The sequence below is a fragment of the Sandarakinorhabdus glacialis genome (assembly GCF_014643455.1).
Taxonomy (GTDB): domain Bacteria; phylum Pseudomonadota; class Alphaproteobacteria; order Sphingomonadales; family Sphingomonadaceae; genus Sandarakinorhabdus; species Sandarakinorhabdus glacialis.
Map to the genome: position 1 here is coordinate 1 of NZ_BMJM01000013.1, position 57,671 is coordinate 57,671.

The following is a 57,671-nucleotide window of genomic DNA, read 5'->3' on the forward strand; positions in this document are numbered from 1 at the left end:
ACCCATCGCACCGTCGCTAACATCAGTGCAAACACCAGTGCTTGCACCGGTGCTACCTCGCGGCACCCGTCAAACCAGGCAAGGCGGCCTTCACCGTAGGCGTACTCGGAAACATGGCGCCCAATCCCCGATGACACCTGATCAGTGTGACGAATAATTACCTTGTAAATGGCTGGAGACAACCCCACCGCTTGGATCGACGCCAATGCAACGTCCCCAGGCCGCGCTTACCCTCAGCGGCCCACCAGCCTCGTGCAAATTCCCCCAGCTTCAGGGCCATTTCGTCAAGCGAACAGTAGTACCTAGCCCAATTTACCCAGCAATGAAGCCTCGCAGGATGAACGGGCTAGAGAGACGCCCACGATCATGTCGACACGGCCCCTCGCACCCGGCACACAAGCTCGCCAACAAGGTGTAAGCCATGAACAAGATCCGCGCTCTCTGGAATGCCGGCAAACCCGCGATCATCGGATGGATCAACATCCCCTCGATCCTTGCCGCGGAAGCCCTTGCCGGCTGCGGCTACGACGGCCTGCTCGTCGATCTCCAGCACGGCGCCGCCGAAATGGCCAACGTCGCCCCCCTATTGCTGGCAATCGAACACGGCGGCGCCGAGCCGCTGGCGCGTGTCGCTGCCAACAACCCAGCCGACATCATGCGCCTGCTCGATTTCGGCGCCTATGGCATCATCGCGCCGATGATCAACACCGCAGCCGATGCCCAGACCTTCGCCGACGCCCTCCACTATCCCCCGCGCGGCCTTCGGTCTTTCGGGCCCCGTCGCCCGCAAATGCGCTTCGGCCCCGACTATCTGGCGGCCGCATCCGACAGCATCGTCTCTCTCGCGATGATCGAAACCCGCGACGGCCTCGACAATCTCGAGGCCATTCTCGCGGTTCAGGGCTACGACGGCATCTTCATCGGTCCGTCCGACCTGGCGCTCGCTCTCGGCCGGTCGCCGCGCCCCGACAACACCGATCCGATCTTGCTCGCCGCGATCGACAACATAATCGCGCGCTGCAAGGCCGCCGGAAAACATGTCGGCATCTACTGCTCGTCACCAGCCTATGCCCATCGCATGGTCGCCGCCGGCTGCGACATCGTCTCGATCACCCCCGACCTGGTGATGCTGACCAACGCCGCGCGCGAGAGCGTCGCCGCCACCCGCGCCGGTTTGCTCCGTTAGCTGTTCGAAAGCTCGGCCCTTGCCAAGCGCGGGCTGAGCAGGTGCACGGCCCCCAGTGCGAGGAAATATGCCGACCCCGCGACGGCGAAAAGCGGCGTGTAGCTGCCGATGCTGTCGAGCACGAAGCCGGCATATTTCGCCATCATCATCCCGCCGATCGCACCAACGGTGCCGCCGATACCGATCACCGACCCAACTGCACTGCGCGGGAACAGGTCCGACGGCAGCGTATAAAGGTTCGCCGAGAACGCCTGGTGTGCCGCGGTCGCCAGCCCAATGACGAAGACATTCAACCACAGGCTGTCGATCGACTGCGACACGAACACCGGGGTCACCGCGATGGCACAGACCAGCATCGTCATCTTGCGCGCATAATTCACCGTCCGCCCGGACTTGATCATCCGCGACGAGGCCCAGCCACCCGCTACGCTACCGACATCCGACATCAGGTAGATGACCACCAGCGGCGGCCCGAAACTGACCAGATCAAGATCGTAACGCTTGCCGAGGAAACCCGGCAGCCAGAACAGGAAGAACCACCAGATCGGGTCGATGAAGAACTTGCCGAGCGCATAGGCCCATGTTTCGCGCACCGTCAGCAGCTTGCGCCATGGCACCGGCGTCACCGGATCGGCGGGATCCTGCGTGATGTAAGCCAGTTCCTCGGGGGTAACCTGCGGCTTGTACGCGGGGCGGCGATAGATCATCAGCCAGGCGACCAGCCATACGACGCTGAAGCCGCCGGTGATGACAAAGGTCGATCGCCATCCATAGGCGATGGTCAGGGCCGGCACGAGCAACGGCGTGATGATCGCCCCCACATTGGCGCCGGCGTTGAAAATGCCGATCGCCGTGGCGCGCTCCTTGGCCGGGAACCACTCGGTCACTGCCTTGATGCCGGCCGGAAAATTGCCGGCCTCGCCGATGCCGAGCCCGAAACGCGCCATGGCGAACTGGGCGACGCTGTAAACGCCGCCGTGCGCCATGTGTGCGATCGTCCAGATCGTGAACGCCACGGCATAGCCAAGCCGCTCGCCGATGATATCAACGACGCGCCCGAAGCCGATGTAGCCGATCGCGTACGCCATCTGGAAGAAGAAGATCACATTGGCAAAATCGGTCTCCGACCAACCAAGGTCGGCCGACAAGGTCGGCTTCAGCACGCCGATCATCTGCCGATCGATATAATTGATCGCCGTCGCCGCAAACAGCAGCGCGACGATGACCCAGCGATAGCGGCCTGTTCGGGCGGGACCCGACGCTGGCTCGGTCGTCTCTGCGGCCATCATCTCTTACTCCCCAATGCCGTCCGCCTCTTTATTTGGAGGTCGGTTCAGCCTTTGAAATCCTGCACGACAGTGATTGCCGGTCGGCAAAGCGGACCACGGAACTTTGCCCGGCAGCAATCGCATGGACCCCGGTTATCGCGCCCGTTGAAACCAGCGTTCCCTGGGGCACCGCAATCCCGCGCCGGGCCAGCAGCTCGAGCAGGAACCTTACCGAGCCCAGGCTGCCATCGGGAAAGTCCGCGGCAGTGCCGGTCCCGGCCGTGCTCCCGTCGATCTCGACTTCGATAGGCCAGGCATCGAAATCGACGTCCTGCCAATTTTCGATCACGGGGCCGACGATCAAACCGTGGTTGTTACCGAAATCCGAGACCGTCACGGCCGGACCGAGGTCGTTAATCGCGCCGAGCGGCGAACTGGCGATCTCGATGCCATAATGCACGCCGGTCACACAGGCCTTGGCCTCGGCGAGTGAATATTGCCGGTCGGCCGGGTCCACGATGCCCAGCCGATAGATGAATTCGGCTTCGACCGCGCCGAAACCGCCGACAAACACGGGCATGACGGTATCGCCGCCGGCAGCCACCATAGCCGGCGCAAATATCGGCCCTGCCAGGCGATTGCTGCCGAACACCATTGCTGCCGGCGGCCAGATCCGGCCGACTTTCCAACCGGCGACCGCATCGCCCTGCAAGGCGATAGCCAGGTCCTGGATCCGATAGCCATCGTCAAGACTTGCCGGTACGCGCCCAGGGTATTCGAGCAACGGGAGAGCCCCGCGGCGGGCCGCAACGAACGCCGCGGCAATCGTTTCAGCAGCGCCGTCAGCGTCGGTGGCTGGCATGTTCACGGTCACGAAACCTCTTCCCCAAGAAATTCATCGCTATAGGAAACCGGTGTCATAAGCAAATCGCCGATATCGATATTTTCGGCCGTCGACGATTTCACAGGGTCACGCCGCGCTTCCAGATCGCAATTTCGCGCTCGTCATTACGCTCCGCCGCAGTTGTTGCGCCCGAAGCAACCTCCCGGATCCGCGACATCATTGCTGCCGCCGCGCCGTCCAATCCATCGGCCAATACCGACCCGGCGTCGAAGTCGATCCACCTCGGCTTGGCTGCGGCCAAAGCCGAGTTCGAGGCAATCTTCAGCGTCGGCACCGGAAAGCCCAGCGGCGTGCCGCGCCCCGTCGTGAACAATATCACCGTCGCGCCAGCCGCCGCCAATGCCGTCGACGAAACCGCGTCATTGCCCGGCGCCTCGAGCAGGGTCAGCCCGGTTCGCCGCACCTGCGCGCCATAGGCGATGACGTCCTCGACGATGGCATGACCGCCTTTTTGCACAGCCCCGAGCGATTTCTCCTCGAGCGTCGTAATGCCGCCGACGATATTTCCCGGCGACGGATTTTCCGAAACGGGTTCGCCATGCGCCAGGAAATAGCGTTTGAAATCGTTGACCAATCGCACGATGCCGTCGAACGTCGCCTCGTCGCGCGCCCGTGCCATCAACAAGGTTTCGGCGCCGAACACCTCGGGGATTTCGGTCAGTACGGCGCTGCCGCCCGCCGCCGTCACCGCATCGGCCACGCGACCCACGAGCGGATTGGCCGTCAACCCGCTGAACGCATCCGACCCGCCGCACTTGAGCCCGACAACGAGGCGGTCGACCCCCACCTCCTGCCGCTCCGCGGTCGCCGCTATGTCGATCAGCTCATCGACCAGCGCCAGCCCCGCCTCGATCTCGTCGCCGGCACCCTGCGCGCGCAGCGTCCGTATCCGGTCGCGCCGTGCCTCGGGGATCAGCGCCAGCATCGCGTCGATCTGGTTCGATTCGCAGCCAAGGCCGAGGATCAGCACACCGCCGGCATTGGGATGATTGGCCAGTGCCGCGAGGATCGCCCGGGTCCCGGCCAAATCGTTACCAAGCTGTGAACAGCCATGCGGATGACCGAACGCAAACACGCCACCAACGCTGCCGCGCACCGATGATCCGGCACGCGCCGCGATTTTCTGCGCCGTCCGCGCGACGCACCCGACCGTCGGCAGGATCCAGATCTCGTTACGCGTCCCGACCCGGCCGTCTTCGCGCACGAACCCGCTAAATGTCGCCGGCGACACCGCGCCGTGCACCCGCGCGGCCGGCGGCACATAGGTATATTCGCCCTCGCCGCCCAATGCCGTCACCAGATTATGACTGTGGACATGTGCTCCTGCCACGATTGCCGTCGTCGCCCGGCCAATCGGAAAGCCGTATTTCACCACGACATCACCGTCCGCCAGCGCCGCCAACGCCAGCTTGTGACCCTTGGGCACCGCGGCGTCCGCAACCACGGAGATCCCGCCCGCCACCAGTGTTTCGCCGGGTGCGATATCGCGCAGCGTCGTCGCCACATTGTCGCGCGGATCGACCCTCAGCACCGCCGGCAACATGATTTCGATCGAGTTTTCCATGCCGCCCAGTTTATAGGTTACCGGTGTCAGTGTCCGCGCTGGCGGGTCCGCCCGCGCCGCGCTAGGGTAACCAGAAAGGGGATACCAGTGGACACCAACGGCAATAGCGGGCGAGGCGGCAAGCCGACGATCAACGATATCGCCCGGCTCTCCGGCGTCTCCAAGAAAACCGTAAGTCGTGTCATCAATCGCTCGCCACTGCTCAACGAGGACACGCGCAAGCGCGTCGACGACATCATCCGGGCCACCGGCTATGTCCCCAATCCGCAAGCCCGCGCGCTCGCCTTGCGCCGCAATTTCCTCATCGGCCTCGTCCACGACAACCCCAATGCGCAGATGGTGCTGGGCGTCCAGCAGGGCATTCTCGGGGTGCTCAAGGGCACCGAATACGAGCTCATCGTCCGACCCGTCGATCGCGGCTCGACCACCCTTGTTGCCGATGTCCGCTCTTTTCTCGAGCGCCAGCGCCTCCACGGCGTCGTCCTGCTGCCGCCCATATCCGAGAATAACGGCCTTGCCGCGCTGTGTGATTCGCTTGGCTGCCGCTACGTCCGCATGGGCTCGGCCGATCTCGACGACGCTGCCCATATGGTCGCCTCCAACGATCGCGAAGTCGTTCGCGACGCCGTCGCCTATCTCGCCGGCATCGGCCATCGCCGCATCGCCATCATCACCGGGCCACAAGGCTTCCGTTCCGCCTTCGAGCGCCGCCAGGGCTATGAGGAGGCGCTGTCCGCAGCTGGCATTGCCCCCAATCCAGGCTATGCCGCAGAGGGCAACTACCGTTTCGAATCAGGCCTCGCCGCTGCTCGAATGCTGCTCGCCCAGGCTCCGCGCCCAACCGCCATCTTCGCCTCGAACGATGAAATGGCCGCCGGCACGCTCCATGCCGCGCGCATGATCGGGCTCGATGTTCCCGCCGACCTCTCGATCATCGGTTTCGACGATACCGCCATCGCCGCGCATATCTGGCCGCCGCTGACCACCGTTCGCTGGCCTATAGTCGAGATGGGCAAGGCCGCGGCACGCAAGCTCCTCGCCGGCACCATCGACGAGCAACCGGAGATGCCCGGCGACGCGCTGTTCCCCTCGCAGCTCATCCAGCGAGCTTCTACCGCGCCGCCGAAATAGCCCTGAAAATTCTTGTCGGACAGCCTGACACCGGTTACCACGCCGTCACAAGCCGCCCACAGCCGATGGAGCCTCAAATGTTCGAGAAAACCTATCACGCCACCCATCCCGACATAATGGAGATGGTCGCCAACGACGAATTGCGCGACCGCTACCTCGTCACCGGCCTGTTCCGCGCCGGCGAGGTCGTCCTCAACTATTCGCACAACGAGCGCTTCGTCATCGGCGGCGCCACCCCCGGCGCGGCGCCCCTGCCGCTCCCCGTCCAGACCGCCCCTGCATCCGCCGCCGGCAAGCCCTTTCTCGAGCGCCGCGAGCTCGCCGCCGTCAACGTCGGCGGCCCCGGCACCATCACTGTCGATGGCCAGTCCTTCGACATGGCGCCGCGCGACTGCCTCTACATCCCGATGGGTGCCGTCGAAGTCAGCTTCGCCGGTGAAGGCGCGCGCTATTACCTCGCCAGCACCCCGGCGCACGTCGCCAAGACCGTGAAAAAGATCGCCATCGCCGAGGCCAACCCCCTCGAGCGCGGCGGCCTCGAAGGCTCGAACGAGCGCACCATTTACCAGATGGTCATCCCCGGCATCTGCGACAGCGCGCAGCTCCTGCTCGGCCTGACCATCCTCAAGCCCGGCAGCGTCTGGAACACCATGCCGCCGCACCTCCACGATCGCCGCAGCGAGATTTACTTCTACTTCGATCTCGGCGAGGACGACCGGGTCTTCCATTACATGGGCGAGCCCGACGCCATGCGCCACATCGTCATCGCCAACGAGGAGGCCGTCATCTCGCCGCCATGGTCGGTCCACATGGGCTCGGGCACGCGCAACTATGCCTTCATCTGGGCGATGGGTGGCGAAAACCTCGATTATACCGACATGAACGTCCTCGATATCTGCCAGCTCGCCTAAGGTGGCAAAGATGAGCCTGTTCGACCTCGGCGGGCGCGTTGCCATCGTCACCGGCGCCAACACCGGCATCGGCCAGGCGATCGCGCTCGCCTTGGCCGCCGCGGGTGCCGATATCGCCGCCGTCGGGCGCACCCCTGCCGAGGAAACCGCCGCCAAGATCCGCGCCATGGGCCGCCGCGCCATCATCATCGGCGCCGACCTGTCCACCATCGAACCTGTTCCGCGCATCGTCGCCGAAACCCTGGGTCAGCTCGGCGGCCTCGACATCCTCGTCAACAACGCCGGCATCATCCGCCGCGCCGACAGTGTCGATTTCACCGAGGCAGATTGGGACGCGGTCATCGACACCAACCTCAAATCGGTGTTCTTCCTCGCCCAGGCAGCGGGAAAACACATGATCGGACAAGGTTATGGCAAGATCATCAACATCGCCTCGATGCTGACCTTCCAGGGCGGCATCCGCGTGCCGAGCTATACCGCGTCCAAATCGGGCGTCGGTGGCTTGACCAAGTTGCTCGCCAATGAATGGGCGGCCAAGGGCGTCAACGTCAACGCCATCGCGCCGGGCTATATCGCCACCAACAACACCGACGCGCTGCGTGCCGATCCCGATCGCAATGCCTCGATCATGGCGCGCATCCCCGCCGGCCGCTGGGGCCGCGGCGAAGATCTCGGCGGCGCCGCGGTCTTCCTCGCGTCCGCCGCCTCCGACTATATCGACGGCCATATCCTCGCCGTCGACGGCGGCTGGCTGGCGCGCTGATGACCCTCGCTACCGGCCCTGTTCTTGCCGAGGCCGCTAAGAACGGTCCTGTCGTCTGCTTCGGCGAGCTTCTCATCCGCCTCTCGGCCCCCGGCCGGTCGTTGCTGATGCAGGTCCCGTCGCTCGATATCCAGGTCGGCGGCGCCGAGGCCAATGTCGCCGTCGGCCTCGCCCGCCTCGGCCACAAGACCGCGGTGATCAGCGCGGTTCCAGCCAATGCGCTGGGGCAGGGCGCCATCGCCGCCGTCCGCGCCCACGGCGTCGAAACCAGCGGCGTCGTCGTCCGTGATGGCCGCATGGGGCTGTATTTCCTGTCGCCCGGCGCCGGGCTGCGCGCCGCCGAAATCGTCTACGACCGCGCCCACAGCAGCTTCGCCGCCGCGCCCGCCGGCACCTTCGACTGGCCCGTCCTGCTCGCCGGCGCCGCGCGCCTCCACCTCTCGGGCATCACTCCCGCACTCGGGCCGGTCGCGGCCGAAGCCGCAATCGCCGCCGCCGAAGCCGCAACCGCACTAGGCGTCCCGGTATCCTTCGACGGCAACTACCGCGCCCGCCTGTGGGAAGCCTGGGACAGCGATCCGCGCAGCATCCTGACGCGCCTCATCGCTCACGCCGACATATTGTTCGGCAACCACCAGGACGTCGCCCTCCTTCTCGGCCGCGATTTCCCCGGCGGCGGTGCCGATCGCCGCCGCGCCGCCGCCGAAGCCGCGTTCGAGGCCTTCCCCAAGCTCCAGCTCATCGCCTCGACCGCCCGCCACACCGAGGACGCCGACCGCCACCGCATCATCGCCCGCATCGACGCCCGCGACAGCCACGTCCAGACCGCCGAGATCCTCGTCTCCGGCATCGTCGACCGCATCGGTGCCGGCGACGCCTTTGCCGCCGGCGTCCTCCATGGCCTCTCGCAGTCGGACGACATCGATCACGCCGCCAACATCGGCCTCGCACTGGCCTGCCTCAAACACTCGCTCCCCGGCGATTTCAGCCTGTTCGGCCAAGGCGACATCGACGCCTTCCTCGCCGGCAGCCTCGATGTCCGCCGCTGACGGCCTTACCCGCCGGACGCTGATCGGCGCTGGCACGTTAATCCTCGCTGCCCCCGCCTACGCAACGACCGCCCCCATCGCCCGCACTGCCGCTGGAAATTTCCGCGGCACCACCACCGCCGGCATCCACAGCTTCCGCGGTGTCCGCTACGGCCGCGCCGCCCGCTTCCAGCCGCCAACCGCCGAGGCCAACCCCGGCCAGACCATCCCCGCCACCGCCTTCGGCCCGATCGCCCCCCAGTCCGGCAACCGCGACCTCCCCCAAAGCGAAGACTGCCTCTTCCTAAACGTCTGGACGCCCGCGCTCGATCACGGCGCCCGCAAGCCGGTCATGCTCTACATCCACGGCGGCGCCTATGCGAACGGCACCAGTACCGATCCGCTCAACGACGGCGCCGCGCTCGCCGCCCATGATGTCGTCGTCGTCACCGTCAACCACCGCCTCAACGCGCTCGGCTATCTCTACCTCGCCCGCCTCGACCCGCGCTTTCCGGACAGCGGCAACGCCGGCCAGCTCGACCTCGTCCTCGCCCTCGAATGGGTCCGCTCCAACATCGCGGCATTCGGCGGCGATTCCAGCAACATAACCGTCTTCGGCCAATCCGGCGGCGGCGCCAAGATCGCCACCCTCATGGGCACCCCCGCCGCCAGCGGCCTGTTCCACCGCGCCATCACCATGAGCGGCCAGCAAGTCACCGCGTCGGGACCCCTCAACGCCGCCGCCCGCGCCAGGGCATTCCTCGCCAAGCTCGCAACCGACCCCGTCACCGCTCCCACCGCCGCAATCATCGCAGCCCTTACCGCAACCGACCCCATCCTTGGCGGCAACGTCTATTTCGGCCCCGTCCTCGACATGCGCAGCCTCGTCCGCCACCCGTTCTGGCCCGATGCCAACCCGCAATCGAACGCCATCCCCATGCTGCTCGGCAACACCCGCGATGAAGCGCGCGCCTTCCTCCCACCCGACTCACCCAGGCTCGCCACCCTCGGCTGGGACAATCTTGCCGCCGTCATGGCTCCCGAGCTCCGCGTCGACATCCACCCCGAATGGCTCACCGCCCAATACCGCGCCCGCCACCCCGGCTGGTCGCCGCGCGAAATCCTGTGGGATGCCGTCACCGCCGGCCGCAGCTGGCGCGGGCAAATCGAGGAAGCCCAGGCCCGCGCCGCCGCCAACGCCCCGACCTGGGTCTATCAACTCGATTTCGCCGACCCCGCCCGCCCCGACGCCGGCGCCATGCACACCATGGACATCGCACTCGCCTTCGGCACGACCGCGCACCCGAGCGCCCCCACTGGTAACGGCGCCGCCGCGCAATCCCTCAGCCGCCGGATGATGAACGACTTCACGAAATTCGCCCGCACGGGCACGCTGCCCTGGCCGCAATACCGCACCGATCACCGCACCACGATGATCTACGACACCGTCCCGCGCCCCGAAAACGACCCCCGCAAATGGCAGCGCGAACTTTTCGCCCGCGTCCCTTACATCCAGCCGGGAAGCTGACGGACCCACGTGAAGCTCACACCGCCCGCGGCCCCAGCGCCTCGATGATCCGGCAATCCGAAATCGCGCCGCCCTTGCACGAACTGATAACCCCCTTCAACTCACGCCGCAGCGCCGTCAGATCCGCCAGCTTGCGCTCGACCTCCTCCAAATGCCTCCGGGCGATGGCGTCGATATCGGCACAGTCATCCTGCCGGTCATCCGACAACGCCAGCAACGCGCGAACCTGGTCGAGCGAAAAGCCGAGGTCGCGCCCCCGGCGAATGAACGACAGGCGCGCCAGCTCGGCCGCGCCATAACTCCGGTAATTGCCGTCCGTACGCGGCGGCGCCGGCAGCAGGCCGATCCGCTCGTAATACCGGATCGTCTCGACCTTGGTGCCTGTCGTCCGGCCCAGGTCGCCGATGGTGACAGCCATTTTCCCGATTCCCTCTCTAGCCGCCGCCGAACATCAGCCGTATCCCGCCATTCAGCACAAAGCCATCGGTCGGCGCCCAGACATCGACCGTCCAACGTCCGTCCGGGGCACGCACCGGCAGCAGCAGCGGATCAGATTTCGTCTGGCGGACATTCAGGATATTCTCGGCATTGAGAAACAGCCGCACCTTGCCCACCACCATTTCCGCCAGCGCCCCGATCTCCAGGTAAGGCTTGCTCTCCGACCGATACGGATTGCCGTCGAGCTCCTGCCGGCCGGTATAATAGGCCTCGATGCCGATACGCCCGCGCCCGCTTTCCTCCCACATGCCGACCAGCCCCGCGGTATGGCGCGGTGTCCGCGGCACGGTGCGGCGCCCCGGTGCCTCGGGGTCCGGTTCGCTGGCGTCGACATGGACATAGCTGCCGGTGATGCTGAACGCAGCGAGCCGATAGCGCAGCATGGCCTCGACGCCGCGCGTGCGGGTGATGCCATCGGCGTTTACGAGCCGGACCCGGTCGGGGCCGATCGCCTGCACCTGGACAGCCGCGCCGATATCGGAGGCGAACAGCGCCAAATTCGCGCTGAAGCCGCCGGCGCGATAACCGACATCGACCGAGGCGGTTTTGGCAGTCTCGGCACGCAGCCCGCCGATCGGCTCGAGGCGCGACAGCCCGCTCGCCTCAATCTGCTCGACAAACGGCGTCGGCGCATAGAATCCCCGCCCATAGGACGCGCGGATGCTCCACGGCCCCGGCTTGAACAGCGCCGAGACGCGCGGGCTGAAATGCGATCCATATTCGCTGTGATCGTCGAGGCGGGCACTGGCGGACAAGGTCAGTCTGTCGGTGGCCTCCGCCTCGACCTGAGCGAACAGGCCGGGCACGGTATAATCATAGTCGAACGCCGGAAACGCCTCCGAGCGATATCCGTCATATTGGACCGCGATACCCGCCAACCAGTCGATCGCGCCGCGACGCCCGCCCAGCGACGTCTCGGCGAACACCGTGTCATGCCGGTCGTTCTCGATGATCTCGCCAAACTGGTGGCGATGATCCTGTGTCGTGCCCGAGGCGCGCAGGTGGAGGACCATATCCCCGCCGACCGGCGCTTCGCCAACCAGGCCCGCATCGAGACGGCGCGTATCGAGCGCCTCGGCAAAGGGCCGCCCGTCCGGCGCGGTGCGCCCGGGCAGCGTGCCGCCGGTGCGATCCTCCTTCATCGCGCCAAGCGTCAGCATCAGCGTCTCGCCGTTCCCGCCGCCAAGGAACAGCCGCGGCCGCAGGGTCCAGCGCGCATATCCCGGCATGTCGGCCCAGCCGTCGCCATCGAGATCATTGGCGCGCTGCCGGTGATAGCCACCGGTCATCGACAGCCCGAGCCGGTCGCCGACCGGCATCGCGGCATAGCCGGTGATATCCTGGCCGTGGCGGCTGGTCGCATTGAGCAACATCTCGGCTTCCGGCGCATCGCCCGGCCGGCGCGACACGAAATTGATGACGCCGCCCAGCGCCGAGGGACCATAAAGCGCCGAGGCGGCCCCCTTGATGATTTCGACCTGGCCGAGATCGGTCGGGGCAATCTGCAGCAACCCCACCGACGAGGTCTGCCCGCCATAAAGCGGCAGCCCGTCCGACAGCAGCTGCGTATATCGCCCCTCCATGCCCTGCATCCGGATGTTCGAGGATCCCAGCGACGGCGAGGTGACCTGGACGCGCACGCCCGGCGTTTCGGCGACGAGCATCGAGACATTGCCCGGCGTCATCAGGATCTTTTCCTCGATCTCCTCGCGGTCGAGGACCTCGACGCGGATCGCCTCGTCGTCGACGCCCCGACCCGACCGGGTCGCCTGCACGATGATCTCCTCGTCCGCCACCGGCTGCGAAACTTCCTGCGCACCGCCGGGCGCCGCCCCCATCAAGGCGGTCGTCCCCGCAGCCATCACGAGCCGAAGAAAAGCCGGAAGAATGACTGGCCGCTGCACGATAAGCTCCCGGTTGTCCGCGCCGTCCCAATCGACGGCAAGCGGCTTCGGTTGCCAGCGGTAAAGGCTGTAGTGACTATAGGGTCAACAGCTGATCGATACGCGCAGTCGCCTATTTCTGGCCATCATATCGTTTGCAATTCGACGACCGCTACCGCCCCAAAGCCGGACATTCCAGTCGTAACGATGACCGTCCGATAGCGGTCAAAGGTTTCCGGCCTGCCAGCCGGACAACGGCACAATATCCTGCCAACCGAACAATAGCTTGCGTTACGGACAAGTAACGTTAACCGTTGCTGTGACGGGGGCTGCGGACCATTCTCGTCTGGTCACAATCCAAACAATGGCGGGCACAGTGTTGCGGTGTCGCTGCCCGAGTGCGTCGATCGCTGAAACAAGACACGCGCACGGGTGCGCAACGGGAGCAATTTCATGGCAGGCCTTCGGCAAGCTACCGGCACGCTGGTCGGTACCGGACGCATGCGCCGTGCAGCACGCACCGGCATCATGGTCGGTATCGCGATGTTTGCGGCGTCATCGAGTTACGCCGCGACGCTGACGACACTGGTCAGCTTTGACGGCACCAACGGCGAAAGTTCCTTCGCCGGCCTGATCGCCGACGCGGCCGGCAATCTTTATGGCACGACCGCCTACGGCGGCGCTTCGGGCCAAGGCACCGTGTTCAAGCTGTCGGCCGGCGGCGCGCTGACGAGGCTGGCAAGCTTCGACAGCACCAGTGGCGCAGCTCCCTATGCCGGCCTGATTGCCGACGCGGCAGGCAATCTCTATGGCACGACCAACTACGGCGGCGATTTGGGTGGAGGCACCGTGTTCAAGCTGTCGGCCGTCGGCGCGCGGACGACGCTGGCAAGCTTCGACCACTACAATGGCGCAGCTTCCTTCGCCGGGCTTATCGCCGACGCGGCAGGCAATCTCTATGGCACGACCGCCGGAGGCGGCGCTTCGGGCTATGGCACCGTGTTCAAGCTGTCGGCCGGCGGCGCGCTGACGACGCTGGCAAGCTTCGACTACACCAGCGGCAGATATTCCTATGCCGGCCTGATCGCAGACGCGGCAGGCAATCTCTATGGCACGACCAGCAGCGGCGGCGCTTCGAACGTTGGCACCGTGTTCAAGCTGTCGGCTGGCGGCGCGCTGACGACGCTGGCAAGCTTCGACTACTACTCCAACGGCGGAAATTCCTATGCCGGCCTGACCGCCGACGCGGCAAGCAATCTCTATGGCACGACCACCGAAGGCGGCGCTTCGGGCTATGGCACCGTGTTCAAGCTGTCGGCCGGCGGCGCGCTGACGACGCTGGCAAGCTTCGACGGCACCAACGGCGGATATTCCTATGCCGGCCTGATCGCCGACGCGGCAGGCAATCTCTATGGCACGACCAACTACGGCGGCGCTTCGGGCTATGGCACCGTGTTCAAGGTGTCGGCTGGCGGCACGCTGACGACGCTGGCAAGCTTCAACGGCACCAACGGCGCAAGTTCTTACGCTGGCCTGATCGCCGACGCGGCGGGCAATCTCTATGGCACGACCAGCAGCGGCGGCGCTTCGAACGTTGGCACCGTGTTCAAGCTGTCGGACACCGGCTTTGTTGTGAGTGTCGGCGACGTACCCGAGCCCGCGTCCTGGGCGATGATGATCGCCGGCTTCGGCCTCGTCGGTGCCGCCGCCCGGCGCCAGCGGCAGACGGTCGCCGCCTGACAGCTTAGCATCGTGCGCTGTGGTGACGGATCCACCGACACCACAGCCACATCGGTCGGAGTCTCAACGGGCCTGCCATTCTTGCCCGGATTCGCCGAACCGGGAACGGCCGCCTTGCCGGTTCGATTTTCCCAAAGGCGATGGTCCGCTTCCCACCCATTGTTGCCGTGGGAGGTTTGGTTTGCAATCGAGATCGCTGCTCTACTTCTTCGCCACCGGATAAACCACGATCAGCACCAACGGCTCGGCGCCCGCCTGCACGATGCCGACGTTGGCGCCGGTATAAAGATGCGCCGCCATCCCCGGCGCCCGCTTCGCGCTGACGCCGTCGGACATCACCGTCCGGCCGCCCGACACGACATAATTGACTTGGTCATGGCCAAGCACGCGAAGCCTGATCGAAGCGCCCCGATATCAGCCACTAAAAGTCGTAAAGCCGATTGCCGAAAGCAGCGCTTCAACAGGTTGGCGAACTGCGTTCGACCGGCTTGGCAAGGACGACATCGTCGTATTCGCGGTCTCCCACGCGGAAGCGCCGATCGGCGATCTGGATAAAGCCATTCTTGGCGTAGAAGGCACGGGCGCGATCATTCCCTGCGTAAACGCCCAGCAACAGGCGGCGAAAACCTTCGTCCGCCGCGTGAGCCACGGCCTGCCGCATCAACTCGGCGCCCAGGCCGCCGCCATGAAACCGGGAAAGAATGTAAATTCGCTTCAGCTCCACGTCGCTCCCATCGGACGCGCTTCCAGGAAGATTGGACTTTCCGACTAGAGAGAAGCCGATCGGTGCTTGCCCGCATCTTGCTTCGGCGAGCCATGCCGCATCGCCCCGTTCAAGACAGTTGCGATAGGCGGCCGCGCTATGTTCCCGCTCACAGTGCAACGTGATCGCGTCACCGGCAAGCACACCCGCGAATGTTTCCAGGAAGGTCGCACTGCCGATCAGCGCAAGGCGACCCGCATCGGTCGTCGTCGCCCGTCGCGCCGTCCAGTTCATGATTTCCTCCGCCCTCCCTGCAGCATGTCGTCTGGCCCATTGCGACGGGAAAGCAAAGGTCGGCCAGGACCTCACCGAAAGCCGCCCGCCCGCAATCCACCAATCCCGCCTTTCGAGATTTGGTTCGCAATCGGCATCACTGCCCTATTTTTTCACCACCGGATACGCGATGATCAGCACCAGCGGCTCGGCGCCCGCCTGCACGATGCCGACGTTGGCGCCGGTATAAAGATACGCCGCCATCCCCGGCGCCAGCTTCGCGCTGACGCCATCGGACATCACCGTCCCGCCGCCAGACACGACATAATAGACCTCGTCATGGCCAAGCACGTGGAGCCCGATCGAAGCGCCCTTGTCGAGCGCACGCTTGCGGAATTCCATCGTCCGCCCCGGTGCCCGGTCGCTCATCCGGTAGGCGGTGCTCATGCCGGTACCGTCATGCGGCGGCACCTCGCGGACCATCACCTGCTTTTCGTCGACGACGACCATCGGCGGGACCGCGGCCAACAAGCCGATCAGCAAACCGATCATTTGCGAACAGCCTCCCGCATCGACTTGTCGCGCACCGACAGATGCTCCTGTGGTGCCGGCGCTTTCTGCCCCGGATACAGGCCGGATTTCGGCTCCATCGTCACCAGGTTCCAGTCGGCCTCGACGAACGCCGCCTTGGTCGGCGCCTGCTTCGGGTATCCACCGACCTCCTTCTCGTCATCGAGGATCGCGCCGCGTCCTTCGGCGATGAAGAACAACACCCGTATATCGTCGGCATCGCGATCCCAGGGCCGCGCCCCGGCGTTGGCGAGCACATGCGTTTCGACATCGCGCACCGGCAGCACCGTCACGCCCGCCGGCAATGCGTCGGGGGTCTTCGCCTCGATCAACTGTGCCCGCGTCTCGCCGTACCGCCCGAACATCGGCGCTGCCGTGCCGAACTTGTCGACGGCGATATTGTCCTTGCCGAAATAGCGCAGGTCGCCGTCGCCGCCGAGCATGAGGAACGGCAGCCCGGCATCGGTCGACGGCCCGGCGCGCATGACATTGCCGATCGCGGTCAGCCGGCCCTCCACATAGGGCTGTCCCGCCCATTCAAGCGCCATCAGGTTATAATGCACCGCGCGCTTACCCGGATCATAGATCAGATTGTTGACCATCACTGCCTGCGCACCGCCCTTTAACAGCGGCGATCGCTCGACATTGTGCGCCCAGATATTGCGCCAGAACACGATGCCCGTCGCATTGTCGTGGATCAGGCTGCCCTTCGAATGCTCGCCCTTGGGATGGCTGGCGTTGGCCAGGCCCTCGGCGGCGAGATTGTACGAAAACAGGAAATTGCGGCTGGTATGCTGGCGCCACGCCGCGACTGTGTTGCCGCCGGCGAACCGAGGCCCCGACGCCGACATGTTCTCGTCGATGCCCCAGGTGAAGCTGCAATGGTCGACGATCACGTCATGCGCGGCGACCCCCGAAAACGCATCGGCCTCCCAACCCGACAGCGCCGCCTGCCCATCGCGGCCGGTCCGCACGCGGATATGCCGGATGATGACGTCATGGCCCTTCAGGTCGATGCCGCCGCGGATGATGGTGATGCCCGGCGACGGTGCCGTCTGTCCGGCAATGGTCAGGTAGGGCTCGGAAACGACCAGCCCGCTGCGGGCGAGGTCAATGATGCCGCCGACCTCGAACACGACAATGCGCTTGCCCTTGGTCTCGACCGCGGCGCGAAACGAGCCTGGCCCGGCCGCATTGAGGTTGGTGACGCGGACAATCGCGCCGCCTTGCCCCCCGACAGTCCCGGTACCACCCGCCGCCAGTACCGAAACCGGCTCAGTTCCACCCGCCGACACGCTCGCCAAGGCCCCGGCAACGATCGCGATCAAGCCCGAGAAACCCGCAAATACCCGCATTCCGTTCCCCAACCCGCTTCTTGACAAAACCCGTCGACACGGACATTGCTGGCGATGACACCGGTTACTTAACACCAAAAACGGTGCAGATCACAGCAAATGTGGCGCGAAGGGGAGGATGAGGCAGCCCGATATCCGGACGCCGATTTCCAAATCAGACCGCCAAAGTCATTAAATATCAATGCCGCAGCCCGGGGTAACCGGTGTCATGCGGCCTGGCGGCACTCGGGGAGAGCGAAATGACCAACACCAGCAGCAAATACATGATTCGACTTTTGAGCTGTGCCTCACTGTCGGTCGTCGCGATCGGCTCGGCCAGCGCCCAGCAAGCCGCCACCCCAGTCGCCAGCGCGCCACTTGATGATGAAATTCTCGTCACCGGCTACCGCGCCTCGCTCGCCGGCGCCCTCAATGACAAACGCGAAGCCATTGGCATCGTTGACGTAGTTCGCGCCGAAGACATCGCCGACTTCCCCGACAACAATCTCGCTGAATCGATCCAGCGTATCCCCGGCGTCACCATCACCCGCGACCAGGGCGAAGGCCGCAACATCACCGTCCGCGGCCTCGGGCCGACCTTCACCCGCGTCCGCATCAACGGCATCGAGGGCCTGTCGACGACCGGCGGCGCCGACGCCAGCGGCGGTGCCAACCGCAGCCGCTCCTTCGATTTCAACGTCTTCGCATCCGAACTATTCAACTCGATCACGGTCCGCAAATCGGCCTCGGCCGACATCGAAGAAGGCTCGCTCGGCGCCACCGTCGACCTGATGACGGCGCGCCCGTTCGACTACAAGGACGACTTCACCGTCGCCGGCTCGGCCCAGATCGGCATCAACGACCTCTCCAACTCGGTCGATCCCAAGTTCGCCGGCCTGATCTCGAAAAAATTCGCCGACGGCAAGATTGGCATCCTGCTTTCCGCCGCCTATTCCAAGCGCGGCATTGCGGAGGAAGGCCTGTCCACCGTGCGCTGGGAACGCGGCACCGACAACGGCCCCGCTACACCGCGCCCAACAGGCGCCTTTGCCCCGGGCTCGGCGCTGCCCAACGGCGCCCAGCAGGGCTATGCCTTTTTCGCACCCCGCATCCCGCGCTACGACAGCTATCGCTATGAAACCGAACGCTTGGGCCTGACCGGATCGGTCCAGTTCCAGCCGACCGACGCGACCCTGCTCAGCTTCGACGCGCTATATGCAACCTTCAAATCGAAGCGCGCGGAACAATATCTCGAGGCGATTTCGTTCAGCCGCGGTGCCGGCGGCAAGCAGGACACCGTCATCCTGCCCGGCGCCGTCGTCGACGCCAACAACAGCCTCGTCAGCGGCAGTTTCAACAACGTAGATGTCCGCGTCGAATCGCGTTACGACGAGCTCGAAACCGAATTCCAGCAGTATACGGGCTCGCTGCATCAGGAATTCGGCGATCGCGTCCGCCTCGACCTGCTCGGCGGTTACTCCAAATCGGCGTTTTCGAACCCGATCCAGACCACGATCGCGCTCGATGTCGCCAACGTCCAGGGCTATAGCTACGACTTCACCACCCGGTCGCCGACCCTCAACTATGGCAACCTCAACGTTGCCGACGCGACGCGATATGCGCTGGGGGAAATTCGCCTGCGCCCGCAATATGTCGACAATGATTTCAAGGTCGCACGGGCACAGCTCGAATTCGACGCCACCGACACGTTCAAGCTTCGCGTCGGCGGCGACTGGAAAAAATACGGCTACAGCTCGCAGGAATACCGCCGCACCAGCGAAACCGATGTTGCGGGGCTACTGGCGCCCGGGCAGCTGCCGGGCCTGACCAATATCTATTCGTTCAGCCCGAACACGGCGCTCGGCGGCTCGCCCGCCAGCTTCGTCGTGCCCAACATCGATGCCTTTGCCAGCGTCGTCGGCATCTATTCCAACACCGGCCGGTTCGCATTGACGGGCATCACCAACGCCAGTGCCCGGGGCAATTTCACCACTGTATCCGAGCGCAGCCTCGGCGGCTTCGGACAGGTCGTCTATGACGGCGAGATCGCCGGCCTTCGGGTTCGCGGCGACGCCGGCGTTCGCTATGTCGATACCAAGCAGGTATCGACGGGTTACCAGAACACCCCCGTCGCGCCGGGTTTCCAGCTCATCGAAGTCGAGCGCAGCTATGGCAGCTGGCTGCCATCGGCCAACCTCAGCGTCGATGTCGCCGAGGATGTCGTCCTGCGCGCCGCCGTCGCCCGGGTCATGGCGCGGCCCAACATCGGCACGGTAAATCCGGGCGGCTCGTTCTCGATCAGCGGTGGCAACCGCACGCTGTCGCTCGGCAACCCTTACGTCGATCCGACCCGCGCCACCGACTATAACCTTGGTGCCGAATGGTATTTCGGCAAGGGCGCGGCTCTGACGCTTGGCCTGTCTACAAGGACATCTCGAGCTTCGTCGCCACCACCACCCAGCAAGTGCCGTTCAATCAGCTCGGCCTGCCGGATTCGCTGCTCGCCGGCACCGGCGTGTTGCCGACCGACCTGTTCACCGTCACCCAGCCGGCGAACAGCAAGGGCGGCTCGCTCAAGGGCCTCGAGGTCGGTCTGCAGACGCCGTTCAGCTTCTTGCCCGGCAGCTGGTCGAACTTCGGCGTCCAGCTCAACTACACCTTCGTCGATTCCGAAATCGAGTATCCGCTCGCCAACGCCATCGGCGCGCCGGTCGTCATCCAGCCGCTCGTCAACCTGTCGAAGCACAGCGCCAACGGCACGCTTTACTACGAGGACGATGTCTTCTCGGTGCGCGGCTCGGTGTCGTATCGCAGCGGCTATTTGACCGCAGTTCCTGGCCGCAACGGCGTCGCTCCTGGCGCCGGGCCGGTCTTCAACGCCAATTCGGGACAGCCGACCTTCAACGACGTCGAAGGCACCCACGGCACTGTCAACGTCGACATGTCGGCGTCGGTGAAGTTCAACGAAAACATCAGCCTGACGCTCGAGGCGATCAACCTGACCGACCAGTATATCGACCAGTATATCGACAGCGCCGCCGATCGGCTCAGCGTCTATCACCACACCGGTCGTCAATTCTACTTCGGTGTCCGCTTCAAATACTGACCGGTTCGCCCCCTCCCCGGCGGGGAGGGGCTTTCGGCTCGGCGCCGTTCGGCTAAAAGGCGTCAGCATGAACCGCCGCCATCTCCTGCTCGCAGCCCTCGCAGCCCCGGCGGCGGCACAGACGCCGCCGCCCAGCGGCAAGACCGTCGCCGGGCTGCCGGCACCGCTGGAAACCCTCGACCTCTGGCCGAAAGGCGCGCCCGGCGGCCCGAAGTCGATGCCGACCGAGATCGTCACCGAGCGCAGTACCGATGCCCAGCTTACCGACCGCGCCGTCGGCGGTATCTCACGACCGCGGCTGGTGGTGTTCCGGCCGCTGCGACCCAACGGTGCCGCCATGCTGATCACGCCGGGCGGCGGCTACAAATGGGTGGTCGTCGACCGGGAGGGCTATGAACTGGGGCGCTGGCTGGCGGCGCGCGGCGTCACCGCATTCATACTGTTCTACCGCCTGCCGGGCGATGGCTGGGCCGCCGGACCCGATGTGGCGCTCTCGGATGCCCAGCGCGCCATCCGGCTGATCCGCCACCGTGCCGCCGACTATGGCGTCGATCCGCAGCGGGTCGGTGCGCTGGGCTTTTCGGCCGGCGGGCATGTCTGTGCCGATCTCGGCGCGCGCTTTGCGACTGCTACCTACAAGCCTGTCGATGCCGCCGATCGCCTGTCGCCGCGGCCGCTGCTGGCGGCGCCGATCTATCCCGTCGTCTCGATGTCGCTGCCCGTCGCCCACCCCGGCTCGCGCCAGTTGCTCATCGGCGGCGACACGGCGCTCGAGGCGGCGCACAGCCCGCATCTCAACGTGCCCGCCAACGCGCCGCCGCACTTTCTTGTCCACGCCGAGGACGATAATGTCGTGCCGGTCGAGAATAGCCTGCTGCTCCGCGCGGCCCTGCGAGCCCGCGGCATTCCGGTCGAAACGCATCTGTTTACGCACGGCGGCCACGGATTCGGGCTGAACAAGGCCATGGGCAAACCTGCTGCGGCCTGGCCCGACCTGTTCATGGCCTGGGCGGCGACGATGGGGCTTGTTTAAGCTGACTTGGCAGGTTGGCAGGCCAGGCTTCGAAGCCGGTCGCAATCCTTAACATTTTCCACATTTTCCGCTTTCACGCTTTTCTGCGCGAGCGGCGATTCGTATCCGGCAATTTCAAAGAGCGGGTCGTGACAGCCTGACGATGGATAGCCCAATTGGGGCGTGTAGGACAGAGTTCCGGGTTAGGCGCCGCGCCGCAACCCCGCGACCAGTGCGGCATCGAGCGCCTGCACGAAGCGCGACCGGTCGGCCTTGCTGAAGGCTGCCGCGCCGCCGGGGATGACGTCGCCGCCGGCGCGCAGGTCGGCCATGATGGCGCGTACGGCAATCGCCGAGCCGATCGAATTGGCCGTAAACGCCCGGCCGTTGTGGCCGAGAACGACCGCGCCCGCCTTCAGGCAGCGGTCGGCCAGCAGGATGTCGCCGGTAATCACCACCGCATCCGCGCCGCTATTTTCGGCGATCCAGTCGTCGGCGGCGTCGAAGCCGTCGCTGACCATGACCTGCCCGACCAACGGATGGCCGGGCATGCGCATGCCGCTGTTCGAAACGACCGTGACCGCTACCGCGTGCCGGATGGCGACGCGGTAGATTTCATCCTTTACCGGGCAGGCGTCGGCATCGACGAGCACCCGCATCGGTCAGCCCTGCCGGAACTTGCCGCGCTGCTGCGGATTTGCCGGGCCGGGGCGTGGTCCGGCATGGGGGCCGGGGCCCTTGGCAAAGCCGTTCGCACCGATCGGACGCACCAGCACCGGGCGGTTCGGCCTGGCACCTGCCCCGGCACCCGAACGCGGGCCGGCACCCTGGCGCGGCGGCGGGCCGTTGGCCGGGATGATGCGGATGCCGCCTTCGGGCGAGCGATCCTCGCCCTCGGTGCGGTGCAAGGCGTCGGAGAACCGATCCGCAATCGAGCGCGGGATCTCGAACATGGTTTCTTCCGGCCCGATCTTGATGGCGCCGATCTCGGTCTTGGTGACATGGCCACGGCGGCAGATCAGCGGAAGGATCCAGCGCGGATCGGCGTTGAGGCGGCGGCCGACGTCCATGCGGAACCAGACGGTTTCTTCGAAGCCCGGGCGCGGGCCATCGCTCGGGGACGGCCGTTCGCCGCGCTGCGGCGGACCGCTGTTGTCGATCAGCTCCTCGACAGCGGGCATCTTGGAGCGGTGCATCCGGACGAGCGCCGCGGCGATATCCTGCGGGCTGCGTTCGGCGAGCAGACGATCGGCCAGCGCGCGATCCTCGTCGTCGATCTCGGTCGGCACTTCCATCAAGGCCGACAGCAGCCGGTCATGATCGTTGCGGCGAATGTCGGCAGTCGTCGGCACCGGCAGCCATTCGGCGTTGATGCGTGCGCCGCGGAGCATGCCATCGACGCGGCGGCGCGCCGGATACGGCACGATCAGGATCGCGGTGCCCTTCTTGCCGGCGCGTCCGGTGCGGCCCGAACGATGCTGGAGGATTTCGGCATCGCGCGGCAGCTCGACGTGGATGACCAGCGACAGGTTCGGCAGATCGATGCCGCGCGAGGCGACATCGGTGGCGACGCAGATCCGCGCGCGGCGGTCACGAAGCGCCTGCAACGCCTGGTTGCGCTCGGACTGGCTATGCTCGCCCGACAGCGCGACGGCGTCGAAGCCGCGCTCGATCAGGCTGGCGTGAAGATGACGGACATTGTCGCGGGTGGCGCAGAACAGCATTGCCGTCGGGGCTTCGTGGAAACGCAGCAGGTTGACGACGGCGTTCTCGATGTCGGCGGGGGCGACGGTGATCGCCTGGTAGCTGATGTCGCCGTGGCCGCGATCCTCGCCGACCGTCGAGATGCGCAATGCGTCCTTCTGGTAACGCTTCGCCAGCGCCACGATGGGCTTGGGCATCGTTGCCGAGAACATGAAGGTGCGGCGGGCATCGGGGGTGGCGTCGAGGATCTGCTCGAGATCGTCACGAAAGCCCATGTCGAGCATTTCATCGGCTTCGTCGAGGATGGCGACCTTGACCTGGCCGAGCTGCAGCGCGCCGCGCTCGAGGTGATCCCGCAGGCGGCCCGGGGTCCCGACGACGATGTGCGCACCCTGGCCGAGCATCTTGCGCTCCTTGCTGGCGTCCATGCCGCCGACGCAGGTAGCAATGCGCGCGCCGGTCTTGCCGTACAGCCAGATCAGCTCGCGGCTGACCTGCAGCGCCAGCTCGCGGGTCGGTGCGATGACCAGCGCCAGCGGGGCGCCGGGGCGATCGGTGCGGCCGTCGGCGCCGAGCAGCTGCGGTGCCATGGCGACACCGAAGGCGACGGTCTTGCCCGAGCCGGTCTGTGCCGAGACGATAAGGTCGCGGCCTTCGGCTTCGGGCTTCATGACGGCGGCCTGGACCGGGGTGGGGGCCTCGTAGCCGCGCGCGGCGAGCGCTTCGGAAAGCAGGGTGGGCAGGCTTGCAAAAGGCGACACGACGACCGGTGCGGCTTGGGGGGCGGCTTCGACGGCTACAGTTTCGGCGGCCTTGGTTTCGACTGCCTTGGCTTCGACTGGCGCGGTTTCGGCGGGGATGGATTCGTTCTCGAACGACTGTGTTTCGATAGACATGGGACAGGACTCCTGGCCCGGGGCTGATGCGCCAGGCCTCGACACGCCCGATAATTTGCCGTGCGGCGGTTCTGCGCCGGGGCGGCGGCACAGGACTCTTCGCTTGGACACCAAGGCTCGTCGGCCATCCCAAGGCCAGACGATATCCCGGTTCGCCGAAGAGCGCCTATGGCGCCGAAGCCGGAGTATCTCCGGACGTTCAACCAGCAAGGTTGGAAGAAGTGTGCCCCATCCGGACCGAAATCCGAAAACACGAAAAAACGGGGGCAAGCGTAAGCTGGCACTCGAAACAGGAAAATGGTGCGCCCGGAACGATTCGAACGTCCGACCCTCAGATTCGTAGTCTGATGCTCTATCCAGCTGAGCTACGGGCGCGAAGAAGGCGCCACATACGGTAGGTTTCCGGGCTTGGCAACAGCTTGCGTGACCGGGCAGCGGAGGATAGCAGCATTTATATGCGATTTACTCTCGTCCAGCCGGTTCGCGCGCCCGTCGCGCTTGTCTCCATCATAGGAGCGCTGGCGCTTTCCGGCTGCTCGGGAATGAACCGCGACGGCAAATGGCCGACGCTGGCGCCGCGGGCGGGCGAAATCTCGCCGCTGGTGCCGCGGACACCGCTGGGGGCGTGTGCCGGCTGCGGGCAGGACATGATCGCGCCGCCCGCGCCGCCGCCGGTTGCGGTGGCATTGCCGCCGGCGCCGGCAGATACGGTTTCGCGGCTCGATGCCATCGACAAGGCGATTGCCGAGGTGGCGGCGGCGTTTCCGGCCCAGCGCCGCGCGTTGCGAACTGCGCTGGCTGCCGCCGCGGGCAAGGCGGACGATTCGAATGCCGCGACCGAAGCCGAAGTCGAGCGCAGCCGGTTCGAGACGCTGTTCTTGCCGCTGGCGGTGCAGGACAAGGCGCTCGATGCGATGGAGGATGATCTGGCCGGGCGTGCGGCGACCGAGGCGTATCGGGAGCGAATTGCCGGGCTGCGGGCGCGGATTGTGACCCTGGAGGCGGATCGGGCGCAGGTCGGGTATTAGGGTTCGTGGGATCGTCATGCTGAACTTGTTTCAGCATCCAGTGTGCGGCTGGCACGCGCTCGCCTGAGGCGCGATGGATGCTGAAACAAGTTCAGCATGACGAACTGTTTTTAGGGTCGCTTCAAGCCTCGGCAACGCCGCGTCGTACCGCGCGCGCCACCAGGTCCGCCGCGATCGTGCCGATCTCGGTCAGCAGCACCGGATCGCTGCCGCTGCCGGTCTCGGGCGCGGTCGAGATCACGAAGATCGCATCGCCGTCGAACGGCGAATGGATCGGCCGGATGGCGCGGGCGAGGCCGTCCTGCGCCATCATCGCCACCCGCCGCGCCTGCGCCCGGGTCAGCGGCGCATCGGTCGCCACCGCGCCAATGCAGGTGTTCTGCCGGGCGAGACCCTCGACACGCCCCAGCTTCGGCATCGGCACCGCGCCCTCGGGCGGCGCGCCATCGTAAACCTCGCCGAAGCAGTTGACCGCGACGAGCGCGCCGATGACGTGCCCGGTGCTCAGGACCGCCGACACGCTGCCGGTGCCGCCCGCCCGGCTGCCGGCACGGGCGCCGTGCCCCGCGCCGACGCGGCCACTCTCGTCTCCGTAGCCCAGCGCCGCGAACGCCGCCCGCGCCAGCCGCCGATAGGGGGGGTCGTTGCCCCAGTCCTTGTCGCCGCCGTTGGCCAGGTCGAACAGGATCGCGCCCGGCACCACCGGCACCGGCGGCAAGCCCGGCCGCATCGGCAGGCCGATCCCCGCCGCGGACAGGCACAGCACGAGTTCGTCGGCGGCGGCGAGGCCGAACACCGTGCCGCCCGACAGCGACAGGCCGTGGACGCGCTCGACCAGTGTCGACGGATCGAGCGCATCAGTCTCGCGCGTCCCCGGCCCGCCGCCGCGGACATCGACCGCCATCACGGCCGGTGCCAACGGAACGATGACCGTCACGCCGGTGTTTACATGCCTGTCATGGGCATGGCCGACCCGGACCCCCGGCACATCGCTGAAACGATCGTTCATTCCCACCGTATAGCAGTGACCGTGCGCCGCCTTGCAACTTCCTCGTCCGAAGCGCAGGTAAACCCCAGGACGGGAGATATTGATGGTAACCGCGCACATCAACCGCATCGGCACCGCCGTCCCGCCCAACGATGTTCATGACGCATTCGTGCGCTTCGTCGGCGGCATGATCGACGATCGCCGCTCGGAGCTAATCTTCAAGCGCATGGTCGGCCGCGCCGGCATCGACCACCGCTTTTCCTATTTCGAGCCGGTGACCAACCCCGATGGCTTCGAGGCGGACACCGAGGGCTTTTATACACCGGGCAAGTTTCCGAGTACGGCGGCGCGCATGGCGCGGTTCGAAAAGACCGCGCCGATGATTGCCGCCGATGCGCTCGACGCGCTGGGGCTCGAGGGCGAGCGCGAGCGGATCACGCATTTGGTGGTGGCGTCGTGCACGGGGTTCATCGCGCCGGGAATCGACCAGTTGATCGTCAAGGCGGCGGGGCTCAATCCGGGGGTCGAGCGGACGGTCGTCGGCTTCATGGGCTGTTATGCGGCGGTCAATTCGCTGCGGCTGGCGCATCATTTCGTGCGATCGGATCCGGCGGCGCGGGTGCTGGTCGTCAACCTCGAACTGTGCACGCTGCATTTCCAGGAAACCGGCAATATCGAGCAATTGCTGTCGATGCTGTTGTTCGGCGACGGCTGTTCGGCGGCGCTGGTGACGGCCGACGAAACCGGGCTAGCGCTCAATGATTTCCGATCGACGACGATTGCCGATTCGGCCGAGGCGATCACCTGGCGGATCGGCGACCAGGGCTTCGACATGCATTTGTCGGGGGAGGTGCCCGGGCGCATCCAGCGGGCGCTGAAGTACGAAGCCGAGCGCAACGACGGCGAGGGGCTGCTGCGCGGGACGCAGGTGGCGGACTATGATGTGTGGGCGGTCCATGCCGGCGGGCGGACGATCCTCGATGCGGTCGAGAGCGGTTTCGGCTTGCCGGGGGACGCGCTGCACTGGTCGCGCGGCGTGCTCAAGGATTTCGGCAACATGTCGTCAGCGACGCTGATGTTCGTGCTGGACAGGATCATGGGACAGGTCGGCGGCAATGTGGAAAAGGCCTCAAAGGGCTTCGGTGTCGCCTTCGGGCCGGGGCTCGCTGCCGAAAGCTTCCGCTTCACGGCTGTATGAGTCCCGCCGAACCCATCGATTTTCGGCGCCGGACGACCTTGCCGGAGCGGATGGACGCCGAGGATCTCGACCCGGCGACGTACGCGGCGCTGATCGCCGATCTTGCCCGCGTCAACACCGTCACGCTGGCGCGGCGGCCGACGCTGGCGTGGCTGGGGCGGGCAACGCGCGATTCGGGCAGTTTCAGCCTCGTCGATATCGGGTTCGGCCATGGTGACATGTTGAGGGCGATCGCCCATTGGGCGCGCAGGAACGGCAAAGCCGCGCGGCTGGTCGGCGTCGATCTCAACCCGCGCAGTGCTCCGGTCGCGGAAGCGGCAACGGGGCCTGACCTCGGCATCGAATTTTTGACCGGCGATGCTGCGCAGCTCGATTTCACGCCCGATTTCATCATCTCGTCGCTCGTGGCGCACCACATGGAGGACGACGAGCTGACCGCCTTTCTGCGCTGGATGGAGGCGACGGCGGCGCGCGGCTGGTTCATCAACGATCTCCACCGCCACCCGATTGCCTGGGCGGGCTTCGGCCTGCTCTCGAACGCGCTCGGCTGGCATCCGATCGTCCGGCACGATGGCGCGCTGTCGGTGCGGCGCGCCTTCGTCCGTGCCGATTGGGACCGGCTGCTGACTGCTGCCGGGCTTACGCAACCACCAGTCGCAATCCGCTGGCACATTCCCTTCCGCTGGGGCGTCGGGCGCCTGAAATGATGCAGCCGGTCATCATCGGCGGCGGTCTGGCGGGCGGCAGCGTGGCGACCCGGCTGGCGCAGCTTGGCCACGCGCCGGTCCTGCTCGAGCGCGAGCCCGGCGCCCACGACAAGATCTGCGGCGAATTTCTCAGCGTCGAAGCCTCGCGTCACCTTGCTGCCATCGGCTTCGATGTCGCGCGGCTCGGCGGCGCGCGTATCGACACCATGCGGCTTCATGTGGGTGGCCGCACCGCCGAGGCGCGGCTGCCGTTCGTCGCCACCGGCATCACCCGCCGCAGCCTCGATGCGGCGCTGCTCGACCACGCTGCCGCCGCCGGGGCGGAGATTCGGCGCGGCATCAGCGTTCGGCATATCGACGAGGGCCGCGTCGTCACCGCCGAGGGCGAGATCGGCCGCGGCCCGGTCATTCTCGCCACCGGCAAGCACGAACTCCGCGGCGAGGCGCGCGACCCCGCCGGCACGATCGCCGACCTGATCGGCTTCAAGCAATTCTTCCGCACGACCCCGGCGCTGTCGCGCGCGCTCGCCGGCGCGGTTACTGTCACCGCCTTCGATGGCGGCTATGCCGGGCTGCAATGCGTCGAGGGCGGGAGGCTCAACCTGTGCCTGCTCGTCGATCGTGCCCGCTTCAAGGGCGCTGGTAGCTGGGAAGCCCTGTTCGCCGCGCTCGTCCGCGAACCCGGTCTCGCCTTGCTCGCCGATGCCGAGCCGCTGCTGCCCAGGCCCCTGACCATCGCCGCCGTCCCCTATGGCTATCTCGCGACCCCCGCCGCCGGCGACCCGATCTGGCGGCTCGGCGACCAGGCTGCCGTCATCCCCAGCTTCTGCGGCGACGGCATGGCGATGGCCCTCCACGGCGGGCGCCTCGCCGCCGACATGCTCGCCGCCGGTGCCGCGCCGCACCACTTTCAGGCCCGCCTGCGCCGCGACGTGTCCCGGCAGGTCCGCCTCGCCATCGCCGTGCAACGCTTTGCCGGCACCCGCGCCGGGCGGTTTGCCCTCGTCGCCGGTCTCGCTGCCGTTCCCGCCGCGCTGTCGGCACTCGCCCGCTGGACGCGCGTCGAGACATCGGCGGTCGCCCGCGCCGGCGCCTGATAAATTATATCGTCATTCAAACAGTTTCGGGGGATTCCACCGTCCCCTTTCGTTAAGGACGTGCCGGCACCACCGCATCGGCTTGGGAATCGCATCAGCATGAGTCTCGGCAAGTCCCCCGGGGTCGCTGGGTCACGGGCCCTCTCCCCGCTCTGGCTGGCAGCGTTCATCGCGGTTCCGCTCCATGCCCAGACGGCTCCCGATACAGCACCCGCTGCCGCCGCCGCGGCAAATCCCGACGATGTCGAGGATGACGAGATCACCGTCACCGCGCAGCGCCAGCGCGGTACCGTGCTCGGTGATATCGCCCCCGAAGTGCAGCTCGGGCCATCGGACATTCGCGCCATCGGCGCCGGCAGCATCGAGGAACTTCTCGCCGTGCTTGCCCCGCAAACCACCAGCGGGCGCGGCCGCGACGGCGCCGGGCCGGTCACCCTCGTCAACGGCAAGCGCATCTCGAGCTTTGCCGAAATCCGCACCATCCCGCCCGAAGCGATCGAACGCATCGATATCCTGCCCGAGGAAGTCGCGCTCAAATACGGCTATCGCGCCGACCAGCGCGTCGTGAACTTCGTCCTCCGCGAGCGTTTCCGCGCGCTGACCAGTGAGGTCGAATTCGGCGGGCCCACTGCCGGCGGGCGCAGCAGCTACGAGGCCAAGGGCAATATCCTGCGCATCCGCAAGGGTGTCCGCATGAGCATCGAGGGCGAATACACCATCGACACCATGCTCCTTGAAAGCGAGCGCGACATCCTGCCGGTGCGCCTGCGCCGGCCGTACGACCTTGCCGGCAACATCACTGCCGCTCGCGTCGGCGACGAGATCGACCCGAGCCTGAGTGCACTCGCCGGCACGGTCGTCACGGTCGCCGGGGTCCCCGCCGGTGCCGCCGGCGGCGCTCCCGGCCTGCCCAGTTTCGTCCCCGGCGCCAACAACGCCAATGTCACCGACATTTCGCAATACCGCTCGCTGTTGCCCGAAACTCGCGCGCTCAAGTTCGGCGGCGTCTATGCCGGCGCCATCGGCGACACGCCGGCGACGATCACCGCCGGGTTCGAATCGACGAGCAGCGAAAGCCGCCTCGGCCTGCCGGCGGTCGTGTTGGTCCTGCCCGCCGCCAACCCCTATTCGCCGTTCTCGGTCGATACGACGCTCAACCGCTATGGCACCGGGGCGCTGGTGCGATCGAGCGACAGCTGGACCGGCCGCATCGGCACTGCGATCAACGGCCGCGTCGACACCTGGAACTGGAACGTCACTGCCAACTACAGCCATTCCGAAAGCGACCAGCTGACCGACCGCAGGCTCGACCTGCTGGCCGTGCAGAACCGCATCCTGGTGGGCAACACCAGCCTCAACCCGTTCGGCCCGCAAGCTGTCACCGGCGCACTTGTCCAAGACATCGCCAAGAGCAATACCGATGTCGCCGACGCCGATATCGTCACCAACGGCTCGCTGTTCGCGCTGCCGGCCGGCGACCTGACCGCGACCTTCAAGTTCGGCGGCTCGGCGCGCAGCATCGGGTCGGAATCGCGCTGGCTGGGGATCTACAACACCACCAGCCTGTCGCGGACGCAGGGCAATTTTCAGGGCAATTTCGACCTGCCCATCGCCAGCGTCCGCAACGATACGCTGTCGGCCATCGGCAATCTGTCGGCCAATCTCAACATCGCCTATGACCAATTGTCCGATTTCGGCACGCTGCGCACCATCGGCTATGGCCTGACCTGGCGACCGATCGACTCCATCAGCCTGATCGCCTCGGCCACCCATGAAGAAGGCGCGCCGACGATCCAGCAGCTCGGCAACCCCACCCAGGTGACGCCCAATGTCCGTGTCTTCGATTTCATCGCCGGCACCACGGTCGATATCTCGCGCGTCGACGGCGGCAACCCCACGCTCGTTGCCGACAACCGCCGCGTCTTCAAGCTCGGCGCGACGATCAAGCCGCTGAGCGGTGCCGACCTGACGCTCATCGCCAATTTCGTCGACAGCCATATCGACAACTCGATCGCCGCCTTCCCGACCGCAACCGCCGAACTCGAGGCCGCCTTTCCGGGGCGCTTCATCCGCGACGGCGAGGGCCGGCTGTTGCAGATCGACAATCGCCCGGTCAATTTCGTCAGCTCGGACCGGCAGGAATTGCGCTGGGGGATCAATTTCTCCGAACCGCTCGAACCCAGCAAGGCCGAGCGCGACGCCGCGGCCACCCGCCGCGCCGCCTTCGAGGCGCAGCGCGCCGCAGGGGGCGCACCCGGCGCGCCGGGCGGTCCTAGCGCCGCTGGCTCACGCGGCGATCGCCCCGCGGGCGGTTTCGGCGGCCCCGGCGGCCCGGGCGGCGGTCGCCCCGGCGGTCGGGGCGGCCTCGATGGCCGGCTGCAACTGTCGATCTTCCACACCTGGCATCTCCAGGAACAGCTCGTCATCCGCGACGGCGTGCCGGTGCTCGACCTGCTCAACGGCTCGGCGACGGGTAACAGCGGCGGCGAACCCCGCCACGAGATCGAGGCGCGCGCCGGCATCGGCAAGAACGGCCTCGGCGCCCGGCTCAGCGTCAATTGGCAAAGCGCCACCAGCGTGCTGCGCGATCCGACCGGCGCCACCACCTCGCCCGACGACCTGTTCTTCTCGAGCCTCGCGACCGTTAACCTGCGGCTGTTCGCCGATCTCGGACAGCGCCGCAGCCTGGTCGCCAAGGCGCCATTTTTTCGCGGCAGCCGGATCAGCCTCGGCATCGACAATATCGCCGACGCCCGGCTAAACGTCCGCGACCGCGAGGGCGTCGTTCCGATCAACTATCAGCGCGACATCATCGACCCGCTCGGCCGCACGGTAACGCTGTCGTTTCGGAAACTGTTTTTCTAGTCGAGGCTTGCAACGCGCCCGCTCCTCACTATTTCTCGCTGCAGCGTTTGGGAGACATGCGGTGGGACTCGGTGATTTCTTCAGGAAGCAGCTGGTCGACGTCATCGACTGGACCGACGAACCCGGCGTGCTCGGGGTGCGCTACCCGATCGCCGACCGCGAGATCCAGCACGGCGGGCAACTGACCGTCCGCGAAGGGCAGGCGGCAATCTTCATGACCGAGGGCCAGGTCGCCGACCGCTTCGGCGCCGGCCAGCACACCCTCGATACAGCGACGCTGCCGCTGCTGTCGTCGCTCGAAAACTGGAAGACAGGCTTCCAGGCGCCGTTCAAGTCCGACGTCTATTTCTTCTCGCTGCGCCAGCAGATCGACCGGAAATGGGGCACCACCCAGCCGATCACCCTGCGCGACAAGGATTTCGGCACGATCCGTTTGCGGGCTTTCGGCCGCTATGGTTTCGCCATCGCCGACCCGGCAAAATTCTTCGATACGCTGATGGGCAACCTCGAGCGCTACACCGTCGACGAAGTCGAACCTCAACTCCGCGCCGCGATTGCCACCGGCCTCGCCGCCAAGCTGGGCGCGGGCGAGGTGCCGTTTCTCGATCTCGCCGCCAACCAGACCCTGTTGTCCGACACGCTCAAGGCCGCCATCGCCCCGGCGTTCGAGCAATATGGCCTCGCGCTCTCCAGCTTCTACGTCGAAAGCCTGTCGCTGCCCGAGGAAGTCCAGGCCGCGATCGACAAATCCTCGTCGATCCGCGCGCTGGGTGACCTAGACGCCTATACCAAGTTCCAGGCCGCCGAGAGCATCAGCGTTGCAGCCGCCAACCAGGGCGGCGTGGCCGGCATCGGCGCCAGTGCGGCGGCCGGCATGGCGATCGGTTCGGCGATGTCGGGCGGGCTGCAAAGCGCAGCTCCCGCCGCCGCAGCACCAGCCGAGGACCCTTTCGTCGTGATCGGCAAGCTCCACACCCTGATGACCGCCGGTGCCATCACCCAAGCCGAGTTCGACGCCAAGAAAGCCGCGCTCCTCGCGAAAATCTGATGCCGAACTTGGGGGAGCCTCTCTTTTCTTCCCCCCTCCCTACTTCTAGGGAGGGGTCGGGGGCGGGTATCTTCCTTCCATCCCGCCGAAAATGACCACGCTCTGCCCGAACTGCGGCGCCGAAATCACCTTCCGCTCGATCGGCCTCTCTGTCATCGTCTGCGACTTCTGCCGCAGCACGATCCTGCGCAGCGGCGATGTCCTGTCGATCATGGGCACCGCCGCCACCGTCCCCGACACCATCAGCCCGCTCCAGATCGGCACCACCGGCGTCCATAACGGCGCAAGCTTCGAGCTCATCGGCCGTGTCCGCTGGAGCTGGAGTGAGGGCGAACAAATCATGGGCGGCTGGACCGAATGGCTGGCGCTGTTCGCGGACGGCAGCCACGGCTGGCTCGCCGAAGCGATGGGCCGCTACATGCTGACCCGCCGCATCGACGCCGTCGGTGACCCCATCCTCAAGGCGGTGGCCTGGGGCGAACCCCTCACCCCCGGCGACGGCGCCGATCTCGCCGGCAGTTCCTATGCGATCACCGACGCCCGCCCGGCGACCGTCGTCGGCAGCGACGGCGAACTGCCCTTCGCCGCACCCAAGGGCGAAACCGTCTTCAGCGTCGACATGATCGACGGCGCCGGCGGCTGTGCCAGCGTGCAGAAACACGGCGACAACGTCTCCGCCTATGTCGGCCGCTACGTGGCGCTGTCCGACCTGCAACTACGCAACCTGCGCAAGATCGAAGGCTGGCCCCCGCCGGCCTGGGCCGCCGCGTGAAGGACGACCCCGGCGCTCCCCGCGCGCTGACCTGCCCCAATTGCGGCGCGCCGATCATTGTCCGCGCCGCCGGGCTCACCGTCTCCGTCATCTGCGGCAATTGCGGCAGCACACTTGACGCCGCTGATCCCGTCCTCACCCTCATCGAGCGCAGCAACGCCGCCCTCGCCCGGCCACTGATCCCGCTGGGCTCGCGCGGCAGTCTCGACGGCATCGAATGGGAGGTCGTCGGCTATCTCGAACGCAGCGGCGACGACGTCGAATGGGAAGAGTATCTGCTCTTCAACCCGTGGAGCGGCTATCGCTTCCTCATCCATGTCGAGGGCAATTGGCGCCTCGGCCAGGCGCTCGATCGCCTGCCGCGCCTCGACGGCGGTACCGCCCTCCTGGACGGCGATGCCTATCGCGGCAGCGACCCCTATAACGCGCGGGTCGATTTCGTCGTCGGCGAATTCTACTGGCGCGTCAGCGTCGGCGAGACGGTCGCCGCCACCGACTACAGCGCCGGCGGGACCAGCCTGTCACGCGAGGACAATGCACAGGAATCGAGCTGGACCCAGCTCAAGGACTTGCCCCCCGGCACGGTCGGCAAGGCGTTCGGCCTCACCCCGCCGCTCGGCGCCGGCAAGACCGCCAACACCGCCTGGCGTGACTTCGTCCACAGCCTGATCATTGCCGCCATCGGCTTCGCCGCGCTCCTTGTCGTGCTGGTTGCCGCGCCGGCTTCGCAACTCATTGCGCAGGATACGCTGCTGCTCGAACCCGAAGGCCCGGCCATCACCCGCGTCATCGGCCCGGTCGAAATCCAGCGCCGCAGCAGCGCCGTCGAGGTCCGCGCCACCACCGAGGTCGAAAACGCCTGGGTCGACCTCGGCTACGCGCTTGTCGAGCGCCGCACCCAGCAACGCTTCGAAGCCAGCGCCACCGCCGAATACTACAGCGGCAGCGATGCGGACGGCAATTGGTCCGAAGGCGACAAGCGCCCCGCATCATTGTTCGCCAGCATCCCGCGCGGCAGCTACGACCTCGTCGTCGAGGCGCGCGCCAAGCAATGGGGCGGTTCGTTCGGCGGATCGCAGCCCTCCGTCGCCGTCACCATAGGCATCGTCCGCGATACCGGCTTCGGCGGCCTGTTCCTGTTCGCTGCGATCATGCTCGCCATCGGCCCGGCATGGCGCGCGTGGCGCCTTTACAGCAGCGGCGCCGGCCCCGACCGGGACACGACCTGGTGAAGTTCACCAACATCCTGTTCGCGCTCTGGTGCCTCGCCGTCGTCGCGCTGTTCGCCTTGGCCGTCGATCGCGGCTATTCGCCATTTGCGCAGGGCGGCGGGCCCGGCGGTCGCGGCGGGTTCTTCTTCTTCGGCGGGTTCGGTGGCGGCAGCTCCGGTCCACGGCACAAATAATTCACCCGGGGCAGGGGGCCCCGCACCAAAGGAGGACGCCCGATGCTCAGCCTGTCCGTTTTCGCCGCGTCGCTGCTCTATGCGTTCGTCGGTATCGTCATCTTCGTCCTTGGTTTCCGCATCTGGGACTGGCTGACCCCGACCGACGTCTGGAAAGAAATCGCCGAGCGCGGCAACATCGCGCTCGCCATCCTCGCCGGCGCGGTCGCGATCGGGCTCGCGATCATCATCGGCAGTGCCATACATGGCTGATGCCCCCACCGGCGCCCGCGACCTGGCGCCGGTGCTGCTGTTTTCGGCCTTTGTCGTCGCCACCTGCGGGCTGGTCTACGAACTCCTCGCCGGCACCCTCGCCAGCTATTTGCTCGGCGACAGCGTCACGCAATTCTCGACCGTCATCGGCACCTATCTGTTTGCCATGGGCATCGGCGCGTGGCTCTCGCGCTACGTCACCGCCAACGAGCTCGCTGTCTTCGTCCGCACCGAAATCCTCATCGCGGCGATTGGCGGCAGCTCGGCGGCATTGCTGTTCCTGCTCTTCGACCGCGTCGGCGATTTCCGGCTGCCGCTTTACGGCCTCGTCCTGATCATCGGCACTCTCGTCGGCCTCGAGATCCCGCTGCTCATGCGCATCCTCAAGGACCGCCTCGAATTCGGCGACCTGGTCTCGAAAGTCCTGACCTTCGACTATATCGGCGCCCTCGCCGCGTCGCTGCTGTTCCCGCTCGTCCTCGTCCCCCATCTCGGCCTGATCCGCACCGGCTTCCTGTTCGGCCTCGCCAATGTCGGCGTCGCGCTGGCGATGCTGTGGATGCTCCCCCAGGCGTCGAGACTCCGCGGCGAGATGGCGGCCGGCATCCTCGTCGCCATCGCGCTCGTCGCCGGGCTGTTCAGCGCCGAACGCCTGCAACGCCTCGCCGAGGTCGCCGCCTATCAGGCGCCGATCATCCACGCCGTCTCGACCCCCTACCAGCGCATCGTGCTGACCCGCCGGAACGACGATGTGCGGCTGTTCCTGAACGGCAACCTGCAATTTTCGAGCCGCGACGAATATCGCTACCACGAGGCCCTCGTCCACCCGGCGCTCGGCCGCATCGCCCATCCCGCAAACGTGCTCATCCTCGGCGGCGGCGACGGCCTCGCCGCGCGCGAGGTCCTCAAATATCCGGGCGTCCGGTCGATCACCCTCGTCGATCTCGACCCGGCGATGACCCGGCTGTTCACCGATGCGCCGATGCTGGCGGCGCTCAACGGCAACGCCCTGCGCTCGCCGAAACTGATCATCGTCAACGCCGACGCGTTCGTGTGGCTGCGTGCCAACCAGCGCCGCTTCGGCGCCGTCATCGTCGATTTCCCCGATCCGACGAACTTTTCGATCGGCAAGCTCTACACCCTCAGCCTCTACCGCGAGCTGGCGCGCGCCATCGCGCCGGGCGGCATCGCGGTCGTGCAGAGCACCTCGCCGCTGGTCGCCCCCAACGCCTATTGGACCGTCGCCACCACCCTCGAGGCGGCCGGGCTGACGACGCGCGGCTACCACGCCTATGTGCCCAGCTTCGGCGAATGGGGCTTCATCCTCGCCGCGCACGGGGCCATCGCCGACGCTGTCGCCCTGCCGCCCGGCCTGCGGTTCCTCACCCCGCGCACCGCGGCGCTGGCGTTCGATTTTCCGCCCGACATGGCGCGCCGGCCGACGCCGGTGAACCGTCTCGACAACCAGGCGTTGGTCCGCGCCTTCGACGCCGAATGGAGCCGGGTGGAAGGCTGATGCTGACCCGCCGTTCCCTGCTGGCGACGCCCGCACTCGCCGTTCCGGGCTGCAGCTTTCTTGGCGCTCTCCCCGGCACCCTGTCGGGCGCCGACATGGCACGCGGGCATCTGCTCCGCACCCCGTTCGCCGCCGGCACCCCCGCCGAAACCCGTCGTACCAAAATTGCCATCATCGGCGGCGGTATCGCCGGGCTCAGCGCCGCCTTCACCCTCGCCGAGGCCGGCCACCGCGACTTCCGCCTGTTCGAGCTCGAGGACAGCGCCGGCGGAAACTCGCGTGCCGGCCGCAATGCCGTCTCGGCCTATCCGCTCGGCGCGCACTATTTGCCGATCCCCAACCCCGAATCATCGGGCGTCCGCCATTTCCTCGAGCGTATTGGCACCATTACCGGCTGGCAGGGCGGCAAGCCCGTCTTCGACCCCTATCAGATTGTTGCCGACCCCGAGGAACGCATCCTCCACCTCGGGCGCTGGCAGGAGGGCCTGATCCCCGCAATCGTCCCCGACGCCGACCGCGCCGACCTCGCCGCGTTTTTCGCCGCCATGGACCGCTTCCGCGATCACAAGACCAGCGACGGTCGCCGGGCCTTCGCCATCCCGATGGACCTGAGCAGCCGCGATCCCGACCTGCGCGCCCTCGACGCACTGAGCTTCACCGCCTGGCTCGACGCGCGAGGCTGGTCCACCCCGACGCTGCGCGCCCACCTCCGCTATTGCACCCGCGACGAATACGGCACCGAGCCCGGCGAAGTCTCGGCTTGGGCGGGCATCCATTATTTCGCCGCCCGGCGCGGTGAAGCGGCGAATTGCGCCGGCGATGCGGTGCTCACCTGGCCGGCGGGCAACGGCTATCTCGCCGCCGCGATGGCGCGCCGCGTTGCCGGCCATATCGAACCCGGCATCGTCGTCGCCGCTGTCCGCACCAGCGGTGACGGCGCCCAAATCGACGCGCTCGATGTCGCCAACCGCCGCCGCATCCGCATCCTTGCCGACGCCGCCATCATCGCGTTGCCCCGCTTCGTCGCCGCGCATGTCGTCGCGGGCGCCTCGGCAAAAGGTTTCGGCTATTCGCCATGGGTCGTCGCCAACGTCACCGCTGATCGCCTGCCGGCAGGGCAGGGTGCCAAGCTCGCCTGGGACAATGTCTCGGCCACCAGCGATTCGCTCGGCTATGTCGTCGCCACCCACCAGGGCCTCGCCGCCGTGCCGGGGCCGACCGTGCTGACCTGGTACACGGCGCTGTCCGACATGACGCCCGCCACAGCGCGCACCCTGATGACCGATCGCCCGCTGGCCGATTGGCAGCGGATCGTCCATGACGATTTGATGGCGATGAATCCCGATCTTGCCGGCGCCATCCGCCGCATCGACGTCTGGCGCTGGGGCCATGCCATGGTCCGCCCGGTCCCCGGCTTCTTCTTCGGCGGCGCACGCGAAAACGCCGCAAAATCGGCGCCGCCGCTATTCAACGCCCATTCCGACCTCAGCGGGCTCTCCATCTTCGAGGAAGCCCATTTCCGCGGCAGCACCGCCGCCGAAGCCGCCATGACCCACCTCGGTTTCGCGCATGTATCGGTCCACACCGCATGACGGTCACCCCCAACGGCACCCACCTGCTCGCCGATCTCTACGGCTGCCAACACCTCGCCGACCCAGCCGCCATCGAGGCCGCGCTGCGCGCCGCTGTCGCCGCCGCCTGCGCCACGCTGGTCGACATCCGCCTCCACCATTTCGGCCCGGCCCAAGGCGTTACCGGCGTCGCCTTGCTCGCCGAATCGCATATCTCGATCCACAGCTGGCCCGAACATGGCTACGCCGCCATCGACATCTTCCTGTGCGGGGCAGCCCATGACATCAAGGGCGCGCTGTCGGCACTGGTGACAGCGTTGGAAGCCGAATCGGTGACCAGCCATATCTTCACCCGCGGCATGGCCTCGACCGCAGGCCATATCCAATTTCCTGTCAGCCCGGGGTGACAGTATATGTTTACTCCAGCGCCGCCAGGAACGCCGTGTGCGACATCGGCCGCGAGAACATCGCGAAGTCCTTGGCGACCGCCATCTGCTGTTCTTCCTCGCTGAGAGTCGCGGTGCAATCGGTGATCGTCGCCACCTGGTAACCGCGCTCATATGCCGACCGCATCGTCGATTCGACGCAGCAGTTGGTCAGGAAACCGGCGATGGCGACATCGGTGATGCCTCGCGCCCGGAGGATGAAGTCGAGGTTGGTGCTGGCAAAACAGTCGAGTCCGCGCTTGCCCTCGATGACGATGTCATAACCCTGCGGCTTCATCTCGTCGACGATTTCGGCGCCCCAGCCGCCCTTCTTGAATGCCGCCGATGCGACGATGCCGGCGAGGATGCCATAGGGTTCGGCGGGAATTTCGGGATAGCCGGGCGCAAAGGAAATCGGCACGTGCATGATGCAGACGCCGGCCTCGCGTGCCGCCTGCAACAGATGCTGGCTGAGGGTAAACATGTCGGTGCTCGCCATCACGTCCTTGACACCGTCGTGGAGGGCGCCGCCTTCCTTGACGAAGTCATTCTGGTACTCGATCAGCACCAGCGCAGTGTTTTTCGGGTTCATCGCGAATTCTCCTTGCGAGTCCGCGGCGCCGGCGGATCGGGGCCGACAAATAGCCGCTGCCCCGGATGCGGGCAACGACCCGCTTCGGGCTCAACAGGTCAGGCGTTTGCCGCCATTTTGCGCGTCCAGCACATGCGCGCGCGATATCCCCGCCGGCGTCCGGCAACCGAGTTGCGCCTGCGCCAGCTCATATTCCGCCCGCAGGATGTGGAGGACATGCGCGACGCCGATCACCCCGGCGACCGCCAGCGCATGGAGTTGCGGCCGCCCGACCAGCACCGCGTCGGCACCCAGCGCCAGCGCCTTGGCGATATCGGTGCCTTGCCGGATGCCGCCGTCGACCAGCACCGCCGCGCGCCCGCCGACCGCTTCGGCGATGCCGGGCAACACCGATAGCGGCGTCGGCAGCCCGTCCATGACCCGGCCGCCGTGGTTGGAGACGATGATGCCGTCGGCGCCGTGCTCGATGGCGAGACGCGCATCGTCAGCCGCGAGTATGCCCTTGACGATCAACGGCAGTGTCGTCGCCTGGCGCAACCACGCAAGATCATCCCACGTCGGCGCAGCGTCGATCAGCGGCGTGCCGAACAATATCGGGCCCCCGGCAATTCCAGTCTGCGACCGGCTCGGCAGCCCGCGCAAATTCGCCGCCGCGATCCCCGCCGGCAAGGTAAAGCCCGACCGTTTCAGCGACGCGTCGACGGTCAGCACGATCGCGTCATACCCAGCGGCTTCAGCGCGCCGGACCAGCGCGGCGCTACGCTCGCGATCGTCCTGCAGATACAGCTGGAACCACAAAGGCGCCGGATCGCGGCCGAGTTCGCGCGACGCAGCCCGGCTGGCCAGCGCGATCTCCTCGAGGGTGAAGCTCGACAACGTGCTCACCACCATGCCGGTGCCGAGCGCCGCGGCGGCGCGGGCCACCGCCAGCTCGCCATCGGGATGCGCCAGCCGGTGATAGGCCAGCGGCGCCAGCAGCATCGGCGCGGCGAGGTCCATGCCAAGCAGCCTGATCGCGGTGCTGCCGCCGGAAAGATCGGCGAGCACACGCGGCAACAGTTGCAGCGCGTCGAACTGGGCGATGTTGGCGGCCAGCGTGATCTCGCGATCGGCGCCCGACTGGATGTGTCGCCACGAAGCGGCGGGCATATGGTGCACGGCACGGCGTTCGTAATCGGCGAGGGTGACGATGTCGGCAGGGATCGCCGCCAGCGCCGGCAACACGGTCACGTCACCGACCATTGCCGCAGCAGATTGTGATAAACGCCCGTCAGCCTGTCGATCAAGCCATGGTCGGGATGGTCGCCGGTCAATTGCTGGATCGCCGTGTCGAGCTCGAACAAAGTCCGCCGCTGCTGGTCGGAGGCAACCAGGCTCTGCGTCCAGAAGAACGACGCCAGCCGCACGCCGCGGGTCACGGGGGCGACCCGGTGCAGGCTGCTGCCGGGATAGATGACCATGTGCCCGGCCGGCAGCTTGACAGTCTGCGCGCCGAAACTGTCCTCGATCACCAACTCGCCCCCGTCATACTGGTCGGGCTCGGTGAGGAACAACGTCGCCGAAATGTCGCTGCGGACCCGCAGCGTCGATCCGGGGATCGGAAAGATCGCGTTATCGATGTGATTGCCATAGGCGCCGCCGCCCTCATACCGGTTGAAGCGCGGCGGCAACACCCGCAGCGGCAGTGCCGCGGCAATGAACAAAGGGCATTGCCCCAGTCTGTCGATGATGCGGTCGCCCAGCGTCCGCCCCAGCGGGTGATCGAGCGGCAGTTGCAGATTGCCCTTGACCAGCGCCGCCCGGTGGCCGGCAGTTCGGCGGCCATCCTCCCAGTCCGCCTGTTCGAGCAGCTGCCGCGCCTCGTCGACTTCGGCGGCCGAGAGCAGGTCCGGGATCTGGAGCAGCATGGGCCGGCGGACTTCCCTGTCAGACGATCGCCGCGCGGCGAGCGGCGATCCCTAGCATCTCCGCCGTCATCAGGAAAACCCGGGCGGAAAGCGTGTCTGTGGTCAGCGAAGCTGCACCGCCCATCGTTGGTAACTCAAAAACGTGCGCCGAGGAAAACTTTCATAGCCTGCGCCAAAGTGACCAGGTCATTCGCAAAGAATGCGCCAACGGAAATTTCATTCCCAGAGGCTTACGGCCCAATTGGCCTGAACGCCGAACGAGGGCGTCTACACGACTATATAGGTGCGCGCATGTAAAAGCGGTCGTGCGGACAGTTCCGCCCGAGGCTGATCCTCGGACTATGCACCGGCGCTAACCATCTGTCCAAGTCATGCCCGGCAGGCGAGACAAATAACTCTGTTCAATCGAGCGGTGAATAGCCTGCACATGGAGCACCGACTGCCGCAGGGCCTTGTCGGGCCAAGGTGGGCGGAAGGACTTCGTTTTCTTAAGCGTGACGTCTGCTCCCTTCCCGTTTATAGGGTTGGAATTAACTTTCGACGATCAATCTCAAATCGTTGTCCGTGCTCCGGAACATGCGCTCTTCATTCGGTACGCCCCATCCGAAGCAGTCATGTGTTGCCAGCGTCGCCTGTTCCGCCGAGGCAGCCGGCTGCAACCATCTTCCCGCGCCGCGCATGCATGGCTGGCGTCCACTCCGCGCAATGTGCCAGAAGGCACCCCACGGTCTCGGGACGCATGGCAGGATACAGGGCCATTACGGGACCTGCGAGACCGGCAGCGGCGGCACAAGCTGCACTCGTATCGCCGGTCAGGGTGATCTGCTGAGGGGACCAGGGATGGAACGCAATAGTCGTAGCTGCAGCGGTAGCATGGCCGGGTTTCAGCTCTCGCGCCGATCGATGTTAGCCAGGGCTGCGCCGGCCACGGCCTGTCCACCGGCAACCGCGGCCAGCGCAACGACAATGCCATCGAACGGCGCCACGAGCGTGTGCTCCATTTTCATGGCTTCAAGCGTCAGCAGCTTCTGACCTTTGGTGACCGCTTCGCCTTCGCCGACGAAAACGGCGATGATGCGTCCCGGCATTGGCGACAGGATGGCGCCGTTGGCCGCGGCATCGCCGCCCCCGCCGACGATGCGCCATCTGGACAAGGCCCACATCTGGCCATGCTCGGCGATCAATATCTGGTCTTGTCCACCAGCTTGGTCGCCGATTGGCAACCGGATCGGCACGCCATCGAGCAAGAAGCTACCTTCGCGCACGGCGCAGGCGTTAAGGCGGAAGCCGTTGATGGCGCCCGGTCGCACCAGGGCGCTGGCGGCTCCGGCAAGCGCCATCGGTGACGGCTGCACGGGAGGCAGCAAGGCATCGCCTTCGCGCGCGATCAAACCTGTGTCGAGACGGACACCGGCAAAATCCGGGTGGGCCAGCGCCATCCCGAGGAAACCAGCGTTGGTCCGCAACGGCCAGATCTGCATACCGCCCAGCGTCGTGGCAAGGGATGATCGCGCCGCTTCACGGTCCACGCCATGGGCGATGACCTTGGCGATCATCGGGTCGTAGAACGGCGAGATGGCATCGCCCTGCCTGACGCCGGTATCGATCCGCCAAGCAGTCCCGACATCGAACACTTCCAACTTGCCGATCGACGGCAGGAAGCCGGTGGCCGGGTCTTCGGCATAGAGCCGAGCTTCCATTGCCCATCCGTCGATTGCCAATTCGTCCTGGCGGCGCGGCAATGCCTCGCCGCTCGCCACGCGCAATTGCCATTCGACGAGGTCGACCCCGGTGATCGCCTCGGTTACGGGATGCTCGACTTGCAGTCGCGTGTTCATTTCCATGAACCAGATGCGGTCAGCCCGCAGGCCATCGCTGGCATCGGCGATGAATTCAATGGTGCCGGCCCCGACATAGTCGACTGCGCGCGCCGCCTGCACCGCGGTTGCACAGAGCGCTGCCCGCGTTGCGGCATCCATACCTGGCGCGGGCGCTTCTTCGATAACTTTCTGATGCCGCCGTTGCAGCGAGCAATCGCGTTCGAACAGGTGAACGACATTGCCATGCAAGTCGCCGAACACCTGCACTTCGATATGACGCGGCGACAGGATATACTTTTCGATAAGGACGCGATCCTCTCCGAAGGAAGCTGCCGCTTCGCGCCGGCAGGATTCGAGCGCATCGCCAAAGTCGGCGGCGTTTTCGACCCGGCGCATGCCCTTGCCGCCGCCGCCGGCAACCGCCTTGATCAGCACGGGATAGCCGATGGCGTCGGCTTCGGCCTGCAACCGCGCGGGCGACTGGTCATCGCCAAGATACCCCGGCGTTGTCGGAACGCCCGCCGCCTGCATCAGCCGCTTGGCGGCGTCCTTCAGTCCCATGGCAATGATCGAGGCGGGCTTGGGGCCGACCCAGACCAGGCCGGCATCGATGACGGCTTGCGCAAATCCCGCGTTTTCCGACAGGAAGCCATAGCCGGGGTGGATGGCGTCTGCGCCGCTGGCCGCTGCCGCCGCCAGGATTTTTCCAGGAACGAGGTAGCTTTCGCGCGCGGGTGAGGCGCCGATGTGGATGGCTTCGTCGGCGTGGCTGACATGCAGCGCCTGCGCGTCGGCGTCCGAATATATTGCGACGGTGGCAATGCCCATGGCACGCGCCGTGCGGATGATGCGGCAGGCGATTTCGCCGCGATTGGCGATCAGCAGTTTCTTGATCATGGTCACATCCTGAACACGCCAAAGGCGGCCCGCTCCGGGATTGGCGCGTTGAGTGTCGCCGCCAGTGCCAGCCCGAGCACATCACGGGTCTGAGCGGGATCGATGACCCCATCGTCCCACAGCCGTGCCGTCGCGAACCAAGGATTGCCTTCGTCCTCATAGGTCTGACGGATTGACGCCTTGAAGGCTTCGACCTCGTCCGGCGTCCACGTCGCGGCTTCGCGATGGACGGTGGCCAGCACGCTTGCCGCCTGTTCCCCACCCATCACGCTGATCCGGGCATTGGGCCAAGTGAACAGGAACCGCGGGGAATACGCGCGCCCGCACATGCCATAGTTGCCGGCACCGAAACTGCCGCCGATGATTACGGTAATCTTGGGGACCTGTGCCGTGGCGACCGCGGTGACGAGCTTGGCGCCGTGCTTGGCGATGCCCTCGGCTTCGTACTTTCCGCCGACCATGAAACCCGAAATGTTCTGCAGGAAAAGCAGGGGCACGCCACGTTGACAGGCAAGTTCGATGAAATGCGCTCCCTTTTGCGCGCTTTCGCTGAACAGAATGCCATTATTGGCCAGAATTGCGATAGGCATTCCCCAGATATGGGCAAAGCCGCACACCAAAGTTGCGCCATAGAGCGGCTTGAATTCGTGGAATTCCGATGCGTCGACAATACGGGCGATGACCTCGCGCACATCATAGGGCTCGCGCACATCCTGCGGGATGATTCCGTACAGTTCGTCGGGATTGTGCCTGGGCGGCCGTGGCGGCTCCAATGCCACATCGGCGACGCGATCCTTTCGCAGATGCGAGACGATATCGCGCACGATGCTCAGCGCGTGCTCGTCATTTTCCGCCACATGATCGACCACGCCCGACGTGCGCCCGTGCAGGTCGCCGCCGCCCAGCGCTTCGGCGGAGATCACTTCGCCGGTGGCGGCTTTAACCAGCGGCGGCCCGGCGAGAAAAATCGTGCCTTGGTTGCGGACGATCACGGTTTCGTCGGACATGGCTGGCACATAAGCACCGCCAGCCGTGCAACTACCCATTACGCAGGCAATCTGCGCGATGCCGCGCCCCGACATATTGGCCTGGTTGTAGAAAATGCGCCCGAAATGCTCGCGGTCGGGAAAGACCTCGGCTTGGTGGGGTAGGTTGGCACCGCCGGAATCGACGAGATAAATGCACGGCAGGCGGTTGGCCTTGGCGATTTCCTGGGCGCGCAGGTGCTTCTTGACGGTCATCGGATAATAGGTGCCGCCTTTAACCGTCGCGTCGTTGCAGACGACCATCACTTGGCGACCCGAAACCCGGCCGATGCCGGCGATGATCCCCGCACCGGGGACTTCGTCATCATACATGCCGCCTGCCGCCAATTGCCCGATTTCGAGAAATGCCGAACCCGCGTCGAGGACAAGTTCGACCCGTTCGCGGGGCAACAGCTTGCCGCGTGCGACATGGCGCTCGCGGGCCTTTGCCGGTCCGCCGTCAGCGGCAGTCGCCACGCGGGCATGAAGGGCGTCACGCAGCGCGCCATTGTGCGCTGCGTTGGCGCGAAAGCCGTCGCTGTCCGGCGCGGCGTTGCTGGCGATGACGGGGCCGCTCATGCGCCGATCAATTCGCGACCGATCAGCATGCGACGGATTTCGTTGGTACCGGCGCCAATATCGAGGAGTTTGGCGTCACGGGCAAAGCGCTCGACGGGCCAATCCTTGGTATAGCCGGCGCCGCCCAGCGCCTGGATAGCCTCGAGGCTGACGCGCACGGCATTTTCGCTCGCCAGCAGGATGGCACCCGCTGCGTCGAACCGTGTCGTCCGCCCGGAATCGCACGATCGCGCCACGGCATAGACATAGGCGCGCGACGAGTTCAGCGCGACATACATGTCCGCGATCTTGGCCTGCATCAGCTGGAACGTGCCGATCGCCTTGCCGAACTGCTGGCGCTCGCGAACATATGGCAGGACGACATCCAGGCAGCCCTGCATGATGCCCAGCTGGATACCAGCGAGCACGGCACGTTCATAATCGAGACCCGACATCAGCACACCGACGCCGCCGTTAAGCGGGCCCATGACATTTTCACTGGGCACGAAGCAATCGTTGAACACCAGTTCCGCGGTTGGTGACCCGCGCATGCCCATCTTGTCGATCTTCTGGCCGATAGAAAAACCCGGCATGGTGTTTTCGATCAGAAATGCCGTCAGGCCGCGCGAGCCGTCACCGGTACGGGCATAGACAACCAGCGTATTGGCGTAGGTCGCATTGGTGATCCAGAACTTCGTGCCGTTGAGTAGAAACCCGTTGTCGGTTGCAACCGCGCGCAACTTCATGCCGACGACATCGGAGCCGGCGCCGGCTTCCGACATGGCCAGTGCGCCGAGATGCTCGCCCGAAATCAGTTTCGGCAGGAATTTTGCCTTCTGCTCCGGGTCGGCCCAGCGACTGATCTGATTGATGCAGAGGTTGGAATGGGCCCCATAGCTGAGGCCGACGGATGCCGAGGCCCTGGATACTTCCTCCACTGCGATGACATGCTCGAGATAGCCAAGGCCAAGGCCCCCGTCGGCGACTGGCACCGTGATGCCGTGCAAGCCCAGTTCGCCCATGGCTGGCCAGAGGTCGCGCGGAAACCAGTCTTCGGCGTCGATCCGCTTGGCAAGCGGCGCGATGCGGGCCGTGGCAAACTTTGCCGTCGTCTCGCGAATCATGTCCGCGTGCTCACCAAGCGCGAAATCGAAATCCATCACGGTCACTCCTGCAATCCACTATTGATTAGGGCCGATCCGATCGCAGCGGAAATTGATAGTTCAAGGACTATACTATAGGGAGCGTCTATGATGGATCGCTACCTCGTCCGTTACTTTTTGGCGGTCATTGATCACGGCAATTTCTCCAAGGCAGCGGCAGCCTGCAATGTGGCGCAGCCCACATTGTCGGTCGGCATCGCCAAGCTGGAACGGGGTTTCGGCACGCCGCTGTTCCGGCGCAGCAACAGGAGGGTCGAATTGACCGCTGCCGGCGCCCGGTTGGCGGCGCCCGCCCGCGCGGTGGAAGCCAGCTTTGCCCAGGCCGAGAATGCAGTCCGCGGGTCTGCAGCGTCAGTACCGCTGCGCATCGGCGTCCTCTCCACCGTCCCGGCCGAGTGGGTCGAGGCCATCGCACGGCGACTGAACGATAATCGTCCCGGCCGGCTGGAGATTGTCGAGGGAGGCGAGCGCGCCCTCCACGAGCGCCTCAGGCGGGCGCGGCTCGACATCGCACTGACGATTATCCATCCAAGTGTGGATCGGCTTGAAAGTGAACCCTTGTTCTCCGAAGGATATTCGCTGGCGTTGTCGGCGGATCATCCGTTGGCGCGGCGCACCACGATCGCCGCGGAGGAACTCGCCGAAAACGCGATGATCGTCCGACGCCAGTGCGAGGTCCTTTCCGAAACCAGCCGGCATTTCACCGAGCGCGGTGTCCGCCCCCATTTTTCGGCGCGGACCAACAGCGATTTGCGAGCCATAGGCTATGTGCGCGCTGGACTCGGCGTAACGGTGATGCCCGACTGTTTTCAAGCCGACGGCATGACACGGCCGAAACTTGAGGACTTTCACCATACTCGCACACTGGGCCTTGCATACCGATCTGATCTAGACCGTTCGCAGGAGGAACTCGCGCGCTCGATTGCAATATTGTCAGAGACAATCGATCATCTAATTCGCTAGTCGCAATCGCAGTTGCGTGGAAGCAGCACGAGAATGCCTCCGGCGGCCGGGGCCGCAGGCCCCGGACCCCATCTGTTTAACTTCCGCGGTAAGGGCCGGGTGATGCCGGTGGGACCGGAATAACGGGGTTTGGGGCCTGCGGCCTCAACCGCCGGAGGCCCTGCTTCAAATTGAATGAAATCGAGCCTAGCCCGAAAGCGCACAGCTTCGCTCGCATGTGCCCGGTCCGGCGGTCAGCCCAGCCGGGGTCCTCGCCGACCCCGGCATTTGCATCATATGGTCATTCCGCCGAGGGGATCATCAACAGCACAAACATCGTCGGCGCCTGTTGCCGCCGGTATTACTGCGTTGTCGTCAGCGCCAGGTCGCGCTCGATTGCCTCGTTGCTGCCGATCCAGTCTCGCAGCACATCCATGTATTCGAACGGGCCACCGCCATAGTTGCTGAGCCAGATCGAGTCACGCTGGTCCTTACCCTCGTTGTTGTAATAGCCCGGCGTACATTCGCGCAGGAAAGTATCGTCCTTCATGGCCTTGTCGGCGAGGACTTCGAGCCATGCCTCTTCGGCTTCGGGTTTCACGTCGAAATTGTTGCCTGTCTCGAGGCAGCGTCTCACCAGTGCCGCAAAATGTTCGGCTTGGCGCCGGTTCATGAAGGTGATGCTCCACGTGATCCCCGCCTGCTTGAGCCCGCTGATGATGCCCATGTTCGGGAACGTGTGCACAAGCATGCCGTGCAGCGACTTGCGGCCGTTCGCCCAATACTCCGACAGCGACGTACCGCCAACGCCGCGCATGTCGAAGCCGGCGGTTCGGTCAGGCGGCGAAGCCACTTCGAACCCGCTTGCATAGATTATGCAGTCGACCTCGTATTCCACGCCCTCGAACACGATCCCCTTCTCGGTAATGCGGTCGAGGCCTCGCCCCTTGGTGTCGATCAAAGTGACGTTGGGGCGGTTGAAGGTTTCAAAATAATTGTCGACGAATAGCGGTCGCTTGCACATCCAGTTGAAGTACGGCTTCAGCGCCTCCGCCGTCGCGGGGTCCTTGACGATGTTTGCGATCCGCGCGCGCATTGCCTCCATCTTCTCGAAATCGGCCTCCTGACGCAGTTGGGCCATCTCCTCGGGAGTTCGACCTTTGTACATCGCCTCGGTCATTTTGCTCCAGTTCCGCGTCCAGCCGTTCTGGATCAGGTCCTGCTCCTGCGGAATCGAGTTGACGAAGCCCTCGAAATTCAACGCGCGACGCTCCCACCAGCCCGGTTCCTGGCTATTGTACCAATCGGGGTTGGTCGGTGCGTTCTCGCGATCATCGACCGCGGCCGGCGTACGCTGAACGACTAATAGATTCTGACACCATTCACCCAGATACGGGATCGCCTGGACCGCGCTGGCGCCGGTGCCGATGATCACCACCCTCTTGTCTTTCAATCCGGTCAAGCCGCCGGTCGAGTCGCCCTTGGTATAGTCGTAGTCCCAACGTGAGGTGTGAAAGCTATGGCCCTTGAAGTCGCGGGCGCCGGGAATGCCAGGTAGTTTGGGACGGCTGAGGATGCCGCTTGCCATGCACACGAAGCGTGCGCGGATCGTGTCGCCACGGTCGGTGGTAACGATCCAGCGGCCGGTTGCTGCGTCCCAGTCGGCGCCGCAGACCCCGGTTTGCAGCAGCGTTTTATCGTAAAGTCCGGTGCGCTCGGCAATGCGCCTGGCATGGTCCAGGATCTCGGGCGCGCGCGCGAAATTTTCCGTGGGCATTGCGCCATGATCTTCGATCAACGGCAGGTAGGTATAGGAGTCGACATCGCAGCGGCAGCCGGGATAACGGTTCCAGTACCAGGTGCCGCCGACATCGCTGCCCTTTTCGATCATCCGGATGTCGGTCACGCCTTCCTTTGCCAGGCTGGCGGCGGAAAGCAGGCCAGAAAAGCCGCCGCCGACGACCACGACATCGACGTCCTCGTTGACCGGCGCGCGCTCGATCCGGGCGCCGGCGTACGGGTCGTCGATAACGCCGATGAACGGATTATCCATTGCGACATACTGGGCCGTGCCGTCGCTGCGCAGACGCTTGTCGCGCTCGGCCAAATACTTGTCGTGGAGCGCTTCGAGTTTCAACGCGGGGGTCTGGGTGTCGGTCATCATAATCTCCCGGGGGCAGCGAAGTCACGGCTTCCGACAACGCTGTCGGCAATCAGCGCGTCGATCTGTTCAGGTTGATAGCCAAGTTCCGCTAACACGATCCGGCTATGCTCGCCGAGGGCAGGCGGTCGCAGCCGTACCGCAAGGCGCTCGCCGTCGATCCGAAGCGGCGAGGCAACTGTCTGGAAGCTGCCGTCGCGCAGGATCATGCCCGAGGCTTCGGTGTGCGGATGACCGGACAACTCGCCAAGCGTGTGAACGGGAGACGATGGAATGCCGCGCGTGGCAAATGCCTCGAGCCATGCGGTACGACTGCGACGGGCAAGAATATCCGCGACGATCGGGATCAGGATGGCGCGGTTGGCGACGCGGTCGCCGTTGGTCGTGAACCTGGGATCTTCGGCAAGTAAGCGCATGCCAGCCAGTTCGCAGAAAGCGTACCAGAAACCATCGTTGGCGACGCCCAGGATGATCGGCTCGTCGGCGGTCGCGAACGCCTGGTATGGACAGAGCGACTCGTGGCCCGAACCCGGGCGCTCGGGCTCGGTCCCGCGCAGCCAGTAGTTCTGGAGGAAATAACCAAGCAGGCCGACCGCGGAATCGAAAAGCGACGCTTCGATCTTCGCGCCGCAACCGGTTCGATCCCGCTGCATCAGCGCACCCATGATGCCGATAACGGCGTGATAGCCGGTCGCCTGATCGACAGGCGAGAAGGGGGAACGCGCCGGCGGACCGCCCGGCTCACCGGTCAGTGACAACATCCCGGTGAAAGCCTGGGCGATCAGGTCGTAACCTTTTCCGTCCTTCATCGGACCCCGTGTTCCATAGCCGGATATGCTCGCGTACAAGAGGCGCGGATTGAGGGCAGACAACCGGCCCCAGCCGATGCCCAACCGATCGGCGGCGCCTGGTCCGAAACTTTCGACGACAACGTCCGCTTTAGTGGCCAAGTCGTGCGCAATCGCCAGACCGGACGACTTGCGAAGGTCCAACACGATACCGCGCTTGTTGCGGTTTACCGCCGTAAAGATCGCCCCCACCCCTTCGGCGAACGGTGGCCAGTTGCGCGTGTCATCGCCCCCGGGCGGCTCTACCTTGAGGACGTCAGCACCCAGGTCAGCCAGATACTGGGTACAAAGCGGTCCCGCGAGGATCTTGGAAAAATCGAGTACACGGACGCCAGCGAGTGGGCGGAATGGTCCCGCGCCTGCATCCGCCGACCCTGAAATTTTGACCGTTTCCATCACCATCTTATTTATGGTCCTACAATTGACTTGTCCAGTGGTAATAGCTACGGTTTGGAAATGGCAAACGATATTCCTCTGACGAACTCAAATGCCGAGTCGATGCTGGATGGACTCGGGCGCATCAAGGTGCCGAAGTCGAGCGATGTCCTTGCCGAGCGTCTCAAACGAGAAATCTTGAGCGACGGCTATACTCTCGGCGCCTCGTTGCCAACCGAGCGGGAACTCGTATCGACCACAGGCTTGAGCCGCGGGTCGGTGCGGGAGGCGTTGCGCATCCTCGAAACCCAAGGGCTCGTCAATACGCGTGCCGGACGGTACGGGGGCACGACGGTTGCGCAACCGAGCGCCGATCATCTGGCGAGCCATATCAACCTGTACATTAAAGGACGCAGCGTCACGCTTAGTGCGCTGATCGAGGTGCGGCTGGCGCTTGAGCCGGCGGTGGCCGCGCTGGCCGCGGAGCGGCGGACAGAGGAAGATTTATCGGCCTTGCGCGCGATCGCGAAACGGATCGACTGGGCCGCTGACAACGATCTGAGCGCGTTCCTCGAGGAAAACGTCAACTGGCATGATGCAATCGCTGCAGCCAGCCACAATGATCTGCTGCACGCGTTTGCGACATCGGTCAGCGGTTTGATGTTCGAGGCATCGCAAATCAAGGAGTTTGCGTCGGCCGACGTGCGCCAGCGAGTGCGGTATGCGCATGCGCGTATCTTTGCGGCGATCGAAGCAGGCGACGCGGAACTGGCTCGGAGCCGCGTCGAGCGCGACGTCCAGGCTTATGCATCCATCTTGGCGACCACGGTCGCGGGTACAAGCAGCGTAACAGCGGTGGACCAGAGCCGATAGCCGGCGCGAAATTGGGGGTCACGACAGTCGGATGGACGAGGCAAAATCAAGGAGCGAGGCGCACTGGGATCGCGTTGTCACCTGCTACCCAGAGCGCGCAGCGAGCTTTGCGGAACATATGGCGGCGGTCGCGGCAAAACGGCCGGCGGTCGTTGCCGTAATCGAAGGCGACGACCAACTTTGTTACGTCGACCTGTACGCCCAGGCAGGGTCGCTTGCCGCCGGGCTGGCGGAGGGCGGGGTCAATGCCGGAGACCGGGTTGCGGTCATGCTGGCCAACGGGATCGATGCTGTCCGGACGGTTATGGCGATCCTGCGGCTCGGCGCGGTGCTGGTGCCGATCGGCACCCGGTCGCGCGCCGCCGAACTGGATTATCTCTGTGCCGACTGCACCCCAACAGCAATCATCCACGGACCCGAGTTCGCCGATATAGTGGCGGCGGCACCCGCCGTTCCGGCGGCGCGCTACGATGTGTCGGCTCCTGTCTGGCGTGATGCGATCGCCCGGATCGGCGCACCGCCGCCAGATCCGCCCGCCGACGAGAACGCCTTGTTCGCGATCCTTTATACCTCTGGCACGACGGGCAAGCCCAAGGGTGCGATGCTGACGCATTTGGGAGCCATCCATTCATGCCTGCACTGGCGCGACGCGCTCGCCCTTGGCAGTGCAGAGCGCACGCTGGTTTGCGTGCCGTGGGCGCATGTCAGCGGGCTGTGCGGCGTGGTCATGCCCTTCCTTTACCTGGGCGGCACTATGGTCATGCTGCGTGAATTCAAGCGCCGCACTGCGCTGGAGCTCGCCGCCAAAGAACGCATCACGCACGCGCTGATGGTCCCGGCGATGTACGGCCTTTGCTTGCTCGAGCCTGACCTGGCCGAATTCGACCTGACATCGTGGCGGATCGCCGCGTACGGCGGCGCGCCCATGCCCGAGCCGACCATCACACGCTTTGCCGCCGCCTTCCCGTGGCTCGCGATGTGCAACGCTTATGGCGCGACCGAAACGACATCGCCTGCGACGATCATGCCACCGGGCGAGGGAACCGCGCGCGCCGACAGCATCGGCAGGGTCGTGACGTGCGGGGACATCCGGGCGATGGACGACCAAGGCCGCGAAGTGTTGCCCGGCAATGACGGCGAACTCTGGATAGCCGGCCCGATGGTGGTGCCCGGCTATTGGCGCAACCCGGAAGCGACCGCCGCGTCTTTCGTCGGCGGCTATTGGAAGTCGGGCGACATCGGCAGCGTCGACGCCGAAGGCTATGTGCGCATCGCCGATCGCAAGAAGGACATGATCATCCGCGGCGGCTTCAAGGTTTACCCTGCCGAAGTCGAAAGCGTGCTCGCAGGACTGGATGGCGTGGTTGAGGCCGCGGTGGTTGGACGGGCTGATGCAATGCTTGGCGAAGCCGTGGTGGCGTTCGTGTCGACTGGGCGTGATGGCATGATGCCGCACGAGGTGCGCGCATGGTGCGCGGAACGGCTGTCCGATTACAAGGTGCCCACTGAAGTCGTGATCGAGACAGAGGCGCTGCCCCGCAACGCCAACGGCAAGATACAAAAGGCCATCTTGCGCGAACGCGCAGCGGCGCTTGGTGAGTGTGTCCTGTGAATGCAGCGGCAATCTCTCCACGGACGCCGGTGCTGGTCGGTGTCGGGGTGGCGATGCGGCGTGAGGAGGACCCCGCACGCGCGCTCGAACCGATCGACCTGATGCTGGAAGCAGTGCGCACCGCCGGCGCCGATTGCGGTGCGTCGGCGCTGCTCTCCGACGTCGGCACCATTGCCGTGCCGCGCGGACGCTGGCGTTACCGCAATCCGGCGGGGGAGATTGCGCGCGCTCTCGGGGCGGCACGCGCAACGACGATCGTGTCGAGCGTCGGTGTCCTGCAGCAAACACTTGTCGCCAACGCGTGCGAGGCGATCGCGGCAGGCGAGATCGACAGCGCCCTCGTTACCGGGGCGGATGCGGGCTACCGGCTCTTGCGGGCGCGGCTGGGCGGAAGCCGCGCGACCGAGCGTGATCAGAACGACGATCCGGACGTACGGCTGGAACCGAAGGCCGAACTGCGTCATCCGGCCGAGGTCGCCGCAGGCTTGAAAATGCCGGTCGGGCTTTATGCCATGCTCGAAAGCGCGCGGCGGGCAGCGGCCGGCTTGTCGCTCGACGACCATCGCGACCGCCTTGCCGCGCGCTATGCGCGTTTCGCGACGATTGCGACGGGCAATCCCGATGGCTGGTCACGCACGCCGCTCGACGCGGCAACGATTCGTGACGACGGTCCTCGCAACCCGATGCAGGCCTTCCCTTACACACGTGCGCATTGCTCGACCTGGAATGTCGATCAGGCGGCGGCGCTGCTGTTCTGCTCAGCCGAGCGAGCGCTGGCCTTGAATATCGATCGTTCGCGCTGGGTATTTCCAGTAGCCAGCGCCGAATCGAACCACATGGTCTCGCTTTCTGCCCGTGCCGACCTAGTCCGTTCGCCCGGTGCCGAGGCGACCGCACGCGCGGTGCTTGAAGCAGGCGGCATGACAATGTCCGAGATAGACCTGATCGAGCTGTACAGTTGCTTTCCGGTTGCCGTCGACGCGTTCGCCGATGCGCTCGGCCTGTCGCCAGATCGTGATCTGACCATCACAGGCTCGATGGCTTTCGCGGGCGGGCCTTATAACAACTACTTTTTTCAGGCCACGGCGCGCGCGGCTCAATTATTGCGTGCCGGTGCTGGGCGCACCGCGCTGCTCTCGTGCGTATCGGGTATCCTGACCAAACAGGCCTTCGCCTTGTGGTCGAGTGAGCCGTCCGGCGGCGCCTTCGTGCGACGCGACGTGACGGCCGAAGTCGCCGCGGCGTCCGATGAACTGCCGGTTGTCGAAAACTATACCGGAGGCGGCCGAATTGCGGGCTGCACGGTCTTGCACGAGCGTGGCAGACAGCCGGAAGCAGTGGCATTAATCGATACCGACGATGGAGCGCGAGCTATGGCCGGGTCGGATGAAGCCGAGATCGTTACGAGCATGCAATGCGATGAATGGGTAGGGCGCCGGGTGCACGTCGTTGCCGGACGTCTGGCGGCGTGAGCGCGATGGTCGAACAAGCAGATGGCGAGCGGGGCGACGACGTCTGCGCGTTGCCCCTGGTCCGGCGTATGGCCGCCCTGCTCGACCGCGATCCGGCCGGCTTTTCGGATGGCGACGCATTGCCGCGCGGCTGGCACGTCGCGTTGTTCAATCCGCCGACGCGGCAGTCGGAACTGCGCGCCGACGGTGCGGCGCATCTGGGCGTCACGCTCCCTGATCTCGGAATGCCGAGGCTGATGATGGGCGGGCGTCGAATGGAGTTCGCTGGCGACATTGCAATCGGCTCGCGCGTGCTCAGGACGAGTCGGCTGGGCACGGTCACGATCAAGACAGGGCGATCGGGTCGATTTGCGCTGGTCGATGTTCAGCACCGGATCAATGTCGACGGCGATGACGTGCCGGTCCTGATCGAGACAACAAGCTATGTCCTGCGGGAGCAGGACAGCAGCGCGCCGGCGAGCGTTGCGCCAAAAATGGCCGTGACGATCCCACCGGCGAAGGTGTCACGAACCATTGTACCTGACGAAACCATGCTGTTCCGCTATTCTGCGATTACCGATAACCCGCACCGCATCCATTATGATCTGAAGTACGCACGATCCGAGGGGTACCCTGCCCTTATCGTGAACGGAACCGTTCCGACGATGCTGCTGCTCGAGATGTTCCGCGCTCACTCGGGCGGCGAACCGGCGGGATGGCACAGCCGCAACTTGGCACCGATCTTCTGTGGCGTGCCGCTGACCCTGACCCTTGCGGAAGACGACAACGGCTGCGTCATGCGCGCCTATGGCCCGCTTGGTGAAGTCGCACTGGAAGCGAGAGCCTGGCAATGACAAACGAAGCACCTTCGCAGACGCCCGCACTTTGGCCGGGCGCTCTGGAGGAAGCGCGCGCGCTTATCGGGGTCGATCTGCGTCGGACCGGCCAGCAATGGAATACCGAAGCCTCGCCCGACGCAGTCCGTCACTTCTGCTGGGGTATCGGCGATGACAATCCGCTGTACACCGACCCTGACTATGGCGCGGCTTCGGCTCATGGGTCGGCATTAGCGCCCGGGTGCTTCCTCTACACGATCGACACGACGGTGGTCGCGCCCAAGCTGCGCGGCATCCAATGGTTGTATGGCGGCACCGATTTTGAATGGTACGAGCCGATACGTCATCGCGACAGCTTCAAGGTAAGCGCCAAGCTGCTTGATGCCGTTGAAAAGGCGGGCGGCAAGGCGGCCAAGTTCATTATTCAGACCGGCGAGACGCGCTATACCAATCAGCATGGCCAGTTGGTCTGCCTGGCGCATGGTCATACGGCACGGACCGCGCGGTCGAAGGCAAGTGGCGGACTAAGCTACGCGCCGCGCGAGCCCCACCGCTATTCGCTGGAGGAGCTGGAGGCGATCGCCCAGGCGATCGAGACCGAAGAACAACGGGGTGCGGCGCCCCGCTTCTGGGAGGAGGTCGAGGTCGGAACCGAAATCCAGCCGATGCTCAAGGGCCCGCTCAACATCACCGACATGATCTGCTGGTATTCCGGCGGCGGGCACAGCTACCAATCGCACCGCCGCGCCGTGATGCACCGCGGGCGCCATCCCGCCGATGCCTTCGTGAATGCCGACACCGGTGCGCAGGACAGCGCCGCGCGCGGCCATACCGAAGCGAGAATGGCGCGCGAGGTGGGAATGCCCGGCGGCTACGACGTCGGTCCGCAGCGCATCTCGTGGCTGGGGCAGCACATGACGAACTGGATGGGCGACGCTGGCTTTTTACGCCGCCTGAGCGTGTCGGTGCGCCGGCCCAACATCTTCGGCGACGTGTCGTGGTGCCGCGCCGATATCGTCGACAAGCGCGTCGAGGATGGCGCGCATGTGGTTGACCTGGCGCTGCGGGTCGAAAATCAGCTAGGCGAGGTTACCGCAAAGGGGACGGCGACTGTCGCTTTACCCGCCAGGACCACGACAGCCTGATCTGCCTGCATTCAACAACAACCAGCCCGCGCCCCCATCGGGCCACCAGATCTCATGGCGGGCCACGGCCGCCGCCGCATTTTCGTTCGGCGTGGCAACTGGGCCAAACAGGAAAGCGGGCATCATGATGTTTCATGATGCCCGCCCCGAATACAGATTTTTGTGTTGCAGTTCAAAAAGCTATGTTCGCTTCCTGCTTCACCGGTTCAATTCTTGATACTGAAAGTAATGCCGTACGTGACCGGCTGCCCGACGAACCGGACGGTCGCGTCGAGATAGTGGGCCGCATTGGTCACATAGTATTTATTGAGGACGTTCTTGCCCCAAACCATGACCTTGTAGCGGCGATCACCGAACTCGTACCCGATCCGCGCATCGACCGTGGCATAAGCCGGAATGACGAACGGCTGACTGATGTCGGCCGCATGCCGATCGTTGACCAAGTTGCGGAACTGTATGGAACGACCGTTCAGCGTGGCTACCGACGAGGACTGCCCGCGCAGGTTGGCGCCCAGGATGAGCACACCACTGCCGAGGTCGCTACGATAGTCGGCATCCAGAGTGTACGACCAGTTTGGCGTGAACGGCAATT

General features: G+C 65.6%; 50 protein-coding genes, 1 tRNA gene and 1 pseudogene (1 of these 52 running past the window's edge). 29 read left to right on the plus strand and 23 right to left on the minus strand.

The window, feature by feature from the left end; all coding sequences use genetic code 11:
- On the minus strand, positions 1-206 hold a 206-nt coding region (locus IEW98_RS16200), incomplete at its 3' end, for a hypothetical protein (RefSeq protein WP_207792579.1).
- A 215-nt stretch (positions 207-421) separates the two neighbouring features.
- Here IEW98_RS16200 and IEW98_RS14060 point away from each other — a divergent pair.
- Complete coding sequence (locus IEW98_RS14060; protein WP_188763825.1) at positions 422-1,186, plus strand: HpcH/HpaI aldolase family protein; 765 nt, start codon at positions 422-424, stop codon at positions 1,184-1,186.
- Here IEW98_RS14060 and IEW98_RS14065 read toward each other — a convergent pair.
- From IEW98_RS14065 to IEW98_RS14075, 3 genes are all read right to left on the minus strand, one after another.
- Positions 1,183-2,472 (minus strand): MFS transporter, encoded by a 1,290-nt coding sequence (locus IEW98_RS14065; RefSeq protein ID WP_371870790.1) that lies wholly within the window; start codon positions 2,470-2,472, stop codon positions 1,183-1,185. The two genes, IEW98_RS14060 and IEW98_RS14065, sit on opposite strands and share 4 nt — an antisense overlap.
- A 31-nt stretch (positions 2,473-2,503) precedes the next feature.
- Positions 2,504-3,328: a 2-keto-4-pentenoate hydratase gene (locus IEW98_RS14070; RefSeq protein WP_243450783.1), complete on the minus strand. Its 825-nt coding sequence runs from the start codon at positions 3,326-3,328 to the stop codon at positions 2,504-2,506.
- 88 nt (positions 3,329-3,416) lie between these two features.
- Complete coding sequence (locus IEW98_RS14075; protein ID WP_243450784.1) at positions 3,417-4,922, minus strand: UxaA family hydrolase; 1,506 nt, start codon at positions 4,920-4,922, stop codon at positions 3,417-3,419.
- An 87-nt stretch (positions 4,923-5,009) separates the two neighbouring features.
- Between IEW98_RS14075 and IEW98_RS14080 the strand changes: the two genes are divergently transcribed.
- From IEW98_RS14080 to IEW98_RS14100, 5 genes are all read left to right on the plus strand, one after another.
- Entirely contained in the window at positions 5,010-6,053 is a 1,044-nt protein-coding gene (locus tag IEW98_RS14080) for a LacI family DNA-binding transcriptional regulator (RefSeq protein ID WP_188763829.1), read from the plus strand.
- A gap of 77 nt (positions 6,054-6,130) precedes the next feature.
- Entirely contained in the window at positions 6,131-6,964 is an 834-nt protein-coding gene (gene kduI, locus IEW98_RS14085) for a 5-dehydro-4-deoxy-D-glucuronate isomerase (RefSeq protein ID WP_188763831.1), read from the plus strand.
- Positions 6,965-6,974: 10 nt separating this feature from the next.
- Positions 6,975-7,727 (plus strand): 2-dehydro-3-deoxy-D-gluconate 5-dehydrogenase KduD, encoded by a 753-nt coding sequence (gene kduD, locus IEW98_RS14090; protein ID WP_188763834.1) that lies wholly within the window; start codon positions 6,975-6,977, stop codon positions 7,725-7,727.
- A complete protein-coding gene (locus tag IEW98_RS14095) occupies positions 7,727-8,776 on the plus strand; it encodes a sugar kinase (protein WP_188763836.1) in 1,050 nt (349 codons plus the stop codon). The genes kduD and IEW98_RS14095 overlap by 1 nt, the downstream gene beginning before the upstream one ends.
- The gene (locus IEW98_RS14100; RefSeq protein WP_188763838.1) at positions 8,763-10,283 is read left to right on the plus strand and encodes a carboxylesterase/lipase family protein; all 1,521 of its coding nucleotides are present in this window, start codon (positions 8,763-8,765) and stop codon (positions 10,281-10,283) included. The genes IEW98_RS14095 and IEW98_RS14100 overlap by 14 nt, the downstream gene beginning before the upstream one ends.
- A gap of 16 nt (positions 10,284-10,299) precedes the next feature.
- On the opposite strand, the gene IEW98_RS14105 is transcribed toward IEW98_RS14100, so the two are convergent.
- Both IEW98_RS14105 and IEW98_RS14110 read right to left on the minus strand, forming a co-directional pair.
- The gene (locus IEW98_RS14105) at positions 10,300-10,701 is read right to left on the minus strand and encodes a MerR family transcriptional regulator (RefSeq protein WP_188763840.1); all 402 of its coding nucleotides are present in this window, start codon (positions 10,699-10,701) and stop codon (positions 10,300-10,302) included.
- A 16-nt stretch (positions 10,702-10,717) separates the two neighbouring features.
- A complete protein-coding gene (locus IEW98_RS14110) occupies positions 10,718-12,643 on the minus strand; it encodes a TonB-dependent receptor plug domain-containing protein (protein ID WP_188763842.1) in 1,926 nt (641 codons plus the stop codon).
- A gap of 453 nt (positions 12,644-13,096) precedes the next feature.
- Between IEW98_RS14110 and IEW98_RS14115 the strand changes: the two genes are divergently transcribed.
- Positions 13,097-14,404 (plus strand): choice-of-anchor tandem repeat GloVer-containing protein, encoded by a 1,308-nt coding sequence (locus IEW98_RS14115; RefSeq protein WP_503826713.1) that lies wholly within the window; start codon positions 13,097-13,099, stop codon positions 14,402-14,404.
- 201 nt (positions 14,405-14,605) lie between these two features.
- On the opposite strand, the gene IEW98_RS14120 is transcribed toward IEW98_RS14115, so the two are convergent.
- The 4 genes from IEW98_RS14120 to IEW98_RS14135 form a co-directional block, all read right to left on the minus strand.
- Positions 14,606-14,791: a hypothetical protein gene (locus IEW98_RS14120; protein WP_188763846.1), complete on the minus strand. Its 186-nt coding sequence runs from the start codon at positions 14,789-14,791 to the stop codon at positions 14,606-14,608.
- 70 nt (positions 14,792-14,861) lie between these two features.
- On the minus strand, positions 14,862-15,401 hold the full coding sequence (locus IEW98_RS14125) for a GNAT family N-acetyltransferase (RefSeq protein ID WP_188763847.1): 540 nt from the start codon (positions 15,399-15,401) through the stop codon (positions 14,862-14,864).
- A 144-nt stretch (positions 15,402-15,545) separates the two neighbouring features.
- Positions 15,546-15,932 carry a cupin domain-containing protein gene (locus IEW98_RS14130; protein ID WP_188763849.1) on the minus strand — a complete coding sequence of 129 codons (387 nt, stop codon included), beginning with the start codon at positions 15,930-15,932 and terminating at the stop codon, positions 15,546-15,548.
- Positions 15,929-17,305: a pectate lyase family protein gene (locus IEW98_RS14135; protein ID WP_188763851.1), complete on the minus strand. Its 1,377-nt coding sequence runs from the start codon at positions 17,303-17,305 to the stop codon at positions 15,929-15,931. The genes IEW98_RS14130 and IEW98_RS14135 overlap by 4 nt, the downstream gene beginning before the upstream one ends.
- A 263-nt stretch (positions 17,306-17,568) precedes the next feature.
- Between IEW98_RS14135 and IEW98_RS14140 the strand changes: the two are divergent.
- The 3 genes and pseudogenes from IEW98_RS14140 to IEW98_RS14145 all read left to right on the plus strand — a co-directional run.
- Positions 17,569-19,692: pseudogene (locus tag IEW98_RS14140) on the plus strand (TonB-dependent receptor); the annotation flags it as partial.
- Complete coding sequence (locus IEW98_RS16805; RefSeq protein WP_279380378.1) at positions 19,665-20,390, plus strand: TonB-dependent receptor domain-containing protein; 726 nt, start codon at positions 19,665-19,667, stop codon at positions 20,388-20,390. The pseudogene IEW98_RS14140 and the gene IEW98_RS16805, both read left to right, overlap by 28 nt.
- Positions 20,391-20,457: 67 nt before the next feature.
- Positions 20,458-21,423 carry an alpha/beta hydrolase gene (locus IEW98_RS14145; protein WP_188763853.1) on the plus strand — a complete coding sequence of 322 codons (966 nt, stop codon included), beginning with the start codon at positions 20,458-20,460 and terminating at the stop codon, positions 21,421-21,423.
- Positions 21,424-21,605: 182 nt separating this feature from the next.
- On the opposite strand, the gene IEW98_RS14150 is transcribed toward IEW98_RS14145, so the two are convergent.
- From IEW98_RS14150 to IEW98_RS14160, 3 genes are all read right to left on the minus strand, one after another.
- Positions 21,606-22,061 (minus strand): YaiI/YqxD family protein, encoded by a 456-nt coding sequence (locus IEW98_RS14150; protein ID WP_188763855.1) that lies wholly within the window; start codon positions 22,059-22,061, stop codon positions 21,606-21,608.
- A 3-nt stretch (positions 22,062-22,064) separates the two neighbouring features.
- Complete coding sequence (locus tag IEW98_RS14155; protein ID WP_188763857.1) at positions 22,065-24,002, minus strand: DEAD/DEAH box helicase; 1,938 nt, start codon at positions 24,000-24,002, stop codon at positions 22,065-22,067.
- A 298-nt stretch (positions 24,003-24,300) separates the two neighbouring features.
- Positions 24,301-24,377, minus strand: a tRNA-Arg gene (locus IEW98_RS14160).
- 80 nt (positions 24,378-24,457) lie between these two features.
- On the opposite strand from IEW98_RS14160, the gene IEW98_RS14165 reads away from it, so the two are divergent.
- Positions 24,458-25,030, plus strand: coding sequence for a hypothetical protein (locus tag IEW98_RS14165; protein WP_188763858.1), 573 nt, complete (start codon positions 24,458-24,460; stop codon positions 25,028-25,030).
- A gap of 121 nt (positions 25,031-25,151) precedes the next feature.
- Here IEW98_RS14165 and IEW98_RS14170 read toward each other — a convergent pair whose 3' ends face one another.
- The gene (locus IEW98_RS14170; RefSeq protein WP_188763860.1) at positions 25,152-26,039 is read right to left on the minus strand and encodes a P1 family peptidase; all 888 of its coding nucleotides are present in this window, start codon (positions 26,037-26,039) and stop codon (positions 25,152-25,154) included.
- 82 nt (positions 26,040-26,121) lie between these two features.
- On the opposite strand from IEW98_RS14170, the gene IEW98_RS14175 reads away from it, so the two are divergent.
- From IEW98_RS14175 to speD, 12 genes are all read left to right on the plus strand, one after another.
- Complete coding sequence (locus IEW98_RS14175; protein ID WP_188763862.1) at positions 26,122-27,216, plus strand: type III polyketide synthase; 1,095 nt, start codon at positions 26,122-26,124, stop codon at positions 27,214-27,216.
- The gene (locus IEW98_RS14180) at positions 27,213-27,923 is read left to right on the plus strand and encodes a methyltransferase domain-containing protein (protein ID WP_207792582.1); all 711 of its coding nucleotides are present in this window, start codon (positions 27,213-27,215) and stop codon (positions 27,921-27,923) included. The genes IEW98_RS14175 and IEW98_RS14180 overlap by 4 nt, the downstream gene beginning before the upstream one ends.
- A complete protein-coding gene (locus IEW98_RS14185) occupies positions 27,920-29,020 on the plus strand; it encodes an FAD-dependent monooxygenase (protein ID WP_188763864.1) in 1,101 nt (366 codons plus the stop codon). Before IEW98_RS14180 ends, IEW98_RS14185 begins: the two co-directional genes overlap by 4 nt.
- 99 nt (positions 29,021-29,119) lie before the next feature.
- Positions 29,120-31,885, plus strand: a complete 2,766-nt coding sequence (locus IEW98_RS14190) for a porin family protein (protein ID WP_188763866.1) — start codon at positions 29,120-29,122, stop codon at positions 31,883-31,885.
- Positions 31,886-31,946: 61 nt separating this feature from the next.
- Positions 31,947-32,933, plus strand: a complete 987-nt coding sequence (locus tag IEW98_RS14195) for an SPFH domain-containing protein (protein WP_188763868.1) — start codon at positions 31,947-31,949, stop codon at positions 32,931-32,933.
- 91 nt (positions 32,934-33,024) lie between these two features.
- Positions 33,025-33,705 (plus strand): DUF4178 domain-containing protein, encoded by a 681-nt coding sequence (locus tag IEW98_RS14200; protein WP_188763870.1) that lies wholly within the window; start codon positions 33,025-33,027, stop codon positions 33,703-33,705.
- The gene (locus tag IEW98_RS14205) at positions 33,702-34,937 is read left to right on the plus strand and encodes a DUF4178 domain-containing protein (RefSeq protein ID WP_188763872.1); all 1,236 of its coding nucleotides are present in this window, start codon (positions 33,702-33,704) and stop codon (positions 34,935-34,937) included. Before IEW98_RS14200 ends, IEW98_RS14205 begins: the two co-directional genes overlap by 4 nt.
- The gene (locus tag IEW98_RS14210) at positions 34,934-35,110 is read left to right on the plus strand and encodes a hypothetical protein (RefSeq protein ID WP_188763874.1); all 177 of its coding nucleotides are present in this window, start codon (positions 34,934-34,936) and stop codon (positions 35,108-35,110) included. Before IEW98_RS14205 ends, IEW98_RS14210 begins: the two co-directional genes overlap by 4 nt.
- A 42-nt stretch (positions 35,111-35,152) precedes the next feature.
- Positions 35,153-35,362: a DUF350 domain-containing protein gene (locus tag IEW98_RS14215; RefSeq protein ID WP_188763876.1), complete on the plus strand. Its 210-nt coding sequence runs from the start codon at positions 35,153-35,155 to the stop codon at positions 35,360-35,362.
- Positions 35,355-36,878, plus strand: coding sequence for a polyamine aminopropyltransferase (locus IEW98_RS14220; RefSeq protein ID WP_188763878.1), 1,524 nt, complete (start codon positions 35,355-35,357; stop codon positions 36,876-36,878). The genes IEW98_RS14215 and IEW98_RS14220 overlap by 8 nt, the downstream gene beginning before the upstream one ends.
- Positions 36,878-38,470, plus strand: coding sequence for an FAD-dependent oxidoreductase (locus IEW98_RS14225; RefSeq protein ID WP_243450785.1), 1,593 nt, complete (start codon positions 36,878-36,880; stop codon positions 38,468-38,470). The genes IEW98_RS14220 and IEW98_RS14225 overlap by 1 nt, the downstream gene beginning before the upstream one ends.
- Entirely contained in the window at positions 38,467-38,856 is a 390-nt protein-coding gene (gene speD / locus IEW98_RS14230; protein WP_188763882.1) for an adenosylmethionine decarboxylase, read from the plus strand. Before IEW98_RS14225 ends, speD begins: the two co-directional genes overlap by 4 nt.
- A gap of 10 nt (positions 38,857-38,866) precedes the next feature.
- Here the strand turns inward: speD and IEW98_RS14235 are convergent, their stop codons facing one another.
- The 6 genes from IEW98_RS14235 to IEW98_RS14265 form a co-directional block, all read right to left on the minus strand.
- Complete coding sequence (locus IEW98_RS14235; protein WP_188763884.1) at positions 38,867-39,466, minus strand: cysteine hydrolase family protein; 600 nt, start codon at positions 39,464-39,466, stop codon at positions 38,867-38,869.
- 90 nt (positions 39,467-39,556) lie between these two features.
- Entirely contained in the window at positions 39,557-40,696 is a 1,140-nt protein-coding gene (locus IEW98_RS14240) for an alpha-hydroxy acid oxidase (protein WP_243450786.1), read from the minus strand.
- Positions 40,693-41,373, minus strand: a complete 681-nt coding sequence (locus IEW98_RS14245) for a Fe2+-dependent dioxygenase (protein ID WP_188763887.1) — start codon at positions 41,371-41,373, stop codon at positions 40,693-40,695. The genes IEW98_RS14240 and IEW98_RS14245 overlap by 4 nt, the downstream gene beginning before the upstream one ends.
- An 884-nt stretch (positions 41,374-42,257) precedes the next feature.
- Positions 42,258-44,090, minus strand: a complete 1,833-nt coding sequence (locus IEW98_RS14255) for an acetyl/propionyl/methylcrotonyl-CoA carboxylase subunit alpha (protein ID WP_188763889.1) — start codon at positions 44,088-44,090, stop codon at positions 42,258-42,260.
- Between the two features lie 2 nt (positions 44,091-44,092).
- Entirely contained in the window at positions 44,093-45,694 is a 1,602-nt protein-coding gene (locus IEW98_RS14260; protein ID WP_188763891.1) for a carboxyl transferase domain-containing protein, read from the minus strand.
- Entirely contained in the window at positions 45,691-46,833 is a 1,143-nt protein-coding gene (locus tag IEW98_RS14265; protein WP_188763893.1) for an acyl-CoA dehydrogenase family protein, read from the minus strand. Before IEW98_RS14265 ends, IEW98_RS14260 begins: the two co-directional genes overlap by 4 nt.
- 90 nt (positions 46,834-46,923) lie before the next feature.
- Here IEW98_RS14265 and IEW98_RS14270 point away from each other — a divergent pair, with 90 nt between their 5' ends.
- Positions 46,924-47,799, plus strand: coding sequence for a LysR family transcriptional regulator (locus IEW98_RS14270; RefSeq protein WP_188763895.1), 876 nt, complete (start codon positions 46,924-46,926; stop codon positions 47,797-47,799).
- A gap of 340 nt (positions 47,800-48,139) precedes the next feature.
- Here the strand turns inward: IEW98_RS14270 and IEW98_RS14275 are convergent, their stop codons facing one another.
- Positions 48,140-49,942, minus strand: a complete 1,803-nt coding sequence (locus IEW98_RS14275; protein WP_188763897.1) for a flavin-containing monooxygenase — start codon at positions 49,940-49,942, stop codon at positions 48,140-48,142.
- Positions 49,939-51,183 carry a CaiB/BaiF CoA transferase family protein gene (locus IEW98_RS14280; RefSeq protein ID WP_188763935.1) on the minus strand — a complete coding sequence of 415 codons (1,245 nt, stop codon included), beginning with the start codon at positions 51,181-51,183 and terminating at the stop codon, positions 49,939-49,941. Before IEW98_RS14280 ends, IEW98_RS14275 begins: the two co-directional genes overlap by 4 nt.
- A 60-nt stretch (positions 51,184-51,243) precedes the next feature.
- Here IEW98_RS14280 and IEW98_RS14285 point away from each other — a divergent pair, with 60 nt between their 5' ends.
- The 5 genes from IEW98_RS14285 to IEW98_RS14305 all read left to right on the plus strand — a co-directional run bounded on the left by IEW98_RS14285 (position 51,244) and on the right by IEW98_RS14305 (position 57,079).
- A complete protein-coding gene (locus IEW98_RS14285) occupies positions 51,244-52,035 on the plus strand; it encodes a FadR/GntR family transcriptional regulator (RefSeq protein ID WP_188763899.1) in 792 nt (263 codons plus the stop codon).
- 118 nt (positions 52,036-52,153) lie between these two features.
- Positions 52,154-53,647, plus strand: a complete 1,494-nt coding sequence (locus IEW98_RS14290; RefSeq protein WP_207792583.1) for a class I adenylate-forming enzyme family protein — start codon at positions 52,154-52,156, stop codon at positions 53,645-53,647.
- Positions 53,648-53,676: 29 nt separating this feature from the next.
- A complete protein-coding gene (locus IEW98_RS14295) occupies positions 53,677-55,119 on the plus strand; it encodes an acetyl-CoA acetyltransferase (RefSeq protein WP_188763903.1) in 1,443 nt (480 codons plus the stop codon).
- 5 nt (positions 55,120-55,124) lie between these two features.
- Positions 55,125-55,952 (plus strand): HTD2 family dehydratase, encoded by an 828-nt coding sequence (locus tag IEW98_RS14300; RefSeq protein WP_243450789.1) that lies wholly within the window; start codon positions 55,125-55,127, stop codon positions 55,950-55,952.
- Entirely contained in the window at positions 55,949-57,079 is a 1,131-nt protein-coding gene (locus tag IEW98_RS14305; RefSeq protein ID WP_188763907.1) for an FAS1-like dehydratase domain-containing protein, read from the plus strand. Before IEW98_RS14300 ends, IEW98_RS14305 begins: the two co-directional genes overlap by 4 nt.
- Positions 57,080-57,285: 206 nt before the next feature.
- Here the strand turns inward: IEW98_RS14305 and IEW98_RS14310 are convergent, their stop codons facing one another.
- Positions 57,286-57,671: the end of a TonB-dependent receptor gene (locus IEW98_RS14310; protein ID WP_188763909.1), read on the minus strand. Its footprint extends 2,116 nt past the window's final position; 386 of the gene's 2,502 nt are visible here — the last part of the coding sequence; its start codon lies beyond the right edge, outside the window — the gene reads right to left on this strand; the stop codon is at positions 57,286-57,288.

Excerpts from the sequence above, each read along its gene's own strand:
- IEW98_RS14060 (WP_188763825.1), top strand. The coding sequence starts at position 422 with ATGAACAAGATCCGCGCTCTCTGGAATGCCGGCAAACCCGCGATCATC.
- IEW98_RS14065 (WP_371870790.1), bottom strand. The coding sequence starts at position 2,472 with ATGGCCGCAGAGACGACCGAGCCAGCGTCGGGTCCCGCCCGAACAGGC.
- IEW98_RS14075 (WP_243450784.1), bottom strand. The coding sequence starts at position 4,922 with ATGGAAAACTCGATCGAAATCATGTTGCCGGCGGTGCTGAGGGTCGAT.
- kduI (WP_188763831.1), top strand. The coding sequence starts at position 6,131 with ATGTTCGAGAAAACCTATCACGCCACCCATCCCGACATAATGGAGATG.
- kduD (WP_188763834.1), top strand. The coding sequence starts at position 6,975 with ATGAGCCTGTTCGACCTCGGCGGGCGCGTTGCCATCGTCACCGGCGCC.
- IEW98_RS14095 (WP_188763836.1), top strand. The coding sequence starts at position 7,727 with ATGACCCTCGCTACCGGCCCTGTTCTTGCCGAGGCCGCTAAGAACGGT.
- IEW98_RS14100 (WP_188763838.1), top strand. The coding sequence starts at position 8,763 with ATGTCCGCCGCTGACGGCCTTACCCGCCGGACGCTGATCGGCGCTGGC.
- IEW98_RS14105 (WP_188763840.1), bottom strand. The coding sequence starts at position 10,701 with ATGGCTGTCACCATCGGCGACCTGGGCCGGACGACAGGCACCAAGGTC.
- IEW98_RS14110 (WP_188763842.1), bottom strand. The coding sequence starts at position 12,643 with ATGGCTGCGGGGACGACCGCCTTGATGGGGGCGGCGCCCGGCGGTGCG.
- IEW98_RS14125 (WP_188763847.1), bottom strand. The coding sequence starts at position 15,401 with ATGAACTGGACGGCGCGACGGGCGACGACGACCGATGCGGGTCGCCTT.
- IEW98_RS14130 (WP_188763849.1), bottom strand. The coding sequence starts at position 15,932 with ATGATCGGTTTGCTGATCGGCTTGTTGGCCGCGGTCCCGCCGATGGTC.
- IEW98_RS14135 (WP_188763851.1), bottom strand. The coding sequence starts at position 17,305 with ATGCGGGTATTTGCGGGTTTCTCGGGCTTGATCGCGATCGTTGCCGGG.
- IEW98_RS16805 (WP_279380378.1), top strand. The coding sequence starts at position 19,665 with ATGGTATTTCGGCAAGGGCGCGGCTCTGACGCTTGGCCTGTCTACAAG.
- IEW98_RS14145 (WP_188763853.1), top strand. The coding sequence starts at position 20,458 with ATGAACCGCCGCCATCTCCTGCTCGCAGCCCTCGCAGCCCCGGCGGCG.
- IEW98_RS14150 (WP_188763855.1), bottom strand. The coding sequence starts at position 22,061 with ATGCGGGTGCTCGTCGATGCCGACGCCTGCCCGGTAAAGGATGAAATC.
- IEW98_RS14155 (WP_188763857.1), bottom strand. The coding sequence starts at position 24,002 with ATGTCTATCGAAACACAGTCGTTCGAGAACGAATCCATCCCCGCCGAA.
- IEW98_RS14165 (WP_188763858.1), top strand. The coding sequence starts at position 24,458 with ATGCGATTTACTCTCGTCCAGCCGGTTCGCGCGCCCGTCGCGCTTGTC.
- IEW98_RS14170 (WP_188763860.1), bottom strand. The coding sequence starts at position 26,039 with ATGAACGATCGTTTCAGCGATGTGCCGGGGGTCCGGGTCGGCCATGCC.
- IEW98_RS14175 (WP_188763862.1), top strand. The coding sequence starts at position 26,122 with ATGGTAACCGCGCACATCAACCGCATCGGCACCGCCGTCCCGCCCAAC.
- IEW98_RS14180 (WP_207792582.1), top strand. The coding sequence starts at position 27,213 with ATGAGTCCCGCCGAACCCATCGATTTTCGGCGCCGGACGACCTTGCCG.
- IEW98_RS14185 (WP_188763864.1), top strand. The coding sequence starts at position 27,920 with ATGATGCAGCCGGTCATCATCGGCGGCGGTCTGGCGGGCGGCAGCGTG.
- IEW98_RS14190 (WP_188763866.1), top strand. The coding sequence starts at position 29,120 with ATGAGTCTCGGCAAGTCCCCCGGGGTCGCTGGGTCACGGGCCCTCTCC.
- IEW98_RS14200 (WP_188763870.1), top strand. The coding sequence starts at position 33,025 with ATGACCACGCTCTGCCCGAACTGCGGCGCCGAAATCACCTTCCGCTCG.
- IEW98_RS14215 (WP_188763876.1), top strand. The coding sequence starts at position 35,153 with ATGCTCAGCCTGTCCGTTTTCGCCGCGTCGCTGCTCTATGCGTTCGTC.
- IEW98_RS14220 (WP_188763878.1), top strand. The coding sequence starts at position 35,355 with ATGGCTGATGCCCCCACCGGCGCCCGCGACCTGGCGCCGGTGCTGCTG.
- IEW98_RS14225 (WP_243450785.1), top strand. The coding sequence starts at position 36,878 with ATGCTGACCCGCCGTTCCCTGCTGGCGACGCCCGCACTCGCCGTTCCG.
- speD (WP_188763882.1), top strand. The coding sequence starts at position 38,467 with ATGACGGTCACCCCCAACGGCACCCACCTGCTCGCCGATCTCTACGGC.
- IEW98_RS14235 (WP_188763884.1), bottom strand. The coding sequence starts at position 39,466 with ATGAACCCGAAAAACACTGCGCTGGTGCTGATCGAGTACCAGAATGAC.
- IEW98_RS14245 (WP_188763887.1), bottom strand. The coding sequence starts at position 41,373 with ATGCTGCTCCAGATCCCGGACCTGCTCTCGGCCGCCGAAGTCGACGAG.
- IEW98_RS14255 (WP_188763889.1), bottom strand. The coding sequence starts at position 44,090 with ATGATCAAGAAACTGCTGATCGCCAATCGCGGCGAAATCGCCTGCCGC.
- IEW98_RS14260 (WP_188763891.1), bottom strand. The coding sequence starts at position 45,694 with ATGAGCGGCCCCGTCATCGCCAGCAACGCCGCGCCGGACAGCGACGGC.
- IEW98_RS14265 (WP_188763893.1), bottom strand. The coding sequence starts at position 46,833 with ATGGATTTCGATTTCGCGCTTGGTGAGCACGCGGACATGATTCGCGAG.
- IEW98_RS14270 (WP_188763895.1), top strand. The coding sequence starts at position 46,924 with ATGATGGATCGCTACCTCGTCCGTTACTTTTTGGCGGTCATTGATCAC.
- IEW98_RS14275 (WP_188763897.1), bottom strand. The coding sequence starts at position 49,942 with ATGATGACCGACACCCAGACCCCCGCGTTGAAACTCGAAGCGCTCCAC.
- IEW98_RS14280 (WP_188763935.1), bottom strand. The coding sequence starts at position 51,183 with ATGGAAACGGTCAAAATTTCAGGGTCGGCGGATGCAGGCGCGGGACCA.
- IEW98_RS14285 (WP_188763899.1), top strand. The coding sequence starts at position 51,244 with ATGGCAAACGATATTCCTCTGACGAACTCAAATGCCGAGTCGATGCTG.
- IEW98_RS14290 (WP_207792583.1), top strand. The coding sequence starts at position 52,154 with ATGGCGGCGGTCGCGGCAAAACGGCCGGCGGTCGTTGCCGTAATCGAA.
- IEW98_RS14300 (WP_243450789.1), top strand. The coding sequence starts at position 55,125 with ATGGTCGAACAAGCAGATGGCGAGCGGGGCGACGACGTCTGCGCGTTG.
- IEW98_RS14305 (WP_188763907.1), top strand. The coding sequence starts at position 55,949 with ATGACAAACGAAGCACCTTCGCAGACGCCCGCACTTTGGCCGGGCGCT.